This is a genomic window from Vibrio comitans (assembly GCA_024346835.1).
In the GTDB taxonomy this organism is placed as follows: Bacteria; Pseudomonadota; Gammaproteobacteria; order Enterobacterales; family Vibrionaceae; genus Vibrio; species Vibrio comitans.
This window is the reverse complement of record AP024867.1, coordinates 1,325,977-1,383,647: the sequence shown is the minus strand read 5'-3', so window position 1 is coordinate 1,383,647 and position 57,671 is coordinate 1,325,977. Positions and strand designations below refer to the sequence as shown.

General features: G+C 43.9%; 51 protein-coding genes and 1 riboswitch (2 of these 52 only partly in view). Of the genes, 30 read left to right on the top strand and 21 right to left on the bottom strand.

Translation table 11 applies throughout. The annotated features are described in order from the left end of the window. The 8 genes from pntA to OCU46_RS19595 form a co-directional block, all read left to right on the top strand. Positions 1–840: the 3' portion of a Re/Si-specific NAD(P)(+) transhydrogenase subunit alpha gene (gene pntA / locus OCU46_RS19630; protein ID WP_141269223.1), read on the top strand. 699 nt of this gene lie to the left of the window's left edge; 840 of the gene's 1,539 nt are visible here — the last part of the coding sequence; the start codon falls outside the window, past its left edge; it ends in the stop codon at positions 838–840. A 10-nt stretch (positions 841–850) separates the two neighbouring features. After that, positions 851–2,230: a Re/Si-specific NAD(P)(+) transhydrogenase subunit beta gene (gene pntB / locus OCU46_RS19625; RefSeq protein WP_141269225.1), complete on the top strand. Its 1,380-nt coding sequence runs from the start codon at positions 851–853 to the stop codon at positions 2,228–2,230. A 149-nt stretch (positions 2,231–2,379) separates the two neighbouring features. Next, positions 2,380–3,834, top strand: coding sequence for a sensor histidine kinase VxrA (vxrA, locus tag OCU46_RS19620; RefSeq protein ID WP_167495333.1), 1,455 nt, complete (start codon positions 2,380–2,382; stop codon positions 3,832–3,834). After that, the gene (gene vxrB, locus OCU46_RS19615) at positions 3,809–4,471 is read left to right on the top strand and encodes a response regulator transcription factor VxrB (RefSeq protein WP_141269229.1); all 663 of its coding nucleotides are present in this window, start codon (positions 3,809–3,811) and stop codon (positions 4,469–4,471) included. The genes vxrA and vxrB overlap by 26 nt, the downstream gene beginning before the upstream one ends. Continuing rightward, on the top strand, positions 4,471–5,352 hold the full coding sequence (locus OCU46_RS19610) for a DUF2861 family protein (RefSeq protein ID WP_141269231.1): 882 nt from the start codon (positions 4,471–4,473) through the stop codon (positions 5,350–5,352). Before vxrB ends, OCU46_RS19610 begins: the two co-directional genes overlap by 1 nt. A 22-nt stretch (positions 5,353–5,374) precedes the next feature. After that, entirely contained in the window at positions 5,375–5,530 is a 156-nt protein-coding gene (locus OCU46_RS19605; protein WP_017029941.1) for a YoaH family protein, read from the top strand. Positions 5,531–6,082: 552 nt separating this feature from the next. Then, positions 6,083–6,493 (top strand): bleomycin resistance protein, encoded by a 411-nt coding sequence (locus OCU46_RS19600; RefSeq protein ID WP_141269233.1) that lies wholly within the window; start codon positions 6,083–6,085, stop codon positions 6,491–6,493. A 510-nt stretch (positions 6,494–7,003) separates the two neighbouring features. Then, positions 7,004–8,281, top strand: a complete 1,278-nt coding sequence (locus OCU46_RS19595) for a DEAD/DEAH box helicase (RefSeq protein ID WP_141269235.1) — start codon at positions 7,004–7,006, stop codon at positions 8,279–8,281. Positions 8,282–8,507: 226 nt separating this feature from the next. Here OCU46_RS19595 and OCU46_RS19590 read toward each other — a convergent pair whose 3' ends face one another. After that, entirely contained in the window at positions 8,508–9,203 is a 696-nt protein-coding gene (locus tag OCU46_RS19590; protein WP_141269237.1) for a pirin family protein, read from the bottom strand. Positions 9,204–9,658: 455 nt separating this feature from the next. Further along, a riboswitch (purine riboswitch) is annotated at positions 9,659–9,758 on the top strand. A gap of 101 nt (positions 9,759–9,859) precedes the next feature. Between OCU46_RS19590 and OCU46_RS19585 the strand changes: the two genes are divergently transcribed. Beyond that, positions 9,860–11,233: an NCS2 family permease gene (locus OCU46_RS19585; RefSeq protein ID WP_141269239.1), complete on the top strand. Its 1,374-nt coding sequence runs from the start codon at positions 9,860–9,862 to the stop codon at positions 11,231–11,233. Positions 11,234–11,330: 97 nt separating this feature from the next. Here the strand turns inward: OCU46_RS19585 and yciH are convergent, their stop codons facing one another. Further along, complete coding sequence (yciH, locus tag OCU46_RS19580; RefSeq protein WP_017029934.1) at positions 11,331–11,642, bottom strand: stress response translation initiation inhibitor YciH; 312 nt, start codon at positions 11,640–11,642, stop codon at positions 11,331–11,333. A gap of 166 nt (positions 11,643–11,808) precedes the next feature. Here yciH and OCU46_RS19575 point away from each other — a divergent pair, with 166 nt between their 5' ends. Then, complete coding sequence (locus OCU46_RS19575) at positions 11,809–12,774, top strand: tyrosine-type recombinase/integrase (RefSeq protein ID WP_141269241.1); 966 nt, start codon at positions 11,809–11,811, stop codon at positions 12,772–12,774. A gap of 8 nt (positions 12,775–12,782) precedes the next feature. Here OCU46_RS19575 and OCU46_RS19570 read toward each other — a convergent pair whose 3' ends face one another. Next, a complete protein-coding gene (locus OCU46_RS19570) occupies positions 12,783–13,775 on the bottom strand; it encodes a D-alanine--D-alanine ligase (RefSeq protein WP_141269243.1) in 993 nt (330 codons plus the stop codon). A 30-nt stretch (positions 13,776–13,805) separates the two neighbouring features. Next, a complete protein-coding gene (locus tag OCU46_RS19565) occupies positions 13,806–14,351 on the bottom strand; it encodes an SPOR domain-containing protein (RefSeq protein WP_141269245.1) in 546 nt (181 codons plus the stop codon). 202 nt (positions 14,352–14,553) lie between these two features. Here OCU46_RS19565 and OCU46_RS19560 point away from each other — a divergent pair, with 202 nt between their 5' ends. Continuing rightward, a complete protein-coding gene (locus tag OCU46_RS19560; protein ID WP_141269247.1) occupies positions 14,554–16,920 on the top strand; it encodes a bifunctional acetate--CoA ligase family protein/GNAT family N-acetyltransferase in 2,367 nt (788 codons plus the stop codon). 39 nt (positions 16,921–16,959) lie between these two features. Here OCU46_RS19560 and OCU46_RS19555 read toward each other — a convergent pair whose 3' ends face one another. Both OCU46_RS19555 and galE read right to left on the bottom strand, forming a co-directional pair. After that, positions 16,960–17,847, bottom strand: coding sequence for a LysR family transcriptional regulator (locus OCU46_RS19555; RefSeq protein WP_141269249.1), 888 nt, complete (start codon positions 17,845–17,847; stop codon positions 16,960–16,962). Positions 17,848–18,280: 433 nt separating this feature from the next. Next, positions 18,281–19,294, bottom strand: a complete 1,014-nt coding sequence (galE, locus tag OCU46_RS19550; RefSeq protein ID WP_141269251.1) for a UDP-glucose 4-epimerase GalE — start codon at positions 19,292–19,294, stop codon at positions 18,281–18,283. Positions 19,295–19,523: 229 nt separating this feature from the next. On the opposite strand from galE, the gene OCU46_RS19545 reads away from it, so the two are divergent. The 3 genes from OCU46_RS19545 to OCU46_RS19535 are packed head-to-tail and all read left to right on the top strand — an operon-like array spanning position 19,524 to position 21,900. Beyond that, positions 19,524–20,255, top strand: coding sequence for a 5-oxoprolinase subunit PxpA (locus OCU46_RS19545; RefSeq protein WP_141269253.1), 732 nt, complete (start codon positions 19,524–19,526; stop codon positions 20,253–20,255). Continuing rightward, the gene (gene pxpB, locus OCU46_RS19540; protein WP_141269254.1) at positions 20,252–20,956 is read left to right on the top strand and encodes a 5-oxoprolinase subunit PxpB; all 705 of its coding nucleotides are present in this window, start codon (positions 20,252–20,254) and stop codon (positions 20,954–20,956) included. The genes OCU46_RS19545 and pxpB overlap by 4 nt, the downstream gene beginning before the upstream one ends. After that, positions 20,953–21,900, top strand: a complete 948-nt coding sequence (locus OCU46_RS19535) for a 5-oxoprolinase subunit C family protein (RefSeq protein WP_141269256.1) — start codon at positions 20,953–20,955, stop codon at positions 21,898–21,900. Before pxpB ends, OCU46_RS19535 begins: the two co-directional genes overlap by 4 nt. 359 nt (positions 21,901–22,259) lie before the next feature. Here the strand turns inward: OCU46_RS19535 and OCU46_RS19530 are convergent, their stop codons facing one another. Further along, complete coding sequence (locus OCU46_RS19530) at positions 22,260–24,716, bottom strand: ABC transporter permease (RefSeq protein WP_141269258.1); 2,457 nt, start codon at positions 24,714–24,716, stop codon at positions 22,260–22,262. A gap of 8 nt (positions 24,717–24,724) precedes the next feature. After that, entirely contained in the window at positions 24,725–25,438 is a 714-nt protein-coding gene (locus OCU46_RS19525; RefSeq protein WP_141269260.1) for an ABC transporter ATP-binding protein, read from the bottom strand. Here OCU46_RS19525 and OCU46_RS19520 point away from each other — a divergent pair. From OCU46_RS19520 to OCU46_RS19505, 4 genes are all read left to right on the top strand, one after another. After that, positions 25,437–26,033, top strand: coding sequence for an arylesterase (locus OCU46_RS19520; protein ID WP_141269262.1), 597 nt, complete (start codon positions 25,437–25,439; stop codon positions 26,031–26,033). The genes OCU46_RS19525 and OCU46_RS19520 overlap by 2 nt on opposite strands. Positions 26,034–26,077: 44 nt before the next feature. Beyond that, a complete protein-coding gene (gene fabV / locus OCU46_RS19515; protein ID WP_141269264.1) occupies positions 26,078–27,271 on the top strand; it encodes an enoyl-ACP reductase FabV in 1,194 nt (397 codons plus the stop codon). A 169-nt stretch (positions 27,272–27,440) separates the two neighbouring features. Beyond that, positions 27,441–29,345 (top strand): sensor domain-containing diguanylate cyclase, encoded by a 1,905-nt coding sequence (locus tag OCU46_RS19510; protein ID WP_141269266.1) that lies wholly within the window; start codon positions 27,441–27,443, stop codon positions 29,343–29,345. Positions 29,346–29,427: 82 nt separating this feature from the next. Further along, a complete protein-coding gene (locus tag OCU46_RS19505) occupies positions 29,428–31,086 on the top strand; it encodes an ABC-ATPase domain-containing protein (RefSeq protein WP_141269268.1) in 1,659 nt (552 codons plus the stop codon). A 210-nt stretch (positions 31,087–31,296) separates the two neighbouring features. Here the strand turns inward: OCU46_RS19505 and viaA are convergent, their stop codons facing one another. Further along, a complete protein-coding gene (gene viaA / locus OCU46_RS19500; protein WP_141269270.1) occupies positions 31,297–32,742 on the bottom strand; it encodes an ATPase RavA stimulator ViaA in 1,446 nt (481 codons plus the stop codon). 9 nt (positions 32,743–32,751) lie between these two features. Then, entirely contained in the window at positions 32,752–34,422 is a 1,671-nt protein-coding gene (locus tag OCU46_RS19495) for an ATPase RavA domain-containing protein (protein ID WP_371858829.1), read from the bottom strand. A 259-nt stretch (positions 34,423–34,681) separates the two neighbouring features. Between OCU46_RS19495 and OCU46_RS19490 the strand changes: the two genes are divergently transcribed. After that, complete coding sequence (locus tag OCU46_RS19490; protein WP_141269274.1) at positions 34,682–35,200, top strand: NUDIX hydrolase; 519 nt, start codon at positions 34,682–34,684, stop codon at positions 35,198–35,200. Positions 35,201–35,212: 12 nt separating this feature from the next. Beyond that, the gene (gene ltaE / locus OCU46_RS19485) at positions 35,213–36,220 is read left to right on the top strand and encodes a low-specificity L-threonine aldolase (RefSeq protein WP_141269276.1); all 1,008 of its coding nucleotides are present in this window, start codon (positions 35,213–35,215) and stop codon (positions 36,218–36,220) included. Between the two features lie 250 nt (positions 36,221–36,470). Here the strand turns inward: ltaE and OCU46_RS19480 are convergent, their stop codons facing one another. Genes OCU46_RS19480 through OCU46_RS19470 form a run of 3 tightly spaced genes read right to left on the bottom strand, consistent with a single transcriptional unit; the run spans position 36,471 to position 39,281 of the window. Continuing rightward, complete coding sequence (locus OCU46_RS19480; RefSeq protein ID WP_141269278.1) at positions 36,471–37,742, bottom strand: DEAD/DEAH box helicase; 1,272 nt, start codon at positions 37,740–37,742, stop codon at positions 36,471–36,473. 39 nt (positions 37,743–37,781) lie between these two features. Further along, positions 37,782–38,366, bottom strand: coding sequence for an acyl carrier protein phosphodiesterase (locus tag OCU46_RS19475; protein ID WP_141269280.1), 585 nt, complete (start codon positions 38,364–38,366; stop codon positions 37,782–37,784). A gap of 3 nt (positions 38,367–38,369) precedes the next feature. Next, the gene (locus tag OCU46_RS19470; RefSeq protein ID WP_141269282.1) at positions 38,370–39,281 is read right to left on the bottom strand and encodes a helix-turn-helix transcriptional regulator; all 912 of its coding nucleotides are present in this window, start codon (positions 39,279–39,281) and stop codon (positions 38,370–38,372) included. A 53-nt stretch (positions 39,282–39,334) separates the two neighbouring features. Here OCU46_RS19470 and OCU46_RS19465 point away from each other — a divergent pair, with 53 nt between their 5' ends. Further along, positions 39,335–40,717 carry an MATE family efflux transporter gene (locus tag OCU46_RS19465; RefSeq protein ID WP_141269284.1) on the top strand — a complete coding sequence of 461 codons (1,383 nt, stop codon included), beginning with the start codon at positions 39,335–39,337 and terminating at the stop codon, positions 40,715–40,717. Positions 40,718–40,779: 62 nt separating this feature from the next. On the opposite strand, the gene OCU46_RS19460 is transcribed toward OCU46_RS19465, so the two are convergent. Continuing rightward, positions 40,780–41,337 (bottom strand): YceB family lipoprotein, encoded by a 558-nt coding sequence (locus tag OCU46_RS19460; protein ID WP_141269286.1) that lies wholly within the window; start codon positions 41,335–41,337, stop codon positions 40,780–40,782. Between the two features lie 245 nt (positions 41,338–41,582). Between OCU46_RS19460 and OCU46_RS19455 the strand changes: the two genes are divergently transcribed. Further along, positions 41,583–42,404 (top strand): acyl-CoA thioesterase, encoded by an 822-nt coding sequence (locus OCU46_RS19455; RefSeq protein WP_141269288.1) that lies wholly within the window; start codon positions 41,583–41,585, stop codon positions 42,402–42,404. 126 nt (positions 42,405–42,530) lie between these two features. After that, positions 42,531–43,253, top strand: a complete 723-nt coding sequence (locus tag OCU46_RS19450; protein ID WP_141269290.1) for a phosphatase PAP2 family protein — start codon at positions 42,531–42,533, stop codon at positions 43,251–43,253. A gap of 6 nt (positions 43,254–43,259) precedes the next feature. Here the strand turns inward: OCU46_RS19450 and OCU46_RS19445 are convergent, their stop codons facing one another. Continuing rightward, entirely contained in the window at positions 43,260–44,177 is a 918-nt protein-coding gene (locus OCU46_RS19445) for a histone deacetylase family protein (protein WP_141269292.1), read from the bottom strand. A 426-nt stretch (positions 44,178–44,603) separates the two neighbouring features. Here OCU46_RS19445 and OCU46_RS19440 point away from each other — a divergent pair, with 426 nt between their 5' ends. Further along, positions 44,604–46,016, top strand: a complete 1,413-nt coding sequence (locus tag OCU46_RS19440) for a DEAD/DEAH box helicase (protein ID WP_141269294.1) — start codon at positions 44,604–44,606, stop codon at positions 46,014–46,016. A 17-nt stretch (positions 46,017–46,033) separates the two neighbouring features. On the opposite strand, the gene OCU46_RS19435 is transcribed toward OCU46_RS19440, so the two are convergent. Then, entirely contained in the window at positions 46,034–46,447 is a 414-nt protein-coding gene (locus tag OCU46_RS19435; RefSeq protein WP_141269296.1) for a nitrous oxide-stimulated promoter family protein, read from the bottom strand. Positions 46,448–46,745: 298 nt separating this feature from the next. On the opposite strand from OCU46_RS19435, the gene OCU46_RS19430 reads away from it, so the two are divergent. The 3 genes from OCU46_RS19430 (at position 46,746) to OCU46_RS19420 (ending at position 50,769) form a co-directional block, all read left to right on the top strand. Beyond that, on the top strand, positions 46,746–48,554 hold the full coding sequence (locus OCU46_RS19430) for an extracellular solute-binding protein (protein WP_141269298.1): 1,809 nt from the start codon (positions 46,746–46,748) through the stop codon (positions 48,552–48,554). 106 nt (positions 48,555–48,660) lie between these two features. Then, complete coding sequence (locus tag OCU46_RS19425) at positions 48,661–49,752, top strand: microcin C ABC transporter permease YejB (RefSeq protein ID WP_141269300.1); 1,092 nt, start codon at positions 48,661–48,663, stop codon at positions 49,750–49,752. Further along, a complete protein-coding gene (locus OCU46_RS19420) occupies positions 49,753–50,769 on the top strand; it encodes an ABC transporter permease (RefSeq protein ID WP_141269302.1) in 1,017 nt (338 codons plus the stop codon). A 64-nt stretch (positions 50,770–50,833) separates the two neighbouring features. Here the strand turns inward: OCU46_RS19420 and OCU46_RS19415 are convergent, their stop codons facing one another. Next, positions 50,834–51,076 (bottom strand): hypothetical protein, encoded by a 243-nt coding sequence (locus OCU46_RS19415; RefSeq protein ID WP_141269304.1) that lies wholly within the window; start codon positions 51,074–51,076, stop codon positions 50,834–50,836. Positions 51,077–51,319: 243 nt separating this feature from the next. Between OCU46_RS19415 and OCU46_RS19410 the strand changes: the two genes are divergently transcribed. Then, positions 51,320–52,912: an ABC transporter ATP-binding protein gene (locus OCU46_RS19410; RefSeq protein ID WP_141269306.1), complete on the top strand. Its 1,593-nt coding sequence runs from the start codon at positions 51,320–51,322 to the stop codon at positions 52,910–52,912. 33 nt (positions 52,913–52,945) lie between these two features. Then, the gene (locus OCU46_RS19405) at positions 52,946–54,406 is read left to right on the top strand and encodes a protein adenylyltransferase SelO (RefSeq protein WP_141269308.1); all 1,461 of its coding nucleotides are present in this window, start codon (positions 52,946–52,948) and stop codon (positions 54,404–54,406) included. Between the two features lie 75 nt (positions 54,407–54,481). On the opposite strand, the gene OCU46_RS19400 is transcribed toward OCU46_RS19405, so the two are convergent. From OCU46_RS19400 to OCU46_RS19385, 4 genes are all read right to left on the bottom strand, one after another. Next, positions 54,482–54,862, bottom strand: a complete 381-nt coding sequence (locus OCU46_RS19400) for a hypothetical protein (protein WP_141269310.1) — start codon at positions 54,860–54,862, stop codon at positions 54,482–54,484. Between the two features lie 103 nt (positions 54,863–54,965). Further along, positions 54,966–55,379 (bottom strand): glycine zipper family protein, encoded by a 414-nt coding sequence (locus OCU46_RS19395; protein ID WP_141269312.1) that lies wholly within the window; start codon positions 55,377–55,379, stop codon positions 54,966–54,968. Between the two features lie 116 nt (positions 55,380–55,495). Beyond that, the gene (locus OCU46_RS19390) at positions 55,496–56,719 is read right to left on the bottom strand and encodes an HlyD family secretion protein (RefSeq protein ID WP_141269314.1); all 1,224 of its coding nucleotides are present in this window, start codon (positions 56,717–56,719) and stop codon (positions 55,496–55,498) included. After that, on the bottom strand, positions 56,713–57,060 hold the full coding sequence (locus OCU46_RS19385) for an MFS transporter (protein ID WP_141269316.1): 348 nt from the start codon (positions 57,058–57,060) through the stop codon (positions 56,713–56,715). The genes OCU46_RS19390 and OCU46_RS19385 overlap by 7 nt, the downstream gene beginning before the upstream one ends. A gap of 115 nt (positions 57,061–57,175) precedes the next feature. Here OCU46_RS19385 and OCU46_RS19380 point away from each other — a divergent pair, with 115 nt between their 5' ends. Next, on the top strand, positions 57,176–57,671 hold the beginning of the coding sequence (locus OCU46_RS19380) for a helix-turn-helix domain-containing protein (RefSeq protein ID WP_141269318.1). Its footprint extends 542 nt past the window's final position; only the first 496 of its 1,038 coding nucleotides appear in the window; it begins with the start codon at positions 57,176–57,178; its stop codon lies beyond the right edge, outside the window.

Genomic DNA, 57,671 nt, shown 5'->3' with positions numbered 1-57,671 from the left:
TTCAACAAGAAAGCTGAAGAGCTTTACGCTGAGCAAGCTAAAGACGTTGATATCATCATCACTACAGCTCTTATCCCGGGCCGCCCAGCACCTAAGCTAATTACCAAAGAAATGGTAGATAGCATGAAGTCGGGTAGTGTGATTGTTGACCTTGCAGCTGCGAATGGCGGTAACTGTGCTTACACCGAAGCAGACAAGGTAGTCACTACTGCAAACGGCGTTAAAGTAATAGGTTATACCGATATGGTAGGTCGCCTACCAACACAGTCTTCTCAACTTTACGGTACTAACATAGTTAACCTGCTTAAACTGCTTTGCAAAGAAAAAGATGGCAACATCGATATCGACTTTGAAGATGTAGTGCTTCGTGGTGTCACAGTTGTTAAAGAAGGTGAAGTCACTTGGCCAGCGCCACCGATTCAGGTTTCTGCACAACCCCAAGCAGCGCCTAAAGCCGCACCAGTAAAACCTGAGCCTAAAAAAGATGAACCTGTATCTCCAGTTAAGAAGCTTGCGGGCCTTGCAATTGGTTTAGGTGCATTTGCATGGGTAGCTTCGGTAGCCCCTGCTGCATTCCTTGCTCACTTCACTGTATTCGTACTGGCTTGTATCGTAGGTTACTACGTAGTTTGGAACGTAACGCACGCTTTGCACACCCCATTAATGTCTGTAACAAATGCCATCTCAGGCATCATTATTGTGGGCGCATTGCTACAAATAGGACAAGGTAATGGTGTCGTCACCTTCCTTGCATTTATTGCCGTGTTAATTGCTAGCATCAATATCTTCGGTGGCTTTACGGTCACTAAGCGTATGCTAGAAATGTTCCGTAAAGACTAAGGAGTAACAAATGTCTGCAGGATTAGTTCAAGCCGCATATATTATTGCTGCTGTGTTCTTTATTATGAGCTTGGCGGGTCTTTCTAAACAAGAAACGGCACGTTCGGGCAACTATTACGGTATTGCAGGTATGGCTATCGCCTTGCTTGCGACTATCTTTGGCCCACATTCAAGCGGTATCGCTTGGATTCTCGTCGCTATGGTTGTTGGTGGCGGTATTGGTATTCATTATGCCAAGAAAGTTGAAATGACCGAAATGCCTGAGTTGGTTGCGATCCTACACAGTTTTGTAGGTATGGCTGCGGTATTAGTTGGTTACAACAGCCTACTGGACGCGCCAGAAACGGCAACTCATGCCGAACATATGATTCACCTTGTTGAGGTGTACCTTGGCGTATTCATTGGTGCTGTAACCTTTACCGGTTCTATCGTTGCCTTTGGTAAGTTGCGTGGCATTATTTCGTCATCTCCACTGAACCTTCCACACAAGCATAAGCTAAACCTTGCTGCTATTGTGGTTTCAGCACTATTGATGAAATGGTACCTAGGTGGTGATGGTGCTCTATTCCCATTGTTCCTAATGACTCTGATTGCATTTGCGTTTGGTTACCACTTGGTAGCGTCAATCGGCGGTGCGGATATGCCAGTGGTTGTTTCAATGCTTAACTCATACTCTGGTTGGGCAGCAGCAGCGGCAGGTTTCATGCTAGCAAACGATCTTTTGATTGTTACTGGTGCGCTAGTAGGTTCGTCAGGTGCGATTCTGTCGTACATCATGTGTAAAGCAATGAACCGTTCGTTCATCAGCGTTATTGCAGGTGGCTTTGGTCAAGAAGTATCAGTATCTTCAGGTGATGAGGAGCAAGGAGAGCATCGCGAATCAACCGCTGAAGAAGTGGCTGAAATGCTTAAGAACTCTAAGTCTGTCATCATTACCCCTGGATACGGCATGGCAGTAGCTCAAGCTCAGTATCCAGTACACGAAATTACAGATAAACTTCGTGCTCAAGGTGTTGAAGTGCGCTTTGGTATCCACCCTGTAGCGGGTCGTCTACCTGGTCATATGAACGTACTACTAGCAGAAGCTAAGGTACCTTATGACATCGTATTAGAAATGGACGAAATTAATGATGATTTCACTGAAACTGATACGGTTCTTGTTATCGGCGCGAACGATACGGTAAACCCAGCAGCACTTGAAGATCCAACAAGCCCAATTGCTGGTATGCCAGTACTTGAGGTATGGAATGCACAAAACGTAGTTGTGTTTAAGCGTTCAATGAATACCGGCTACGCTGGCGTTCAAAACCCGTTGTTCTTCAAAGAAAATTCATCAATGCTGTTTGGTGATGCGAAAGACTCTTGCTTGAAGATCATTGAGCATCTTTAAGGCTATTAGTTAGCGCAAAAGGGAGCTTCGGCTCCCTTTTTTCATTTGTGTACTTTCATACAGTAAAGTGTCATTTCATTGTCAATAATGGCGTACGGTTTGGAATGCCAGACTGTTTACGCGTATAGTTAGCACATTCCGGTTAAAACATGTTGTACTCTTTGAGAACTTTACTCCTATTCATAAGCTTAGTGACTGTTAGCCCAATGCTAGCAGCGAAAACACTTCCCCAAAGACTAGATTCTTTGGTGAGCTTATTTGTGTTTGAAGATGCAAAAGATGTGTATGACATGCAAGTGATTCAGGCTGACTTTCCGACAGCACTAATCAACCCAAATTCCATGTTGCCACAGACCAGTAAATATCCCTTAAAAGATATACAGCTTCTGTATCAACTAGAGCAAAACTGTAAAGGTAAACTACCACTTAGCCCAACAGTTACTGAGCCCCTAGTGTTTACACGGGCAATGTGTAGAGGCACTGAATTACCTTTGAAGTGGTTTGCTCGTTCAAATCATATTCATCCGGGCGGGGGCACTTATGCGGCTCGCTACGTGAAAGCTCATCCAGAACGTTTTGATGAGTTGCAACAGTACATGCACATCAACGAGAGACAATTGGCAGAGCCGGACAGTTTGCTCGGTCGATTGCAACTGATGCATAGCGACTCGATTGTCGCACTGCTTTCAGGTGCGCCCATGTTGTTACAAGGTAACGAATATTGGCTACGTAAGGGTGATAGTTATTTTGTATTTGATCTGGAAACATTGGAGCACAATGCCAAAGAAGCTGAATTAAGTTTCACTCTTGTTTCTCAAGTAAACGAGTGTTTCTTTGAGCGCGGCAACATTTGTTGGCAGCAACAAGACAACAGCCACCTTATCAAGAACTTACTGTATGCCTTAGTGCTACTAAACCTTGCCTTGATTATTGGCTGGTCGGTTTACCGATGGAACAGTAAGCGGGAAGAGATGCGCAGTAGAATGCTCATCCTTCAGATCCTGACCCATGAACTGCGTACGCCGATAGCGAGTTTGTCTATGACTGTTGAAGGGTTTAGGCGCGAATTCGAGCATTTACCAGAAACGGTTTACGATGAATTTAGACGGTTATGTGAAGATTCAAGACGACTTCGACAACTTGCTGAGGCGAGTAAGGATTATCTGCAATCAGATAATCGACCGTTAGCAACAGAACACCTGCCATCGATGCAAGAATGGCTTGAGTATAAAGTTGAAAACTATTCCGGCGATGTCTCGCTGAATATAGAAAAAGACATTGAAGTACAGGTCAACATTTATTGGCTTGGCACCTGTATAGATAATTTGGTTAACAATGCAATTAAGTATGGTGTGGGCAAGGTTGAACTTTGCGTACATCGAAATGACAACACGCTCATCATTGAAGTGCAAGACGAAGGCAATTTAAGTGCTAAAGATTGGAAACAATTGAGAAAGCCCTTTGTCAGCGAAGCTGGTCTTGGGCTTGGATTGACTATTGTTGAATCAATGGTGGGACGAATGGGGGGATGCATGAAACTTGTTGGTCCCCCAACTAAATTTGTAATGGAGATCCCTTGTGGAACAAACACTACTACTCGTTGAAGATGATAAAAACCTTGCTGATGGTTTGTTAGTTAGCCTTGAACAAGCAGGCTATAACTGCCTACATTCTGAAACTATTGCAGATACAGCAGCACTGTGGGAAAAAGCGGATCTAGTCATTCTGGACAGACAATTGCCAGATGGTGATTCAATTTCTAAGCTCGCAGAGTGGAAGGAAATTAAATCTGTGCCGGTTATTCTTTTAACAGCCTTGGTGACTGTGAAGGATAAGGTTTCAGGCCTAGATGCTGGTGCAGATGATTACCTAACCAAGCCTTTTGCTGAAGCTGAGCTATTTGCTCGCATCCGTGCCAACTTAAGAAGTCCAGGAAGTGAAGCAGGAACAGACGATTCTAAGGTTATCACCGACAATCTTGTTATAGATAAAGCGACTCGCGAAGTACATTATAAAGGCGACAGCATTTCTTTGACGCGAACAGAGTTTGATTTGTTGATGTTCTTGGCCAGTAACCTAGGTCGAGTGTTCACACGTGATGAACTTCTTGACCATGTGTGGGGCTACAATCATTTCCCAACAACTCGAACGGTTGATACACATGTTCTACAGCTTCGTCAAAAATTGCCTGGTATTGATATCGAGACATTGCGTGGCGTTGGTTACAAGATGAAAAGCTAATGAAACCGCTGTTATCTGCGTTGTTACTTTTGCCTGCGGTAGTTCCTGTAACTACCAATGCGCAATGGTTTGAAGAAAACAACGCTGTCACACGTATGCACAAAAAGCTGCTTGAAGATGATTTGAGCGGTATGTTCGATCTTATGGTGCAGGTATGGCAACAAGAATCAACGGATAACCTAGAGCCACATCTTGAGGCTTTGCTGAAACAGGCAACTGAAAAAGATTGTGGTAAGAGTCTTATCTCAGAGGGATTGCCTACCTGGTTAGACTCAATCACCATAGAAAAGGTGTCAGTGCAGCGCCCTGGTCGATTATCGAATAAACTTAGACTTCAAATCATCTCAGAAGAGTCATTAGCGCAGGTTAGATTAACTTTGTGGCCGAATACCAGCATCTCTAAAGAAGTTATCGACCAAGATGCCTTTGAAACACTCACCGACGAAAAGAGAACCTTGCAGCAGACTGAAGCGACTTACAGTTTAAATAAACCACTTAAATCTGGTTTGTATCAGTTGTCTATTGAAGATAAAGCACAAAATAAATGGTCTCATTGGATAGTTATCACTGAAGCGGATCCTGTACATGTCGTGCGCTGGGATTCGAAAGACAGTTGGGCGGTAGACAAGAAGCGTTTGCTGAATCGTTATTGTCCGTTGCCAGTGCAAGAGGTAACGGTTTATGACTATAAAGATGGACAGTATTCATCTGTATGGAATAAGTCGTATGAGTCTAATTATCCTGTTAAACTGCCTCGCAACGCCGTAGAGCCTGAGCGTTATGTTGTGAGCGTGTCTATGACTCAATCACAATGGCAAGGGCCGATACTGTTTAAAGATAAACGAACCATCAGTAAGACTATCGACTACACAGAAGAGTAGGGTAGAGCAATTCGGAGTAATTATGTTAGATGATTTACCACCACTCAGTCATGAAGAACAGCAGAAAGCTGTTGAACGTATTCAAGAGTTAATGGCAAGTGGAATGAGTACAGCGCAAGCAATTAAGCAAGTGGCTGAAGACATCCGCGCTGAGTTTAAAAAGGATCAAGAGCAGTAATGCTCTTGGTTTTTTTAATACCCACTAATGCACTATAACTAACTAGGTGCAGTTAAATGTATACCGATCATTAACCACCAAACGCGACGTAACAATAATTCAGTATGGGCTAGGTTATATGTGATTTTCGTATTTTCTATTTATATCAATAACTTACTAACATTGTTATTGTGCTGTCATCAGGTTGGTGTAATTAACTTACACTGGCTAAAAATGGACCAGAATATTATTCTGTTCGAATATTAAACGTTACATGAGTTTGTACTTACTTTCGTTTTGGTTACTATTAATACAGGTTATGAGTTAACCAATTGAGCATTTTACTCAGTATTTGCTTATGTAGATTTGCTATGAGATGGGGAGCGTTAAGAGTGTTTCTTTAAATGTATGGTTCATGCTTGGGCTAACTGGCAATTCTTTCCATAACGCTTAAGTTACAGTGTAATTAAGTGTGTGTACCACGTTGTTTCTCGTGAAAACTGGTGTTCTCAAAACAAAGCAATAATGGTCTAATCTCTGTGGTATATACGAATTATATTACTGGAGTAATTAATGAGCTTAAGAGTCGTACCTGAGCTTTACTGTCGTGACATAGAGGAAAACAAACACTTTTTCGTTGAGGTGCTCAATTTCTCCGTAAAGTATGAGCGATTAAGCGAACAGTTTTTGTATCTAACTAAAGATGGTGTTGACTTGATGCTAGAAGGTATTGATAGCAATAGTCGCAAATGGCTAGTTGCAGCCACAGAATTTCCATTTGGCCGAGGGGTTAATTTTCAGTGGGATGTAACAGACATTAAAACTTTATATACGCACGTAACGAGTGTTGCGAAAGATTCCATCTATCTAGAGCTAGAAACTAAGTCATATCTCTGCGGTTCTCAAATGGCTACACAAAACCAATTTATAGTCCAAACACCGGACGGTTATCTGTTTCGGTTCTGCGAAGACGTACTAGATTAAATTTTGTAGACAGAGCTTCACGAAACTCGCTAGATTTGACGTAGCAGACATCTAAGAGCACGGGCGATGAATCAAAACCAAGAAAACTAGCTTATAAGCAAGATCGGTAAGAAATGAAAACACCAGTACAATCATATGTTAACAACCAATAATTAAATGCGCATAATCAATGTTATGTTAAATACGGTTTTATGATTAAGTAAATGCCCCTATAACTCGTCCCTCCCTTATCCTTCCTTAGTTCTCTTTCACACAAAGAAACTTTTTGCGTCATGCACAGCTGCGTCTGCTTTTTTATACACTACTATCCTCAGTATGTTGCCCGCAAAAACTGCAATACAAAGTTATCTCCTAATGTCTTTTAATAGAAAAACGCATTCACTACTAAAATATGTCCCCACAACGCTTCATATTCATCTATAATCGTCGACCGTATTTTTGGTCTGCTATGATTGCCTGTGTCCCTCAGTGAAAGTCTTCAAGCCAACCAACATCTAATAGGAACAAAGAATGTCATTTTCATCACAAGGTTTTTCTTCTGATATCGTTCGCGCACTGACTGAGTGCAATTATGAAAAGCTGACCCCTATTCAACAGCAAGCTATTCCGCAGATCCGTCGCGGTAACGACATTCTTGCACATGCTCAGACCGGGACAGGTAAAACAGCAGCGTTCTCTTTACCTATCATTCAGCAGATCATCGACAATCCAAAACCTCATAGCCGAGGCAGTGTTCGAGCCCTTGTTTTAGCGCCTACTCGCGAATTGGCCGATCAGATTGCAAATAACATTAAGAGTTTCTCTAAATACACGAGCATTTCAATTGCTGCTGTTTACGGTGGCGCAAAAATGTCATCTCAAGAACGTAAACTACAAGCAGGTGTTGATATCCTTGTTGCAACACCTGGACGTCTGAATGAGCATCTTGAGTTAGGTAATGTGAACTTAACTCACTTAGAGGCTTTGATCTTTGATGAAGCCGATCGAATGCTCGATATGGGTTTCATTAGTGCAATTCGTACTATTATGGCAGGTGTTTCAACACACCCTCAAACTATGATGTTTTCTGCTACCTCATCTGCGCAAATGAACGCACTAGCACAAGAGTATTTACGTAAGCCTAAACGCATCATTGTTAACGCTGAGAACTCCACTGCATCTACTGTCGCTCATGTTGTCTATCCAGTTGAAGAAGAGCGCAAGCGTGAACTACTTTCAGAGTTAATCGGTAAGAAAAACTGGAAGCAAGTTCTTGTTTTTGTTAACTATAAAGAAACGGCTAATGATGTTGTTAATGAGCTAAAGCTTGATGGAATTAACGCTGTGCTTTGTCACGGTGATAAAAAACAGAGTGCACGTAGACGCGCGTTAGACGAGTTTAAATCAGGTAAGGCTCGCGTATTAGTTGCAACTGATGTCGCAGCTCGGGGCCTAGACATTCAAGGCTTACCACATGTTGTAAACTACGACATGCCTTTCCTTGCTGAGGACTATGTACACCGAATCGGCAGAACCGGCCGAGCGGGTCAACAAGGTCATGCAGTTTCATTTGTTAGCCGTAAAGAAGAACTCACCTTGGTTCAGGTTGAAAAGCTGATTCAACACCGCATCAGACGTGTTCCACTGGAAGGCTACGAAGTAGATAGCCGTGACGCTCTGCTAGCCAAAATGCACAGTAAGCCAGCATTTAAAAACCGCCAAAGTCGCACAAATAACGCTAATGACCAAAGTAGCGCTGAGAGCCGTCTGCGTGTGATGCAAGCACTTAAGAAACGCGCTAAAAAGTAACACTGTTAGTCTAAAATCCTTTGATCTGGTTGATGGTTAAAGAGGTTTTCAAATCTCTTGGTTCTCGTTTGACAAGAGCTCGGAGTTTGAACCCTCTCTTTCGCTTCAACGTAAAGACATGATTAACCTTAAAATTAATCATGTCTAACTTAAAGTGAGACAACACTGCACCCATAATACTGTGCATAAATACAGTACTCCGTAATTTCTTTAGTTCTAGGTCAGCTTAAGGAAGGTCAAATACAAGTGCTACTATTTGCTTGTCAGAATGATTAGCAAGCAAAACGCTAGGCTCATTTGAAACTTTAGCGCCATCCCCCTGCGACAAAGTGACATCATTAACCTTCAATGACCCTTCAACTTGATGCACATACAGTTTTCGCCCCGGCTCTATATCGAATTTTAACTCACTGTTAGCTTCCAACACTAACTGATGCAGACTTGCATCTTGCTTAATAGTAAAAGAATTCTCTCTGCCGTCAGGTGACGCGATAGTAGTAATACCAAACTTTTTACCAAAGTGTTTTTGTTGATAACCGGGTTTACCACCAAAGGTGTTTGGCTCGATCCATATCTGCAAGAGCTTTAGATTTTCAGTCTTTGAAGGATTAAACTCACTATGAAAAATCCCTTTTCCCGCAGACATTAGTTGAAACTCACCTGCTGGTAATTGCTCGACATTACCTTCACTGTCTTTATGTGCAATAGTACCTTCTAGGACAACACTGATAATTTCCATATCCTTATGCCCATGAGTATCAAAACCCGAACCAGGATGTACAAGGTCGTCATTGATAACGCGAAGTGCGGAAAATCCTATCTGCTCAGGATCGTAGTAGTTAGCAAATGAAAATGTATGCTTGGTCTGTAGCCAACCAAGATCTACACTGCCTCTTTCATTTGAACGGCGTAAATTAATCATAATGTCTCCTTTTTCAAGATTACTATCAAAGCGAGCCTAAGTTTTCTCGACTTACTCAAATCAGGCTTAATAACGCGTTTGCGACATTTTTAGTAAGTATAAATAGGCTGTTTCTAAAAAATATCGGAAAGAATTGACAAGGTGCTTCAAAATCTTTGAATGAAAAGAGGCTGTGAGCAGCAAGATTTTTATTGATGCTTTTAGGACGCTTGATGTTATAGAACTAAAATGCAGCTTTGCTCAATCGAAGAATCTTTGTTTGAGGAGCCCTTAAGATATTATCAGATTAAACCTCTACGTCTTAGCTTAGTTATTACGAAATCCTTTAATCCTTCGCTTTGGTTATCGCCCGATAAAAATCATTAAAACTGAGGTTTTAGAACACTCAGATCAATAACATCATAGACAGTCCAAAATATAGGTTGAATTACTTACGCAAACGTTTACTATACGCGCCAAATTTATTATATCGAAGCTGTATATGTTTGGTGATTTGGACCAATCGTTTCTACCCTAGAACCTAACTCTGGGACTACAGTTTTCCGGTGCTCAATTATTCATTGTGCACCCACCACTCACATGGGCTTCGATGTCTTGAACCTTCCTTATTCAGATGGTTCAACTACCTAATTGTTTTAGTTAATTAAGGTTATATTGTGAGTCAAGAAACCCTCATTCAGCCAAGCCCAAGTAGTACTTCGGTTATCGACCGACAGTTCAAGATCAGCGAGCGCAAATCTAGTATTGGTACAGAGTTGTACGCAGGTTTCATTACCTTCTTGGCGATGAGCTACATCCTTGCTGTTAACCCTGCGATATTAGGAGATATTCCTGGTATGGATCGCGGTGCAGTGTTTACAGCAACCGCCATAGCAGCAGCAATTGCAACACTAATCATGGGCGTGTTTGGTAATTACCCTGTAATGCTTGCTCCTGGTATGAGCATGAACGGCTTTTTTAAAGGAGTGTTGTTTAGCGGCTCAGTTGCACTTCTTTGGCATGAGGCTTTGTTTGGAATCTTCCTCTCAGGAATCATCTATCTTATCTTCTCGTTAACTAAGATAAGAAAGACCATGATTGAGTCTATTCCAGAAGATCTCAAACTGGCAATTACGGTCTCTCTTGGCCTTTTCATTGCGTTTCTTGGTCTTAAAAACGCAGGAATTATTGTATCAAACCCTATAATCCTAGTGAGCATGGGCGACATCAAAGAGCCTCAAGTATTGATTGCCTTCATCAGTATCTTTGTTGCTCTAGCTTGTATGATTAGAGACATTAAACTTGCGACATTTATCTCGTTTGTCACGTCGATTGTACTTACCATTGCAGCTGATGCATTTATGGGCACTTCTAATGCGCCAATTCCTGATTCATTAGTTTCTATGCCGCCGAGCTTAGCGCCAAGTTTTGGTGCAATCTTTAATTTTTCTGCCTTTACGCCAGAAAAGCTATTTGACCTGCTATTTATTGTAATCATCTTCTTTATCGTCGACTTCTTTGACGGGTTAAGCACCATCGTTGGTGTTGGGCGTGATGCAGGTATCATTGATAAAGACGGTAAAGTACCTAACGCTAAATCTGCCCTGGTAGCTGATGCTGGCGGTACGGTAATTGGCACGGTATTAGGTACAACGTCAATTACTGCTTTCTCAGAGTCAGGTATTGCGTCTTCTCAAGGTGCAAGAACTGGACTTGCTGCAGTGGTTGTATCGGGTTTATTCCTTATATCTCTGTTCTTGTTCCCCCTATTCTCTATTTTCTCAACAGCTATAGTTGCGCCAGCAATGGTGGTAGTGGGAATCTATATGGTTGGTAGGCTGGGAAGTATTCAGTGGGAAAAGAAAGAATCTCGTATCGCAGCTTTCTTTACCATCATGTTTACCATTCTTAGCTTCTCGCCAGCGAATGGCATGGCGATGGGCTTTGTCAGCTACTCGTTCTCCATGCTAGTTGCAGGTAAAGGTAAAGAAGTACATCCAATCATCTACGGATTATCGGTGATTTTCCTTGCTTACTTAGTAATGATGTGATTTTAAGTGACATTGTCACTCAAGTAACTACCTGATAAGTAATAAAAAGGCCGACACTATTTATTAGTGTCGGCCTTTTTGATTTCAATTCACTAATTTAGCCGCCAGCCAGTTTAACGGTATGGCCTTTTTTCTCTAGGTGCGCTTTGATCTTGTCTCGACTGTCACCCTGGATTTCGATAACACCGTCTTTTACTGAACCGCCACAGCCACACACTTTTTTAAGTTCTGCCGCCATTAGCTTAAGGCCTACATCGTCCATATCTAAACCAGTGACTAGGCAAACGCCCTTGCCTTTTCGGCCTTTAGTTTGACGTTGAATGCGCACTACACCATCGCCCTTTGGGCGCTCTACTTTTTCTTCTTCAGGCTTGATGCGCCCGACTTCGGTTGAATATACAAGAGACATAACATGCCTTATCTGTGAAGTTATGAAGCAATTTTACCATTGATTAGGCAGAAGGTTAAACACCGATATCTATTGCCTTGAAAGAATAACGCTTAATTAGTGTTTCCAATCAGTGTGTTAATAGCTATTATAACTATCAAACACAAATTAGTTATAGTGCATCATAATGAGAAAGAAGTGTATTCCAATTACCGATCCACAGGTCAAAAGGCAAAGCTGTGCCTTGTTTAATAAGCGAGTAACGCTCGATGACTTCGACAACCTTACTCAACAACAATATAGTCGTAACTCTTTGCTTTCTATGTTTAACGACTGGAACCACTTTGTTGAATTCTGTGGTCAACGTAAGGTTTCGACACTTCCCGCTTCTACGACTGCCGTTCGCCTTTTTCTAGAGAAACAAAGTGAAAGCAGAAAATACGCCACGCTAAAAAGAATGGTTATAACACTCGGTCTTGTACACCGCTTTCACGAGTTCCCTGATCCCTGCAATCATCGACAAGTGAAGATGTTACTGGCTCAACTTCGTTTAGATAAAAAAGGAGACGCCAAGCAAGCAGAGGCGTTTAACTCGCAGCATCTAAAAGAGATTCACCAGCAACTGGATGCTGAAAGTAGTCTCAAGCAACTAAGAGATGCAGCCATTTTGTCGGTGATGTTTGAATGTGCTATGAAGCGAAGTGAACTAAGAGCCCTTCTGTTTCATCAAGTTCAGTTTGAATTACTTGATGACAGCCCAATCAATATCAACATCAACGACAACACCTATCAGCTTTCGTCAGCAAGCAGTGAAATCGTCAAGCGTTGGTTGCTAATGATCCCCAACCACCTTGGTCCACTATTCAGGCGTATCGACCGTCATGGCAATATAGGCGATGACGCGCTCGATGCATCGTCGATTTATCGTGTATTTAGATCCACAGAAACTCAGCTAGGATTATCTCTTAAGCTATCAGGGCAGTCAGCACGCGTGGGTGCTGCAAAAGAGCTGGCTAAACAAGGATATGGGGTAAAAGATATTACCGACTTTGGACGATGGATAAGCCCTGCAATGCCTGCTCAATACTTGGGTAAACAGGTATTGGCAGACAGTGAAAGGCTTAAATTCAAGGTGATAAAACCTTGGGATTGATTCGCGCTCTAAAGAGCGGTTTTCACCGCTTGTGCTAGGTAGTCTGAAAAACTATGACCGTTGTTGCTCAGCATTTTAGGGAACATTGAGATTGGTGTCATGCCTGGAAAGGTATTTACTTCATTGAGGTATATCTCGCCCTCTTCGGTCAAGAAGAAGTCGATTCGAGACAGGTCTTTAAGACCCATCTGTACAAACACTTTTCGCGAGTATTGCGCTATCAGTTCAAGCTGCTCTTGGGTTAAATCCTTTGCCACAATCTCAGTCGTAGAGTGACTATCTGAGCTGTACTTCTCTTCGTAAGAATAGAAGGTATCAGAAGGGGCAATGACCTCTCCTGGTGGCGTGATGAATAGTTCACCCTGATATTCATACGCAGCAACCTCGAGTTCTCTTGGTTTTACTGCTTTTTCTACCAAAACCTGCTCGGAATAGTTAAATGCATCGCTAACCGCTCGCTCAACGCCTTGAACATCCGTGACCTTGTAACAGCCAACCGATGAACCTTGACGAGCCGCCTTAACAAACAAACCACCCCAGTCGTTAAAGGCTTCTGCTGTTTTCTGAACACTGTCTTGATTGTTCTCTGTTAAGAACAAATAAGGCGTGTTTTTAACACCGATCGCGTCATACCAAAGCTTAGAAGTGATTTTATTAAAGCTGTTGCTGCTCGCTTCAGGACCACATCCAAAGTATGGGATTCCTGATAGCTCAAACATTGACTGTATATCGCCAGTTTCTCCAGGGTAGCCATGAATACAAGGGACGATATAATCAATCTTACAGCGATCGTCCCCTTCCACTAGCTCAGCTGAGTGTATGTCTAGATAGCAATCCTGGCCTTGTTGGTTGCGCCAGTTCTCACTAGTGATTTCAACGCGGATAACGTTAAAACCGGTTGTAGTTTCCAGTTGCTGTTGTACATAGTCAGCTGAAATCAAAGACACCTCATGCTCTGAGGAACCGCCGCCACAAAGCAAAAGAATATTAATGTTCGACATCTAGATAAACCCAATCAATCTTAGTAATAGTTATTTTAACAGCTGGAAGCTGTCTGTTGCTGCTAATTCTTTATCAGTAAAGTTTTTAACGAATGGCTGAAGTTTTTGCAGTCCCTCAGGAAGTGCAGCTACCGCTGCTTTAGCTTCATCATAATCGCCAAAGTCACCCATCAAAACAGAGTAAACAGGCTTATCATTGATCTCTTTTGCCTGTAGCCATAAAGCTGATTCTGTATTTAGTGCTTTAGCAAAAGCTTTTGCTTTCTCTTCATCGGAGATCGTCGCTAGCTGAATAGAGAAACCTTCTGTTGGTGCTGATGCAGATGTCTCTTGTTGAACTTCTGAATCCGAAGCTGCGTCTTCAGTGTCCATTACTTCTTGCTCTTCGATATCAGAAGCTTGTTCTTCAACAACAGTAACATCTTCTTCAACGATCTCAGCTTTGCTCTCATCAACCTCTGTTTGATTGCTCTGATAATTCTCTTGATAGCTTTCTGATTGAACATCAGATTCGTAGTCGCTTGAGCTACATGCAGCCAATAATAACGCCAATGATACAATTGCGGTTTTTTTCATTTTTAATTCTCTTACGCACTTAGTTCTGAAAATCATGCCCATCATCGGTTGCATAATCAAGGGTAAGGGGGTACCTAAATGCAATTTGACGTGATCAACGGCTCAGTTTTCAGCCTTTAACCGACGAAGCGCTTAAAAATGTCACACTAGTTGCTGAAACAGCTTTAAAATTAAACAGATACGATACAGAGGAATGACAAGTATGAGCCCGATGGATTCGCTGTTTAACCCAAATGCAATTGCCGTTATCGGTGCGTCAAATCGACCTATGTCTCCAGGTAAGGTCATTGTTGATAACCTACTCCATTCTGGCTTCAACGGGACCGTGTTGCCCGTGAATCCAAACCACACCTCTGTTTCCGGGGTGCTGTGTTATCCCAACCTTGAATCTCTGCCCTTGATTCCAGAACTGGCCATTGTGTGTATCGATCATCAAGAACTTTCTACTTTATTTAGCGAGCTTGATAGTAAAGGAATTAGAGCCGCTATTTTAATCGCAAATGCTCTATTTGATGAAGCGCACGCAATTGATATCAAGCGCCTTTCCAAGCAACACAACATAAGAATGATAGGACCAAACAGTTTAGGCATCTGTATGCCTTGGACTAACCTAAACGCCTCTCTTTCACCGGTAAGTGTGCAGCCAGGTAAAATCGCCTTTATTTCTCAGTCCGGTGCAATTGCAACTACGGTTCTCGATTGGGCTAATGATAAGGAAATTGGCTTTTCTGCGTTTGTCTCTATCGGCAGTATGGCGGATGTAAATGTTTCTGAAGTCATAGACTATTTGTCCATGCACAGTAAAACAGAAGCGATTCTCTTATATGTCGAGCATATTCAAGATGCGAGACGCTTTATGTCAGCAGCTCGTGCTGCTGCTCGTAATAAAAGAGTATTAGTTCTCAAAGGGGCACGCTCTCAAGTGGGTAAAGAACTCTCTATGTTGCACCATGGCGGGAGCAAGTCTCTTAACATAGTGTATGACTCTGCCTTCGATCGCTGTGGTCTTTTACGCGTGCATTCCACTCATGAATTATTTGCCGCAGCAGAAACTCTAACTCACTCTATTCCACTTAAAGGCAAGCGCCTGGCGATGATAAGCAACGGCTCTGGGCCTGCTGTTATTGCCAGTGATGTTCTGAACCACTTAGGCGGGAAACTGGCTGAGTTTTCAGAGGAAACAATAACTGCGCTCGGTAAGATTTCAAACGAGTGCACCATTAACCCTATAGATCTCTCAGGGGACATGCAAAGCAGTAAATTGCTGAGGGCATTTAGTCAGTTATTAGATAGCAAAGACATGGACGCAATCCTTATCATGTTTAGCCCTTCTGCCATTGCTGATCCACTGAACACTGCAACTAAGATACTCGAGATCTATCAGAAGCATCCCAATAAAAGGCGGGTTAACCTCCTGACTAATTGGCTTGGTGAAACGTCGGCTAAAGAAGCAAGAAGTCTATTTTCAAAGCATGGTGTGCCTACCTACCGCACTCCAGAAAGTAGTGTAATGGCGTTTATGCACCTTGTTCGTTACCGAGCGAGCCAAGTTCAGTTGATGGAGACTCCGCTTTCTATCGAACACGAGGCAGAAGCCGTACTTAAAGCTAAGCAAATATTAACGTTAAGCCCCACTGATACACTTTCAACCGATAAGACTGCACAGCTGTTGAATTGCTATCAAATTGAAACAGATCAGGCACTAGCTACCGATGTCACCTTGCATCTTCAATGCGACGCCACCTTTGGGCCAGTGATACTGTTAGGTCGCAAGGGGGAAGTCTGTGATAAACAATTTGTCGCAGGGTTTCCCCCATTAAACCAAAAACTGGCAGAAACTCTCATTAAAAAAGCATTGAGGCGCTCAGCTCTAGCGCCTGTCAGCACAGGACAATTTGCCTCCCTAACACAGACACTGGTGAGATTTTCTCAGCTTATTGTGGATTTGACAGAGATCCAATCCATACACCTTAGCGGCACGTTTGATGAATCCGGGCATCTCAAACTTGAACCGCAATCCATTGAGCTTGGCGAAAACCACAATCGCGTCTTAGCCATAAGGCCATACCCTATTGAGCTTGAATCTATAGTGACCCTCAAAGACGCTAGTGAAGCTTTGCTACGTCCAATACGACCTGAGGATGAACCACTACATGCCCAGTTTATTAATAATGTCAGTAAAGAGGATCTGTATAAGCGATTCTTTAGTGATGTCGGTGAGTTTGACCATCAGGCACTCGCCAACTTAACGCAGATTGATTACGACAGAGAGATGGCACTGGTCTTAGAAAAAGAATCACAAATTATCGGTGTCGTACGAGCTATTACCGATATTAGAAGTAACAGCGCAGAGTTCGCTGTCCTTATCCGCTCAGACATGAAAGGACAAGGATTGGGTCGTATACTGATGCAGGCTATCATTGATTACTGCAAGGATAAGGGGATCGCTCGGATAGAAGGTATGACCATGCCATCGAATAAAGGCATGGTGACACTTGCACAAAAACTAGGCTTCTCCGCTCATGTAGACTTTGAAGAAGGCGTTGTAGAGATGGCGCTACCCCTTTAAATGTTTCTCACCAGATAGCGCCTTAAGCGATGCCTACCATCACTTAAGGCTCCATTGTTTGGGCAGGTTACGAATCATCCAGCTTTTTGCCTTGCCCATTTGATTTCGCTTCCACGCCATGATGATAGGTAGCTCATGTTCTTTACTGCCATTGATCTGCTTAAGAAGGCCAGCCTCTATTTTGGCTTTTGCAATATGTGACGGTATTGTTCCAATACCTAGACCACTTTCTAATGCCTCTATCTTGGAGGCGAAATTGGTCACCGTAAGGCGCGGCTGTTTCTCAAATACATTGATACTGCGAGTAGGTTTAGTTCTTGCGGAGTCTGCGATAGCAATGACGCGATAGTTCGATTGCGCCTCTTGATCGAACTCACCCGCGCGTTTATGCACAAAATGACCAGGAGCGGCAACCCAAGTTAAGCCAATGGTGCCTATTGTTTCAATTTTTGCTTCAGGCAGGGAAATATCCGTCATTGGAGCGACAAGAATATCTGCGCGATCATAAGCCAAAGCTTCCCACCCCCCTGCGAGTATCTCTTCTTGAAGTTTCAAGCGTGTTTTGCTTTGTTTTGCCAGCTTTTCAACAAGCGGGAAGAAATGTCCCACCGGAATAACACCATCAAACGCTATCGTTAGGTCTAGCTCCCAACCATTTGCCAGACTGGTGGCATCATTAATCATATCTGCAGTAGCCGCGAGTATGACTCTGCCCTGCTCTAACAGTATCTTACCGGCTGGAGTTAGTTCGGCCCTGTGCCCAGAGCGATCAAAGATAAACAGATCTAACTCTTGTTCAAGTTTTTGTATCTGGTAACTAAGAGATGATGGTGCTCGATTTAATTCTTCTGCCGCTGCTGAAAAACTGCCACGACGATCGATTGCATCTAAGATATGCATGGCTTCAAGAGTGATTGGCGAGATCATTGACGTCCTTATCAAAGCTTATTTTATGCTATTTAATCACCATGACGCATAAAGTCACTGAATTTCATTAAATATATTGAAGCAAGACAAAGAACGCGAAGAAATGGTTAGAGAAGAAACCACTATAAGCATTTGACTTTACGTAAAATGAAAGTGTAACAAAAACGAGAAAGCCAACTCACAAGGAGTTGGCTTTGGAATTTTGCAATCGATAAAAGAAAAACAAAAAGTTGGATTATTGCAAAATAAACCGAGCTTATTTGTTTGCTTTTATTTCTTTAGTAACCATTACTACTGAAGTTGCGATAAATGTCACGATTAGCGCTAATTCCATAATGTTTCACCACCTGATATCAAAGAGTTATTAAGATTCGTTAAATTCTAAAAACAATTGTAACACTCTGTGGCGAAAAAAATATCTATTTATTCGGAATTATTCGGGGTAACCCTTCGGATTTTCCGATTGCCAACGCCAAGTATCTTCGGTCATTTCTTGTAAAGTGCGTGTTGCTTTCCAACCAAGAACAGCTTCAGCCTTAGCAGGATCCGCCCAACACTCGGCAATATCACCGGGTCTACGAGGTGCAATCTTGTACGCAATGGTTGTACCGCTTGCTTGTTCAAAGGCCTTCACCATATCTAGTACACTCGAACCATTACCTGTGCCTAGGTTAAAGATGTGCAGTCCTGATTCATTGCCTACTTTTTGCAGCGCTGCAATATGTCCATCTGACAGATCCATAACATGAATATAATCACGCACACCTGTGCCATCTGGTGTTGGGTAGTCATCACCAAATACAGAAAGATATTCACGACGGCCAACAGCAACCTGAGATACGAATGGCATTAGGTTATTTGGGATGCCTTGAGGATCTTCACCTAAATGTCCTGTTGGGTGAGAGCCTACAGGGTTGAAATAGCGTAACAGCGTAATACTCCAATCTGGATTCGCTGCTTGAAAGTCGGTTAGACACTCTTCAACCATTAGCTTACTACGACCGTATGGGTTGGTAGCGCTTGTAGGGAAATCTTCGGTAATCGGCACAGATGCAGGATCGCCATAAACCGTCGCAGAAGAAGAGAACACTAGTGTCTTAACACCCGCCTCTCGCACCGCATCCACCAGCACAAGGGTGCCGTTGACGTTATTGTCGTAATACTCAAGCGGTTTAGCCACTGATTCACCAACGGCCTTCAAGCCTGCAAAATGAATAACCGCATCAATATTGTGTTGCTGCATTGTTTTAACGAGCAATGCTTTATCTCTGATATCACCTTCAACAAACTCAACATTTTGGCCAGAAACAAGGCTGATGCGCTGATTTACGCTCGCCTTACTGTTATATAAGTTGTCAAAAATTACAGGTGTCATCCCTGCTTCTAAAAGCTGTATACAGGTATGGCTGCCAATATAGCCCATACCGCCAGTAACAAGTACATTCATGAGTTTTACCAACTGATTGATTTATACATAAGAGTACTTCATTTTTGTTAAGTTTTGAATTTTCATTACGTTAGAAGTACTTAAAAAAACAGCATTCAAACCCTAGATTGGTCAAACGCTCTTGTTTATTGTTATTCTTTACGAGAAACATAGGGAATAGAATAAACCGCAACAACATCAGAGAGTTGCTGTCAGTACCTTAATATCGAGCTGCGCCTAAGAGGAAGAGATGAAACTGAATTGTGATATGGGTGAAAGCCTAGGTTCATGGACAATGGGTAATGATGCCGAGATCATGCCCTACATCGATATGGCGAATATCGCCTGTGGGTTTCATGCCTCAGATCCTGACATTATGTCAAATACGGTTGCACTCGCTAAGCAACATGATGTCTCTGTCGGTGCTCATCCTGGATATGCCGATTTACAGGGTTTTGGCAGACGCTCTATTCCCCATACCAATGCACAGATCACTCACCTTATTCTCTACCAAGTAGGGGCGTTGCAGGGCATATGTAGGTTACATGAGGTCAATGTCGACTATATAAAGCCACATGGAGCACTGTATAACGACATGATGAAGGATATTGAGCTATTCACGGCTGTAATTGAGGCAGCTAAGCAGCTTCAATTGCCTTTAATGGTATTGGCCACGAACAATTCAGATTATTTGCACATTGCACAACAAGCGAACGTTACTCTCATTCACGAAGGCTTTGTCGATAGACGTTATACCAATGATAAGCAGCTTGCTGCACGCTCTTTGAAAGGTGCTGTTATTGAGGACATTGATGAATTAAACAACCAAGCATTGTCATTGATTAGCGGCAACCGATTTAACAGCATTGATAATGTACCGATTCAAATCGATGTCGATACGTTGTGTATTCATGGTGACGGCAGTGATGCCCTCGCCTTTGCCCAGCATCTTCGAAATGTAATTGGTGAGCAAGCCAAGTGAGAACAATCAATAGTTATAAATTACGTATCGAGCCTGTGGGAGAATGTGCTCTACTGCTTCGACTTGCCGATAAAATAAATGAGTCACTGCCCTCTTACATCGCACATTTATCGAAGATCATCCGCGATAATCTAACCATCAAACCCATTAACTGTGTGCCGTCCTATACTAGCTTGCTTCTTGAATTTTCTGCGTTGGAGTTTGATTACCAAGCCCTATGTAGTGAGCTTAACTCTTTAATACTGATTTCAAATAAAAACCAGAGCCATCCCGCAACTGAAACCATTGAGATACCCGTTTATTATGGCGAGGAAGTTGCGCTAGATGCTGCTCGTTATCGCAATGAAAAGGGATTGTCACTGCAACAGTTACAAGAACTGCATACCTCGGTCGAGTATCAAGTGCACGCTCTAGGTTTTGCCCCAGGGTTTGCCTTTATGGCTGAAATTCCAGACTCACTACAATTGCCACGACTTGATGCGCCACGGCCAGTGGTTGAAAAAGGCAGTGTCGCGATTGCAGGCCCACAAACCGCTGTATATCCAGAACAAAGCCCAGGAGGCTGGAATATCATTGGCAAAACCCCAATAGAACTGTATCAACCTCAAAATGAGCCTATGACGCTGTTGTCTCCAGGAGACAAGGTTCGCTTCATCGCTATCTCTAAACGTCAATTTATTGAGCTTGGAGGCGTGCTGTGAATAAAGTGCTCACGTTACTCAAAACCAATACACTCACAAGCATTCAAGATAATGGACGCTTTGGATACGCTCATTTGGGTATTACCCAAGGCGGCGCGGCCGATGAATATTCGTTTCATTGGGCAAACAAGCTACTCGAAAACCCCTTTTCAAGCCCTACCATCGAAACCAGCCTTGGAGGCTTTGAAGCCGAATTTCAGCAAGGTTCTTGGTTTGCCGTAACTGGGGCACTGGATAACGTCTATTTAGATGACATTAAAGTGTCTAACTGGAGCCGTGTATGGGCAAAGCGCGGCCAACGTCTTAGCGTTAGAATGCCGCGAAGTGGCTTAAGGAATTACATTGCCCTTCCATCAGGTGTGAAAGCCCCTTTACATCATGGAAGCACATCGACGGTAGCAAAAGACAGGTTGGGAGGGTTACACCGAGATGGACAAGGGCTAAAAGCAGGCGACGATCTCTATTGCGTAACCCCTTCGCCAACACAATTTAGGCAAGTCAGCGTTTCTCCTCAATTTGTCCCTGACTTTGCACCATCATCGATCATACAACTTCGACTTTTGCCCGGCTCTCAATATTCGTTATTTGATCAAAATGCTACACAAACCCTCTATAAAACAATCTATAGCGTGTCCAGCCAAAGTAACAAAATGGGCTATCAGCTAACCGGTACACCGATTACAACTCCCCTTCAACATCTGATATCAGAACCCATTGCCCATGGCGCTGTTCAGGTTCCGCCAAGCGGTCACCCTATTGTCATGCTGTGCGAACGACAAACGATTGGTGGATACCATAAGCTTGGGACTGTCGCTAGGCTTGACCTTGCAAAGCTTTCGCAAGCAAAACCTGGAACAAAAATTCAATTCATCGCAACAGATGCGAACTCTTGCCTTCGCGAATACAAAAATTGGTTAAAATTTTTCCAAATAAAAGCACCATAAAAAAGCGCAAAATAATCAAAAAAATACTTGACCTATTTCCACGAAAAAACCGATCTTACGGCATTGTGAATAACGAAGTTTGCCAAACCTTGAATTGCTATAGGTTAAGGCGAAATGGAAGGAATGATTGCGAAGAGTTATCCAACTAGTTATCCACAATTCGTGTGGATAACCATTTTGGTGCAAATGCTTGATACGCATAGAATGCTAGTGATTTGCAATAACATTAGTGGATAAATATTACCTAATTTTGTTAACTTTCTTACAAAACAAATTTTCATAGCCTAATGAGGCAAAGGGGTTAAGGCTTATTGTTGTTTGAAGCAAAAGGCGCAGAATGTAAACCTGCGCCATACTGCCTACAGAGCGCCATTTTTCACCGGTAGCAATAACTGCTTAATCAAGCTATTTACAACCAAGGCTAAAATCACAAATGTTAGGACTGGAAGTGCAAACCACAGCTGTGGATGCATTCGCACGGATAAGTCAAAGCCCCAGTATAGCAACCCACTCACGCTGGCTTCAGCTCCTAAGCTGGCAACTAGTCCAGCGATGAGTGCCATTAGTCCATACTCGCACCATAGTGTGGTTGAAATGCGTTTTTTGCTGGCACCCAGCGTACGATACAAACGTATTTCCAGCTGTCTTTGTGAAATACTCAGGCGCAGAAGCGTGAATATCAAGAGCAGCCCTGCAACTACACCTAGTGCCGCCAACACAGTAATAGACCAAATTATTTGAGACAAAAGCGATTGGATCTTGTCTCCCATCTTTCTGATGTCAAGCAAGCTCACCGTTGGATGCTGAGATGATAGAGTTTGTATCATGGGGTCATGTTCCGGCTCAATTCGGTATGACACCATAAATGCGCCCGGCATTTGCTGTGCGTATTGAGGCGCGAAAATAAAATAGAAGTTTGGCTTCATTTCACGCCATTCCACCTTGCGGATACTATTCACTACCGCCTTTACCTCTTGACCATTAATCACAAACCCAAGTTCGTCACCAATGGTGAGATTAAGAGCAGATGCCACTTCTGATTCGACAGAGACACCATTATCACTGCCCCAAGTACCCTCAAGTAACTCATTGTAATCCGGTAGCTCGTTAGCCCAAGTCAGGTTGAGCTCTCTACGTACAGCATCAGTGTCTTGATTATCTTCTGACACCTGCTTAGCGTCTACATCATTAATTTTGGCTAACCGGCCACGGATAATAGGAAAGGCTTGAGAGCGTTCAATATTTTCAGCATCTAATTGGCGCAGATACTCATCTATTTCATAAGGGGCTATGTTGATGGCAAATGCATTCGGAGCATTCTCAGGAAGCGTACTTCGCCAATCTTGTAAAAGGTCAGTGCGAACCAACCACACAATAGCAAGTAGCATCAGGGATAATGCTAGAGCACCAAATTGTAGCCCACTGGCCAATGATGAACGGTTAAGGCGGCTTACTGCAAGCGCCATAGCAGGGCTCAATTTGAGCTTTCCTATGAGCTTTGAAATCATCATTGCGACACCGGCCAACACAATAAAGAGTACAGCCATCCCAGCAAGCACTATCCAAACCAGAGTATTGGAAGCATACGCCACTAACATAGGGATAACTGGCACCAACACTAACCACCAGCTTTTACCGTTGCGTTGCTTAACAGGTTGCAAGACATTCGTTGCCGAGGTATTCAACAAGTTGATCATTGGGATACCTAGAGCCGGTACACCAATCAAGAAACAGCTAGAAATGGCAACCAGCATTGGTGTGACGCCGTAACTTGGCAGTGGATCAGGTAGCAAATCAGCTAACGGCACGCGCAACAAAACTTCTAAAACATAACCAATAGCCACGCCAAACACGACCCCTGTAACGAACAGAAGCAACACCTGAATCATGAGCCAGCGCCCAATCCACTTCTTGCTCGCCCCTATGCTCTTTAGCATTGCAATGGTTTGACGACGTCCTGCTACATAATGCTGACAGGTCAGCACTAAAGTGGTTGCAGCCATGATGACGACTATCGCCACAGTCAAAGAAAGATATTGAGTAGTTCGCGTAAACATATCATTGGTGCGGCTACGGCTGTTTTGGTCTCTCCAGCGATCGCTAGGAGATAATTCCACTTTATCTTTTAGAGCTTTCAGTTGGGCTTCAGGTCCCGTGAAGAACTGCTGATAACGTACCCTAGAGCCCAGTTGTAGTGCTCCTGTTCGCTCTATATCGCTGGAGTGTATAAGGGCAGTTGGCATTTGTTGGAAAGGATTAAAACTGAGACCAGGTTGCTGCTCTATCATTCCGTTTAGTGTAAAGTCAGCATCGCCAATAGTGACGGTGTCACCTTGCTTGACATCGAGTGCTAACATAGCCCGTTCTTCTAACCACAACTCACCCTTGCCAAGATGAGAAGCGCTTCCCTCACTCGATGCTAACACTAGATCACCACGCAGTGGATACGCATCATCAACGGCCTTTACTGAAACCAATAACATCTCTTCATCGCCAAATGCCATAGTGGCAAAACTGACCATAGAAGCGACATCAATGTCCGGTGATAATGACTCAGTATTTAACGCTTCAGGAACTGGGTTTGCAGAGCGATAGACTAAATCAGCGGTCAAAGCGTCTTGGCCTTGCTTGACGATGACTTGCTCCATTCTCTCAGCCAAGGCTGACAAAGCGAAAACACATGCAATGATAAGAGTGAGTGCAACAGAGATAGGCCACAACTGTCCATGGCGAATTTCTTTAAAGCTCCAAGCGAGCAAGCGTCTGTTTAGCTTTGCATTTGCTTGGGGCAGTGAAGCGACTTGTGATTGTTCCATAGTCCCTCCTACACCAACTGCTTAGTGTCGGTAACTTCATCGTGCTTAGTGCCACCTTCTAGATGCCCTGACTGCATACTAAAGACTCTGTCACAACGAGAGGCCAACGTATTGTCGTGGGTGACCATAATCAAAGTAGTTCCATGTTGCTTATTCAACGCAAACAATTGCTCAACAATATTTTGTGCGGTGTGTTGATCAAGGTTACCAGTAGGTTCATCAGCAAACAGTATTTGAGGACGTAACATAAAGGCTCTAGCTAAAGCTACGCGTTGCTGCTCTCCACCTGAAAGTTGGGACGGAAGATGGTCTAAACGGTTTTCGAGTCCAACAGAACTCAGTAGCTCTTTAGCACGTAGCTCGTCTTCGGCTTCACCCCTTAGCAGACAAGGCAGAGTCACATTTTCTAATGCGCTGAGGCTTGGGATCAAAAGAAAGCTCTGGAAAACAAACCCAATGTATTGACTGCGCAAATCGGCACGTTGCTCATCATCAAGCTCAGATAGTGCGTGTCCTAACAACTCGACTTCGCCCTCACTAGGCACATCTAAACCAGCTAAGAGCGTCATGAGTGTGGATTTACCTGCGCCTGAGGCACCAACAATAGCCACACTTTCTCCTGAATGAATATCCAAATTTACATTCTGCAGGATTGTTAAATGCTCTTGTTTGGTAGAGACTGTTTTAGTTACCGATTGAGCCTTAATTACGGATGTAGTCATGATACGTGTGCTTTCCTTTGTTTTTCTATTTTTATCCATAAATGCCAACGCTGCGAATCTATTGGTGCTTGGCGATAGCCTTAGTGCTGGTTACCAAATGCCCATTGAAAAGGCGTGGCCCACTCTGTTGCCTGAAGAGCTTGCTGAGCGCGGTCATCAAATGATAATCATTAACGGTAGCATATCTGGCGATACCACTGGTAATGGTTTAACAAGGCTACCTGCCCTACTAGAAGAACATCGCCCCGATTATGTTCTCATCGAACTGGGTGCTAATGATGGTTTACGAGGCTTTGCCCCTAAACTGATCAAAGATAACCTAACGAAACTTATTGATCTCAGTGAAGAAAGTGGCGCTAAAGTTATTGTAATGCAGATCCAAGTCCCACCTAATTATGGTAAGCGTTATACGCAAGCATTTGAACAAGTCTATCCTAGCGTAACCGAGGAAAAAGACGTTGATTTAATTCCATTTTTTCTAGCTGAGATCATTACCGACCCTGATTTGATGATGCAAGATGGTCTGCACCCTAAGGCCAATGCTCAGCCATGGATTGCAGAATTTGTTGCTCAGCAACTATCACCACTACTGTAATCTCAGACTTTATTGTAACACCTGACATAGAGAGAAATGATCAGATGAAAATAGAACCTATCATCAAAGGCGTCGTTGCTCGCTCGGCACACCCAGCAGGGTGCGAACAGGCTATTAAGAATCAGATAGCACTTGTTTCTCACTCAAAAGCCATAGTCCAAGGCCCTAAAAGGGTGTTAATTCTAGGCGGTTCATCCGGATTTGGACTGGCGTCGCGTATTGCACTGACCTTTGGCGGAGCAAAAGCGGATACCATAGCTGTATCGTATGAACGCGGTCCTTCAGAAAAAGGCGTGGGTAGCGCGGGTTGGTACAACAATATCTACTTTAAGCAACAAGCCGACGCTGTAGGTTCTAAGGCCATTAACATTATCGGTGATGCGTTCTCCGATGACGTTAGGCAACAAGTCATCAATACAATACAACAAGAGTTTGATGGCAAGGTCGATTTGATTGTGTATAGCCTGGCAACCGGCGTTCGCCCAAAGCCTAATTCTGATGAAATGTGGCACTCTGCGATTAAGCCCATCGGTGAAACCTTAAAAGGCGCTAGCGTCAGCTTTGAAGATGACTCATGGCATGAGTCGGAGCTTCCGTCCGCTACAGAACAAGAGATAATAGACACCCAAAAGGTTATGGGGGGCGAAGATTGGGAGAGTTGGGTTGATTTCCTTATTAATCATAATGCTGTCGCCCCACACTGCCAAACGATCGCTTTTTCTTATATTGGACCTAAATGTACCCATGCTATCTATCATCAAGGGACATTAGGCAGAGCTAAAGTCGACCTCCACCAAACTAGCCATGCATTAAACCTTAAGCTTGCAGCCTTTGATGGCGGTGCATATGCGTGCGTTTGTAAGGCATTAGTCACTAAGGCGAGTGTATTTATCCCTACATTCGCTCCCTACGTTCTCGCACTCTACCAGTCGATGAAGGAGCAAGGACTTCACGAAACCTGCATTGAGCAAATGCAGCGCTTATTTAACTCTAAGCTTTACCCATCGCCTATCGTTGATGGTGAGCGCTTGATTCGCATGGATGACTGGGAGCTAAAGCCTTCCGTTCAGCAACAAGTTGAGCAGATACTTCCAATACTTAATGAAGCTAACTTTAAACAATTGGGGGATTACCAAGGGTTTAAAGCAGAGTTTATGCAACTCAATGGTTTTGATATTGAAGGCGTGGATTACGACCAAGAATATACCCTTGAGGAGCTAAAATCCCTTACTCCGTAATCACACTTTAAATACACATCAAGTACTTACGGCTATCTCTGCGATAGCCGTTTTATCCGTACAGCGAATTGAGCAAATCAGACTATCCTTATATAAGGAAAGCGGGCTCTATCAGATCGATGTTTTACGTACTCGCTTATCATGAAAGAGCTAAGTAACGGATTACATCATGGCCAGAGTCAACACACAGAAACTAGAGGTGCCCGACAAGATCTATGCCTCTTGGCAAGATATGCTGGAGATCCTTGCTCAATACGCTCAAGTACCTGTTGCCATGATCAACAGACTCAACCTAAGTCACTTAGACATCTTCTGCAGTAACCATCATGTCGATAACCCTTTTAAAGTGGGCGACTCTTTTGCTCTTGGCGGGCATCACTTTTGTGAAACCACACTCAAAACCGATTCTATCTTAGTGGTTAACGACAGATATAAAGACCCTACATGGCAAAACATTACAGAGCCTTTGGACGACAATATGGTGTCGTATCTCGGCATTCCCTTACATTGGCCTAATGGTACGCCCTTTGGCACCCTATCGATCCTAGACAGTAAACCCAATAATTTTAAGATTTCTGTGCGCGAGTTGCTATCAGTGTTCAAGGACTCTGTCGAAGCCCAACTCACTGTTATTTTTCAAAATCAAAAACTTCAGCTCATCAACAGGGATCTACAATCGAGAATCCAAAACCGAACTGTAGAACTGGCTAATCTCAGTTACCAACTGGATAAAGAGGCCACCAAGCGTAAGCAGCTCGAGCGTGAGGTTCACTATCAACAACACCATGACGCTGGTAGTGGCCTGTTGAACGCAAAGACATGGGAGTTAGAGACAAACCGAATAGTGAACCATTCCGATCTCTACAATCAAGAAGTTGCCGTGTTCTACTTAGGTATTAGTAACGGACACCGCATTCAGATCGATATGGGAGCGGAAGCTCTCGACCAAATCATAAAGCAGCTGAAAGATAAACTCGGACAACTAAGCCCTCACAAGCAACTGTGTGCGCGGCCTCGCTCAAATGATATTGCCTACACGCTACTGTCTAACAGCAGTAGCAAAAACTACGACACCATCATTCAAAGAATCATGGACATCACCTCGCAGGATTTCGATGTCCCATCAGGAAAAGTTCGCTTGCAAGTGTATGTTGGAGTTTCGTTGAGCCATCCTCACCATAGCCAACAAAACCTGGCGTTAACTGTTCAATCATTCCAAGCCATGCAAAACGCACGTGAATCGGGCAAGCGAATCCTATTTTACGATGACAATCAAATCGACAGCAGCACCCGTTTAAATCGTTTAGAAAGCTATTTTATGGAGTCCATCCGTGATGATGCGATTAAGCTGTTCTATCAACCACAGATAGCGTTAGATAACCGCCAATGGAATAGCGCAAGCACATCCGTACGGTGGGACCACCCTATCTTGGGTAATGTATCTGAGCTGTCTATTAACCAACTCTGCGATCAGCCCGAAATCGCTGATGCCATGTGTCATTTCATCATCAAGAAATCAATAGACATTGCGCAGCAGTGGCGCGCCATAAAATCGTCCTTTCGTATTGCTGTGAAGCTGAATGCGTGTCAATTGGCATCGCACGACTTACCTGACCTTCTTGGCAAGTGGCTCAAATCGGCACACTTATCGGGCGATTGCCTTGAAATTGAAGTGTCTGAGAAACAACTGTTCGCCAATGAGGGCACCTTGCAATCAACTCTAGAGCAGCTTTCTGCCCTGGGTGTTCGCCTCACTCTGTGTGACTTTGGACACGGTCACGCCTCCTTTAGCTATCTAAAACATAGTCCTTTTAAACGCATCAAAATTGATAAGTCCTTTACCGACAATTTGCAGCACAGCTCCGAGGATCGAGCCTTTTTACATTCACTAATGCAGATCACAACAAAGCTCGGCCTTGATACTGTACTGACTGGCGTTGAAACAAAAGAGCAAGAACAATGGTTAATGCAGTTTGACACCCCTTATGCTGAGGGAAAAATGTACTACGGACCAATGACTCGTAAAGACTTTGAACAATCTTTATGCAGACAGATTGAGATTAATCTTCATTAGATGCATAGCCGATGTAATTTTATGAACATCTAAAGCCTAGGATTGTTATAATCGCTAAATGCTTGAAATCTAGGGTTCCAAAATGGATCTGCTCACCGCTAAACTGAAAAAACTCGAAAAACAAAATTACCGCGCCTACCAACAGATCAAAGGTAGCTACGACTTCACGGACTTCACTCTACACATCGACCAAATTCAAGGCGACCCTTACGCCTCTGCGTCGCGCTTTAGAGCAGTAAGACCTTGGTCAGTTACTGGCTTAGATTTCATTAAAGAAAAGTCGCCGGCGTATCAATTAGCGGCACGTGATTTCATCGCGCGAAATCTTGCGGAATACGCAAAACAAGATAACGCGATATCGGTCGCGACAACTGGACAGGTTGTACTGGATAATACCGCCGTACTGTTTACCGATGAAGGCATTGAGCTGCGTTTTCGTATAAACCTTCCTGCGGATGGCCGTTCCATATTGGCCAAGAAAGCACTCAATATCATTACCTTCTACCTTCCAAAGTACCTGCGTAAAGCCACGCTGTGGAGAGAATTGCCACAGGAGCGTTTCACCCAGCACTGTGAGGTGATTGAAGATCAGTTTGCCCTTCGTGAGCAACTACAAGAACATGATCTCGTCAGTTTTATCGCCAATGATAGCGTTTTACCTCGCCTATCGGGTGAAAGTGATATGCCAATGAAAGATGCATTGGCATTGCAGTCTCCTGCGGAGCTTGCTATCACCCTTTCTACTCCAAACCGAGGTGATATTACTGGGTTAGGCATCAAGAAAGGCATTACGCTAATCGTCGGCGGTGGTTTTCACGGTAAATCTACCCTGCTTAATGCTATAGAAAAATCTATTTATGACCATATCCCTGGAGATGGGCGTGAATATTGTGTCACTGACCCTCTGAGCATGAAGATCCGCGCTGAAGATGGCCGATGCGTACACAACTTAAATATCGCGAATTTCATCAATCACCTGCCAATGGGCAAATCAACGACTGATTTCTCTACACAAGATGCGTCAGGCTCCACCTCACAAGCCGCTTGGCTTCAGGAATCCATCGAATCTGGAGCTAAGAGCCTGCTAATCGATGAGGATACCTCAGCCACAAACTTCATGATTCGTGATGAGCGCATGCAAGCCTTGGTTGTAAAAGAGGCTGAGCCTATCACCCCACTCGTTGACCGCATTGCTGAGCTTCGTGACAGTGAAGGCATTAGTTCAATCATCGTTATGGGCGGTTCAGGCGACTACCTAGACGAGGCTGACTGCGTGATTCAAATGCACGAGTATCAACCTGTCGACGTATCAGAGAAAGCAAAGCAGGTGATACAACAACACCCAACTGAGCGAACGCATGAACGCGAACAGCCGTTACAAGAAAGTAAACCTCGCTCGTTTAATCGCGCATGTTTGCAGACATTGCTCGCAGAAGGCAAGTTTCGTGTTGGTGCCAAAGGTGTAACCTCTCTGCGCTTTGGTAAAGAGTTTATCGACATCACTGCACTAGAGCAGCTACAAACGTCAAATGAAGTTAACGCCATGGGGTGGGCATGGTTTCAGGTGGCACAAGTTCCTGGATGGAGCCAAGACCTGCAACTTGAATTCGAAAACCTCCTCGACAAAGATGATTGGCATTCACTAATGCCAAACAATGGCGACATTGCGAAGCCGAGAATTCTAGATTTACTGGCGACACTAAACCGTCTGCGTAAGGCTCAGTTCAAACCCGCCAAGTAACTCAATAACATTAGCGCCATCTACTAGACTGTAGGTGGCGCATATTCACGCTCATACCCTACCTTTCCCAACCCAAAACCACATAACATTACTAAAAACTAACTTTGATTATTCTTGTTGAATATCGATACGGCTAATTAGTAGATTAAAGGCTAATAAAAAGCCCCGCATCAGCGAGGCTAAGTTACTTAATTCTAAACGATATACAGCCTAGAACTTCTTAACGAATCGTCCTACCAAACCTGGGTGATAACTCCAGTTGTGGCTGAATATATCTAACAATTCTGGGTTACCATATTTAGATAAGCTGACCGCATGGAAGCGATTGTGTCTGGCCTTGAGTTCCTCTACCTTATTGACCATATCGTCAGATTGTCTAGGTGCGATGAAATCTGATAAAACCACCATATCGGCATTCAAGAACTTATCGGTGTGCATAAGGTCAATACACTTCTGCAGTACCGGCTCAAAGTCAGTGCCACCATGGAAGGTATAAGACAAAAAGTCACTCGCCTCTCTGAGTCCATCTTTTTTGGTTAACTCATAGGTGATTTGCTCAGTAGAAAACATAATCACAAAGCAGTCACGCTGCTCTGCAAGTGCTATCTGCATCAGAGCAAAAGCGATGGCTTTCGCACACTGCTCGGGGAATCCGCTCATCGAACCAGAGGCATCCACACAGACAATAAACGGTCCTTTTTCCAACTCTAGTTCACTAGAGTTAGGCAAGTGCGCATTTATTTTTCGAAGTTTTCGTGACTTTCCTTCCGTGCGATAGTTCATCAAGCGCTTATCGACTAAGTGCTTATAAAAAATGGTTTCGAGTTCAGGGTATGCCAAAAACATGGTTTCGTTAGGCAGCATCTTGCTGAGATCGTCACTTTCATGGATACCCACGATGTCATCGGTCGCTTCATTGGATTGTTCTTCCACAAACTGCAATTCAGCCACTGGCGCTTTCCTTAATGAAGGATCATCCACCTGGCTAGCCATACGACCAAGCTCGCTCGCAATCTCTTTCAAGCCACTGTGCTTACGCAAAAAACTGGCGTATTTAGCCATAGTGCTGACATCGGTTCGGCTCAATCGCGCAGCAGCCATGTCCCATAAACGACCAAGTTGTGCTTCGTCTCCAGCCTCGCCTATCTGTCGCATGTTCTTCATGTTTTCCATACGATTGTACAGATCTTCTAAGAACCTCTGCTTGTCCTGCTCCAGTTCATCCAATTGCATCTGTTTAATGGTGTTGTATATCGATTGATACCACTGATCACAGAAGTAATGTGCAAACATTGGATTAGGTGTGTGCTTTTGACGCTCAAGCAGCTTTTTTGCTGGTCCACAAAACGCGCTCTTTCCTTTGAGCTCGCTAACCACCGATTTTATATCTTTATGAAACTGCTCTTCATCCCAATGAATTACCTTTTGATAAAGGGCAAGTTCAGCTTGGACTTGTTCAGACTCAGATACTTTACTAATGCGCTTTTTGACTGTTCCCTTCCACTTTCTCAAGTGGTTTTTAACCGAGGCCTGCATCCCAGGTTTTTCAGAAGATAAAAGAACCTGACTACGGCCAATGAGATCATTGACCGCTGTTTCTACCATTCCAGAGTCTGCAACGGACATTGCGAGATTTAATGCATCAGCACCTAACATCTCGCGCTCCTATTCCGCAAAGAAATCAGCTAAAAAACCGATTCTTTGTGCTGTTTTCTGTGAGGTCACTTGAGCTGAGCTAAGTGCTTCTGCTAGTTGCTGTAAGCTCGACTCCATTGCTGTTGGCAGCTCAGGCTCAATGAAGTTATGCGGCAGTGCGCCGTGAAAGTCAGAGCGTACCTTTGTTAACAACAGTTCAGCATTCTTAAGGTTTTTCACTGCGTCGTTTGCTTGTGCGTGCCACAATTGGTGCTGATCAGGGGATAGGCCATCATTGGTAACTAGGCTCAACAAAACAGAACGATTAGCAATGTCTTTAATCACCAAATTGTTATCTGCATCTAGGGCAAACTTTAGTGACATTAGATTTGGGTTTTGATTGACGTAGCCATACACATCACCGCCGCCATGGCTAATGGCATTGACAAGGTCAGTCTGTGGCACAAATACATAGCGGGTATCGCCTTTATCGTGCTCTGATACAGACTGATTGCTTTGCAACAACACCAGTTTGACTAGGTTACGTGCATTACCAACGCTATGAGAACGCCAATCATCAAAGTTAGCCTTAAAGCCTTCTTTGCCTTTGCGTAGTAAACCAGAACCAGGCTCTGATTCTACCTTCATGACATTGCTGATTTCTATCTCTGACTGAATATCCTCAAGCACCTGATTACTGTCTTCGATAGTTTGTAGTATTTCACTTTGATTAAAGGCGTGCTTCAGAGCAAACTCTCGCATCACGTCTCGCACAATCAAGCGAGACTCAGGGCTATTCCATAAACAATCTTGAATCAGAATAAGGTCTAGAGCATTAATCTTTTGACGACCATTAAAGAAAGCGCTCGCCTTTAGCAATTTCACCGCTTTCTTCCAACGACGGTCAGACACATACAGTTCATCAGCACTGAGGACTTCTTCGGCATCTTTATGACGAGCTTCAAGCATTGTCTTGAGCTGATAGAGCTTATCAAACACTTCGTCGGACAGTGGCATGCTATCAAGCTCTTTCAGCCATTGAGCGTACTCTTCATTAGAAATAGTAAGCTCTTCTGGTACCTCAGCTTCTTGAGGTGTTCCCACTGTTAACATGCTATGAAAGTTTTGCTTGTCTTGGATACGGTTGACGAAAATACGAACCAACATGCGGTCATACAAAGCTTCTAGCCCGCTGTCTTGATCGGGTAATTCATTTGAAGCAGAAATAAGCAGGCGCATCGGCACCTTTTCGATCTCACTGCCATTTTTAAAGGTTTTCTCGTTGACTACCGTAAGAAGCGTATTCAATATAGCAGGACCTGCTTTCCAGATTTCATCCAGGAATACGACATTCGCAGTAGGCAAATAGCCCTTGGTTAAACGAACATAACGACCATGGTCTTTCAATTCTTGAATACTAAGCGGACCAAACACTTCTTCAGGTGTAGAAAAGCGCGTCATCAGGTACTCAAAGTAACTGCTACTTTCAAATGCAGAAATAAGGCGTTTAGCGATGAGACTTTTTGCAATACCTGGAGGGCCTAAAAGGAAAACACTTTCTCCAGATAATGCAGATAATAGGCAGAGTTTAATGGTGTGTTCGCGTTCATAAACGCCTTCTGAAAGCACCTTTACTAGTTTATTGATACGTTCAGAACGCAATGCACGTTGCGCGTGAGAAACACGAGTCGTTTCCATTATTAAAATGCTCCATAATACAGCGGCTGTTAATTATTCTTATAGTCAGGTTAATTATATGTTACAAACACAAGTTAACTCTAGCTGTTATAACAACTTAACGAGATCTTACTCACACTGCAAACTAAGATTGCAAATATGGTATTTAACCATTTCAATCAATACGTTAATTTGAGTTTTAAGATGTGATTAAAGGTCAACACAAAAAGTGTGATCTTGTACAGAAACGACCTAAAAATAAAGGCAAAAAGAGTAACAAAGAATGCAAAAAACCCTCCATAGCTGGAAAAATCTTTCATTAGTTGAAGAAACCCTCACTTTGCCAAATGGAGTCGTTGCAAACCATACGTCTATTATTCACCCAGGTGCAGTTGTAGTCTTGGCTAAAACTTCAACTGGTAAGCTATTGCTGCTCAATCAGTATCGCCCTTCGCTAAAAGAATGGTTACTCGAAATCCCGGCCGGAACGTTAGAAAAAAACGAAGACCCTTTTGCCGCAGCAAAACGAGAATTGGAAGAAGAAACCGGCTATAGCGCTAAAAAATGGCAAAGCCTTGGCAAACTGACACCTATGGCAGGGTTTTGTAATGAAATCCAATATCTCTACTACGCAGAAGATTTAGAGCTTACTCAAAGGCTGCAAGCGGATACAGATGAAGTCATTGAGGTGCTTGAAGTCTCAATCGATGAATTGCTTCTGTGGATACAACAAGACAAGATCAGCGACGCTAAAACGATAGCGGCGGTATCAAAAGCGCTACTTAGCGGAACACTAGGTTAATAAGGAATAAACATGGATTTTCGATCCGATACAGTTACACGCCCGACTCAAGCTATGCGAGAAGCAATAGCAAATGCTCCAGTTGGAGATGATGTCTACGGAGATGATCCTACGGTAAATGAACTAGAAGCATGGGCCGCTGATACCCATGGCTTTGAAGCAGCCCTATTCACCTCTTCAGGAACACAAGCAAACCTTTTAGGGCTTATGGCGCACTGTGAGCGTGGTGATGAGTATCTATGTGGTCAGCAAGCTCATAACTACAAATATGAAGCCGGTGGCGCAGCAGTACTGGGGTCAATCCAACCGCAACCTGTGATGAATGAACCCGACGGCACGCTTTGCTTCAAAAAACTAGAAGCCGTGATAAAGCCAGAAGATTTTCACTTCGCGCGCACCAAACTGCTTAGCCTAGAAAACACCATCAATGGCAAGGTTTTGCCTCTATCCTATCTCGCCGAAGCTCGTGAGTTCGTCAACAAGCACGGCCTTAAACTTCATTTAGATGGCGCACGTGTCTATAACGCGGCTGTAGCTTTAGATGTTGATATTAACGAGATTTCAAAGCACTTTGATAGCATGACCATTTGCTTGTCAAAAGGCTTGTCTGCACCAATCGGCTCATTACTTTTAGGTGACACCGTCACGATAAACAAGGCTCGCCGCATTCGTAAGATGCTTGGTGGAGGCATGCGCCAAGTCGGTTTACTTGCAGCAGCAGGCAAGTTCGCCCTAACAGAGCAAGTAGCGCAACTAAAGATTGACCACGACAACGCACAAAAATTGGTTCAAGGTTTAGCTAAGCTGCCTGGTTTTTCAGTAAAACCGGAGCTAGTACAAACCAACATTGTATTTGCTAAGTTGGATCAGAGTGTTGATATTGACAAGATTGCGAAAGAACTAGCAAAGGAAGACATTATAATCACGCCAAGCAACCCTATTCGCTTTGTGACGCATAAGGATGTGAGTGCAGATGATATTGATGTGTTGCTACAGAAGTTAGCTGAAAAGCTAGGTTAGTACGCTCTAAGATACTGGCCTTCGCCAGTATGACGGTATAGTCACCCATGTTCGACAATATTGGTCATACTGGAAGCCACAACGTGGCTATCCAGTATCTTAGAAACAACCTAAGCTGAATCTAATCAACGTCATCCACCGCTTATTTGCTCGATGATAGAAACAAGAACTCACTGAGGTTCGTCATACTGGAAGCCGCAAAGTGGCTATCCAGTATCTTAGAAACAACCAAAGCCGACTCTAACAAACGTTACCTACCACGCTTCTTGCCTCGGTTTTTATGCACGCCCATTTTCGCTTTCATTTTGCGCTTCTCGGCACTACGACTGCGGCGATGACCGCCAGTTTCTTCAAGGATCTCAGATTCAGGGCTTGGCTCAAAACCCTCTAACCACTCTTGAGGAAGCTTGGCATCGAGCAGCCTTTCAATTGCTTCAAGTAAGTATTGTTCATTGTGACTCATCAAGGATACGGCATGGCCTTTATTGCCAGCACGCCCACTACGGCCAATTCTGTGTATGTAATCTTCAGCTTTATACGGCATATCAAAGTTAATCACGTGCTCAAGCTCTTTCACATCAATACCACGTGCCGCAACATCTGTTGCCACCAGCGCCCTTACCTTGCCTATTTTAAAATCATCTAATGCTCGCTGTCTTGCGCCTTGGCTTTTATCTCCATGTAGTGATGCAGCCTGAATTCCGTCTAGTTTAAGCTCATTTGCAACAGACTCAGCGCCTTCCTTGGTGCGGGTAAATACCAGCACCTGCTGCCAATTCCTAGAACCAATTAGGTACGAAAGTAACTCTCGCTTACGCTTCTTGTCTACCGGGTAGACGATTTGCTCTACAGCTTCAGCGGTTGAGTTTGCAGGGCTAACTTCGACTTCAACAGGATTATCTAGGATCTTATAGGCAAGATTTTTTACGCCTTTTTTGAACGTAGCCGAGAAAAATAGCGTTTGGCGATCATCGCTGAGTTTTTGCAAAATACGCTTAATATCTGGCATAAAGCCCATATCTAACATGCGATCAGCTTCATCCAGCACTAGATACTTCGTATGTTGTAGCGTCAGTGTTTTATTAAACAAATGATCAAGTAAACGCCCCGGCGTTGCGATTAAGATGTCGCAGCCTTTGTTTAAATTACTCGCTTGAACATTAAAACTAGTACCACCGTACACCACCACTGTTTTGACTTCTGTTGGCTCGGCATACTGAGTAATGGCATCAAAAACCTGTTGCGCCAATTCACGAGTCGGTACTAGAACCAATGCCTTTACCTTACAAGGCGATTGGGTGTTATGAACGCTCACCTGACCCATCAGTTTTTGAATAATAGGAAGACCAAAAGCGGCGGTTTTACCTGTGCCTGTCTGCGCTGCTGCGAGTACATCTCGCCCCTCAAAAACATGAGGGATTCCCTCAAGTTGAACAGGTGTTGGGGTGACAAAATTCAGCTTATCTAGTTGCTCAACCAAAATAGCATCAAGGCCAAGTGCAGCAAATTGTGATGAAGACATAGGTGGTTCCGTACTGTTTGGACGTTTTAGGGCGTGAGTCTACTCGAAATTAGTCTCAGTTACAGCCTCAATTACATCTGGATAAAATTCGATAAACACCTGATCAAGCTCTTTATAATGCTTCTGTAAGGTTTCAAAGCAATCGGCTAGCGGCCCCATTCGCGGACTTCTATTAGACATACGCATCAATGCATAACCAATATTATCCAGATCTCTGTATGAGTCGATCCAACGGTTATCCCACATTGAGCTAATCACTCGCTGGTACGGTTCAGGCAAAGGCGCCTCAATTAACTGCGGATGAGTGGCTTGTTTGGCCCGTTCGCAAAAGGTCTCCAAGGAGATTGAGTGAAAATCCCGCCAATGATTAGCTAGGCAATGATCCCAAAACACATCCAGCGCAATAGGTGAAAAGCGCCTCGTCGTGCCAAATAGCGGCTTTATCTCTGTAATTAACGGGTGGCGATCGGTAAAGCTATCAACAAACCGGTGTACGCGAATGCCTCTGGTTATCTCTTGTGGATATTTACCCTCAGGGTTTCCTCGAACAAAATCACCAAGAAGGTTTCCAAGCAGGCTACTATTGCTCGCATCAGCAAGATGTAAATGACCTAAGAAGTTCATGATTTAACCCTTAGAGGTCTTTGAGTCTGCTTCTCTAAACCCTTTTCGATATTCGCGTGGTGAGCATCCAAAATATTTTCTGAACCTGTGCGTAAAGTTATAGGGATCATTGTAGCCCAGTCGTTGGGCAATTAAGGCTATTGCCCAATCTTCGTAACGCAATAAGTCTGTTGCTTTGTCCATACGCAATTGAATGAGCTTACTTCTCGGCGACATTCCATAAAGCGATTTACACACTCGATTAAGCTGTTCTTGACTAATGAAACACTTCTTCGCAATGCTTTTGACTGTCCAGTCATGGTGCAACTGCGCTTCTATTTCGTTAAATGTCGTTTGCACTCGGATAGCAGAGCTGTACGGTTGTGCCTCGAACTTTGCCAAGATACGACTGACCTCACTGATCAACAAACGTCGATACGCAGGTCTGCCATTGATCTCTAAATGAAGTAAGTTCATTAACGACCACACCTGTTCGCTAGATTCAAACGGTAAAACCGCTTGCCCACCCGATATTAGATCATCCCACTTTGGAAGCTGATCTAATAATATCCACACCATCTTCCAATGACTGAAATCAGGATGTAGCTCAAAACGATAAGGCAAACCTGCAGGTAACACGGTTAAACTGTAAGGCTTTAACTCTTTGACAAACTCAGGCGTGATAAGCACACCACTGCCCTCTAGAGTCACTAGCAAAGTATGAATACCAATACCTTCACGCTCAATTTCATAGCCTGCCTCGAGTTCCGCAAGTCCTGCCATAAAATAGCCACTTTCGCCTAACTCTGGGATATCCGTGTTAGTGAGGAATCGTTCTTTACACTCATCGCTCAAATAGACTCTGTCTGACCACTCATTTTTAGGTGTAAACTGTTGCATGACAGATTTGCACAGGTTTTGGCTTTCTTTGAACATGCCTTTATCCATTCAGTGTGGCTATAGTTACCCTGATTTTCGGGGAGGTTATTATGTCAAGTCAAAAGCAAAATGTTGCAACTGTGAATTCCATGCCAAATGGATTTTTTTCTAAGGTTGCACGCCTCGCCGTACCTGTAGCTTTGCAAAGTGCTCTAGTGGCTATGTTGCAGCTTGCAGACGTGTTGATGGTGAGTGATTTAGGTAAAGAAGCACCTGCTGCTGTTGGTATCGCCACTAAATGGCACTTTGTCATCATCATGGTGTCTGCGGGGATCGCGACGGCCAACGGTATCCTTGTTGCTCAATATTGGGGACGTAGAGATGCAATCTCAGCCAAAACGGTGAACATGCTTGCTCTAAAATATGGCACTTGGCTGATGGTACCCCTAACATTCATCATTACTGTTTTCTCTGGCTACATCATGTTACTGCAAACCAGTGATCCTGATGTAATAGGCCTAGGTTCAACCTATTTGTGGTACAGCATACCAGTACTTGTGCTGACGCACTGGATTATTGTCGCCGAATCGAGCCTTCGTAGCTCAGGCAATGCGATGCTCCCACTTTACTTGGGCGCAGCAACCGTCTTTTTAAATATCGGCTTAAATTTTTGGTTGATAAAAGGAGGCATGGGCCTTGAACCTATGGGCGTTGCCGGAGCGGCTTTAGCGACCTCCATTGCACGGGTATTCCAAGTAGTCGCTATCATTTATGCACTGTTTAAGATAAACCACTGGTTAATAAAGTCAGAAGTCCTACCAAACCCACAAAGGCTCGCAAATTCATTTCGAAAATTAGCGATTCCATCAACGGCTAATACAATTATTTGGGGGATGGGCACCCTATCTTATCAGGTGATATTTGGGCATATGGGCACCACAGAACTAGCCGTATTTAGCATGCTAGGGCCCTTCGAAGGCTTGTGCTACTCCGCCTTCTTTGGAGTGGCGATTGCTTGCGCTGTTCTTATTGGCCAGTCATTAGGCAATGACGAATTCGTTGAAGCAAGAAACATGGCAAATTGGTTCATTAAGACGATTTTTGGCTGTTCCATCGTACTTGCCGTGATGGTCTTTCTGTTTAGAGAATCTATTTTAGTTGGTTTAAACCTAAACCAACCAGAGCTTTATACCCTAGCCTCTCCCGCGATTATGGTGTTCACAGTGCTACTCGGCATTCGTATGCTGAACATGGTGATTATTGTCGGGATCTTAAAAGCAGGTGGAGAAAACTCATTCTGTCTACGAATGGATTTTATCGCAATGTGGATGGTGGGGATCCCATGCCTTGCGTGGGGGGCCTTTATCGCAGGATGGAGCTTTGAATACGTGTACGCATTAATGCTTACAGAAGAAATAGTTAAGCTAGCACTGTGTTTCCATCGATACTTGAAGCGAACATGGATCAAGAACCTGACGCTATCACCAGCATAATGTAGATGCAAAAATGCCCACCGTAAAAGGCGGGCATTTTAAATGGGAGCTGCTACATAGCCCTAATCAAACAACTCGATCACCAACTTATTGTCCTGTATCGCTAAGCTAGGCTCAGCAGATTTAATTAACGCCTCTTGAACGACATTACTATCCAACTTGTAAACCGGTTGCTGAGATAATCCATAGCCAATCATAGATACCGCAGGCTTTAGCAATTGTTTGATTTCTGGAGCTAAGCGCTGATCACCTTTCTCGTTGAACTGCTCTAGGCGTATCGACTTTAGAAAAACCTCACCGCTCTGCGCATCATACTCAGGGATTGCGCTAAATTCTAAGTCTAGATCTAAGCTTTGATTTTGATTTCCCCACATTTGAATTTTTGCCAGTGTACTTGCAAAAACAGACACGCGATCCACATCTGCTCGCCCTATTCTTACTTCTAGATCATCGACAGATACCTGGGCATAAAGCAGGTTCTCAACGCCTACAGACTGCTCAAAACTCACGTTATCCTGTAAATAGTCGGTCATTTCTTTTTCGGTAATACTATAACTAGCGCAGCCACTCACAAGCAGCCCCAAACCAACAATGCATCCTTGCAACCATCTTTTTAACATGAACTCGAGCTCTCTTTGTCGAATTAACCCTAACTAGAGCTAAGAGCGAAACCGCTTTTGAGTCAAGTTTTCTTTCACTCCACATCCTTGTAAGAGTCAATTTCCCACCTTTTAAATGTTACAGCAAAACACCTTCGCGTTAACATCTGTGCAACCTGAGTCACACTCCACAAGATAGTGTATTGATCAACCTGATTAGACCAGTATATTGTTCGTTACAACCATGTAACATATAGGTGTTATATATGCACATAGATGAGCTTTTAAAAACAGCCGAGCGGTGCGCTTCAAACAACACGAGCATGGTCGTGCCAGAACATTGGTCTCAAGGAGATACTGTGTTTGGCGGGCTAACAGCAGCACTTTTGTTTCACGTAACCTCTCCACTTGCCACTCTGGGTAGACCGCTTTATTCAGTCAAAACAAACTTTATCAGTTCACTGTTGATCGATACGCCGTTTACGTTTGAAATAGAGCTGTTACACGAAGACAGCAGGCACTCTAAAGTAACAGGTCGGATTGTGCAAAATGACGAAGTGGTAGTGGTTCAACACTCTTGTTTCGGTGTGGCTATAGCGTCAAGTGCCTCATTAGTGAATCCCCCTCAGCAAACACCACAGCTACCCTCTTTTGAATTATTACCAAAGCTTCATGCCACCGCGGCAGATAGACCAACAGACAACAACGCTTCTTATACACAACAAGTTGATTTCGCCATAGCCAAAACGCCTCAGCCCAACACAACTCAAGATGTCTCTCATAATCATGGATGGATGAAGTTGAAAGCCTCTCCAGTACGAACAACCGGCGCTCATCTTATTTGCCTTATCGACGCGTGGCCAAAAGACGTAAGCACAGAGGTAAACACGCGAAACGCTGGAACCATCATGATGTGGAATTTAGAGTTCCCCGCAGCCAACCATGAAGATTTAGGTACACAGTGGTTTGCCTACCAATCTGATATCAGAAAGATGGCCGGTGGTTATGCCCACGTGGAAGCGAACATCTGGAATGAAGATAATCATCTGGTCGCCATTAGTCGCCAAAGCGTTGATTTAGCGAGTTAAATCTAACGTTTCCACATATAATCGTTCAACTATCAGGCAAGTAAACGCAATATAAGTTTCAATTTTATGACGTCTAGCCGAAGCGCGCTACAATACCGGCCCATTAATTAGGAGCGAAGCTAGACAATGCAAATGCAATACTGGAAAAATAATGGGGCTGGACTTCTCACTATAGGCGGATTCTTATTAGCGGTAGGTTTATTATCAAGCGTTATACCGAATATCGACTTGCTCAGCCCTGCATCAAGCTCTACCGGGGCTATCCTTACCTATCTCACCTACTCTGCTGGTTCCCAAGGTTTCCTTATTACTCTGGCGTTCTTTGTCGCCATCACCGCATTTCGCACAACCAATAAGAAGCAACTCTTTTTGCTGATGACTCAGTTAGGTGTCCTATTAGTTCTCTCATTTGCAGCAAAAACAGCAATGAAAGAGATAACGAAAAGCCCTCGTCCGTATACAGAAACATTAACTCAACTGCATCTCGTTGATTCTCCGAGTAGCTTTTACGAGCTCGATCTTCCTACTCAAAACAGTGTCATAGAAAGCGCATCTCAAAAGGTGTCTCACTGGAGAACCATTCACTGGCAGGGAGAAACCGACTACTCTTTTCCATCTGGTCACACTGTATTTGTTGCTCTGTGTGTATTCTTCTTTGGCGGTTTATTCCTGAAACGAAAGCAATACCTAATGCTAGGCATTGTTTTCACTTGGGGTCTCGCTGTGGGATTCAGCAGGTTGTGGCTGGGTATGCATCGCCCAGAAGACCTGATTGGCTCTAGCATTGTCGTCGCCATTATCGCGGCATTGATACCTGCTCCCAATCAAGCCGACCATCATTCTAACTAGGCTTATTCATATTAGATCAAATGCGGCCTTAAAAAGCTGCATGTGAATAGGCACAAGATCTCGATGATCACTGCGGTAGCCGCCACCCACTACCGCAGCGATAGGGATATTGCGCTGTATCGCGAACTCAAGCATGAATCTATCTCTTTGGTAGATCGCCTCTGTACTTACCGCCAGAAATCCTAGCTCATCGCCTTCGTGAATATCCACACCTGCATCATATAAAATAAGATCGGGGCGATAGAGATTCACCGCCATTTCTACCACTGAAGTAAACGAAGCTAAAAACTCTTCGCCGGTTGTTCCTTTCGCCAAGGGCACATCAATATCAGAGTTGGGCTTTCGCGCAGGGAAATTCTTGTCACAATGAAATGATACAGTCGTAATATCTGAGTTTTCAGCACATAACGTAGCAGTACCATCCCCATGATGCACATCGCTATCTATGATCATGACTGAGTCCACATCACTATGTTTTAGCGCTTCATTAGCGGCAACTACCAAATCGTTAAACAAGCAAAAACCACTACCATAGTTTGCATGTGCATGATGGTATCCACCGCTAAGATGTATCGCAATTCCCTGTTCAATGGCTTTTTGGACCGTCATCACAGTGCCTGATGTCGAGGTAAGCGTTCTTTTAATTAACTGCTCGCTCCAAGGAAAACCTATTCGACGCATTTTAGGTGCAGGCAAGTCGCCAGTAGAGAGCTGATTTATATAATCTGAGTCGTGGCACTGTGCTATACCCTCCAAAGGCATCGCCTGTGGTTGGAAAAAGCGCACGCGCTTTAGGTCTAATTCCCTTAGGTGAATCTCAATATTCACTGCGTCATACAGCAGCTTATATTTCATGATCGGGTAGCGGTGCCCTTCAGGAAGCGGCAGATCTGAATAGATAGGGTGATAAATTAATGGAAGCATCTAACGTTTTGTTTTACCAAGGTCTGTATATTCTTATTGATGTATCTCACAAAAGAAAGCAAAATGGCGCCCCTTCTTAGGGCCTGTTGACCTTTTGAGTTGATTTTTGTTGGGTATTTATACAAGGCAGCCACTTTTAGGTGTGGTGGTTCCACATGAAAAGGGACTAACGCCGTAGAAATGCCCAACAAACCGCTACCCGAAGGGCTCGGCCAGAAGCCATTTACTCATCGTTGAGCGTCTTTTGCTTAGATGACTAGGCGGCAAGACACTCGCCTTGATTAAATGGCTTCTGGTCGAGCAAAATTTAATCGCAAAAGATCAACAGGCCCTAGAAGGTGAGCGTTTTTCACATTATTCAACTACGCTCCTACTAGCTTATTTGCAGGCAAATCCGCCTTCACTACTTTCACATCGAGAACATCTATGAGTTTTGACTCCCTTGGTCTATCAGCCCCTATCCTTCGTGCTATTGACGAATTAGGCTATACAAAGGCTTCTCCTATCCAAGAAAAAGCCATCCCTGCCATTATTGAAGGCAAGGACGTTATGGCCGCAGCTCAAACAGGTACAGGTAAAACAGCAGGCTTTACTCTGCCACTGCTAGAGAGACTGAGTTCAGGGCCAAGACCAAAAGGAAACCATGTTCGCGCGCTTGTCTTAACACCAACACGTGAACTTGCAGCGCAGGTTCATGACAGCGTTGTAAAATACGGCGCACACCTAGAAACAACTTCTACTGTTGTTTTTGGTGGCGTTAAGATCAACCCACAGATGCTTAACCTACGCAAAGGGTGCGATGTATTAGTTGCGACCCCAGGCCGCCTGTTAGATTTACACAGCCAAAATGCAGTGAAGTTCTCTGAATTAGAAGTGTTGGTACTCGATGAAGCCGATCGCATGCTAGACATGGGCTTTTTCCGCGATATTAAACGTATCCTTAATCTGTTACCTAAACAGCGCCAGAACCTTTTGTTCTCAGCGACCTTCTCTCCAGAAATCAGAGAGCTTGCTCGCGGCCTTGTAAACAATCCAGTAGAAGTGTCGGTAAATCCACCAAACTCGACCACTCAACTGGTTGAGCAGAGCGTTTACGTATCCGATAAGCGCCAAAAATCAGCCATCCTTGCCAAACTTATTAAGCAAGGTGATTGGCAGCAAGTGCTCGTATTCAGCAAAACTAAACATGGCGCGAACCGCTTAGCTCGCTTCCTAGAAGCAGAGAAAATATCTGCTCTGCCTATTCACGGAAACAAAAGCCAAGGCGCACGTACTAAAGCTCTAGAAGAGTTCAAAACAGGTAAAATTCGCGTCTTGGTGGCAACAGATATCGCCGCGCGTGGCCTTGATATCCCGCAGCTTCCTCAAGTGGTTAACTTTGATCTGCCCCATGTATCTGAAGACTATGTACACCGCATTGGTCGTACCGGCCGCGCGGGGGAAACAGGCAAGGCTTACTCTTTGGTATGCGCTGATGAAACCAAAGAATTATTTGCAATCGAGAGACTGATTGGCAAAGTACTAGAGCGTCATGAAATGGAAGGCTTTAAGCCTGTTAACGCCATTCCTGAATCAAAGCTTGATACACGCCCTATCAAGCCAAAGAAACCTAAAAAGCCGCGGGTTGAACACAAAGATGGTCAACGTTCAGCTGAAAATGCTCAAGGACATAAACCAGCCAACAAGAACAAACGCCATTCAACAAGGCGTGGTTCAGGCCAAGGCAGTGAATCCAAAGGAAACCAACAAAACAAACCTGCAACCTCTCGCGATGGCGCTAAACCAAGACCAAGACGTCGCCCGCAGCGCAGCAGTAATGCTAATAACAGCAATACTTAGCATTAACAGCGGAAAGCTTACTGCTTTTCGCTTTTTGCTTGCTTTCTGAGGTGTCGATTGGAGACGTTCTGTTTCGGCACTTCTGGCACCCCTTTCTTTTCATGACGCAAATGGCGTATCGCCAATAAAGGGTGCTTAAATAACATTCTTGGCCCAGAAAATCGCATTACTGCACGCATAGTTTCTTTTGGCTTTGGTCGATAGCAATGCACAGGGCATCGATTACACGTCGGCTTATTTTGACCAAATACGCAGCGATCTAACTTAGTCTTCGCGTATTCACTTAGTTCGGCGCACTCCTCACATAAACCATGTAAAACCCCATGGTGCTTCGCACAATAGATCTTAATCATTGCGTGCACAGTCTTATATTCTTTAAGCAGTTCACCACTTAATATTTCGTCTAGTTGTCGCTGACTTTGCAAAACCATTTCTCATGACCAATAAGATACATCCAGTATATAACTTATAAAGCCCATTCTTCCATTCCATCTGTCTCGATTTAGCACCAAGTCTCTTTATTCTTCTTAATATGTACAAAACAGCGCCAGTCAATCCACCCAATGGAACTAACTTCTGAGCAGGTACTCAAAATAAAACCAAGATTTATCACTATTATTGAAATACTTAGCTTTGTTTTAGCTAAGATAATAGAATGATTAGCAAGAGCACTTTGCCCCACACAACTACATCAATGGGCAATATTTCGATAGGGAAACGGAGAGTTACATGCTTAAAAGGACGCTGCTCACAGGCGCTATTCTTTGTTCACCATGGCTTCACGCAGAGGTGATCGAATCTACCTATTTATCCGGTTTTGGTGAAGCCAAACATCCTTCGGGTTTTGAACATCTAGACTACGTAAACCCTTCAGCACCTAAAGGTGGCCATGTCACCTATGGCGCTATTGGTACCTATGATAGCTTTAACCGCTATGGTTCTCGCGGTAAGCCTGGCGCTATGACAGGGGAAATCTACGATACTTTGATGTTTTCTCCTACCGATGAAATCAATACTTCTTACCCTCTGATTGCAGAGAAGGTGCGCTATGAAGATGATTTTTCTTGGATGGAAGTCGACATTAACCCTAACGCTAAGTTTCAAGATGGCGTGCCGATCACCGCTAAAGACGTCGAGTTCACTTTTCAAAAGTTTCTAGACCAAGGTGTTCCACAATATAAAACCTACTTTAAGAAGATCAAATCCGTTAAGGCGCTTAACGACAAAACCGCAAGAATTGAGATGGCAGAGCCTGACAGAGATGTACTGTTTGCTTTAGCCCAAGGAATGGCTGTCCTCCCAGAACATTTCTGGAAAGACAAAGACCTGAGCCAGCCTTTGGCCCAACCTCCGGTAGGTAGTGGACCTTATAAGATTGATTCATTCAAATCAGGGCAAAGCATTACCTATACACGCGTCAAAGATTACTGGGCTGAATCCTTACCAGTAAATATCGGCAGAAATAACTTCGATACTATCCAGTACGATTATTACCGCGATGACACCGTGATGCTTGAAGCATTTAAAGCAGGGGAATATGACCTAAGGCAAGAGGGTACGGCTAAGTTTTGGGCTACTTCATACACAGGCACCAATTTTGATAAAGGCTACATAATCAAAGAAGAGATCGCCCACCAAATCCCTCAGAGCATGCAAGGCTTTATCTACAATACGGAAAGCGACATATTCAAAGACCCCAAAGTACGTGAAGCCCTCACCTACGCATTGGATTTCGAGTGGATGAATAAGAACATGTTCTACCAGCAGTACGCTCGCACCAGTAGCTACTTCCAGAATACTGAGTATCAAGCTCAAGGTAAGCCAAGTGCTGCGGAGCTTGAGGTACTAGAACCTATTAAAGATCAAGTACCAGAGCGCGTGTTTGGTGAGTCATACGCTCCACCGAAAAGTGATGCTTCGGGAAGAATCCGCACACAAATGCGTACAGCGATTAAATTACTCAAAGAAGCAGGTTGGGAAACCAAAAATGGCGTACTGACCAACAGTAAAACAGGTAAGCCGTTTGAATTTGAGTTAATGGTATACAGCCCTACAACAGAACGTATTGCCGATCCTTTGAAAAAGAATCTGAGCAATATAGGCATCAACATGAAGATTCGTACGGTTGATACAACTCAATACCTTAAGCGCTGGCATGAGCGCGATTACGACATGATCTTTTCATCATATTCTGCCAACGCTTATCCAAGCACAAACCTTAAAATTGTGTGGAACAGCAACTTCATTGATAGTACCTACAACCAAGCGGGTGTGCGAAACAAGGCTATCGACTACCTCACAGAAGAAATCGATACCCACCAGCAAGATCCCGAAAAATTAAAAGCCTTGGGACCTGCCCTAGATCGCGTGCTGACATGGAACTTCTACGCCATTCCAGCATGGCATACTGGAGCATTTCGGGTCGCTACTTGGGATAAATTTGCCCGTCCAGAGATTCGTCCAGAGTACGACCTAGGATTAGATACTTGGTGGGTTGATACCGAAAAGGCACAAAAATTGCCACCAAAACGTCGTTAATCATTTGTTTCATACCAACTTAGGCTCAGTTTTGTTACATTGTAACTGCGATTTGCAAGTCTAGGTTGGTATACATTTAGTATTACCCTTCTAAACATAGAGAGTTATGTCAGCTTATATAATAAGACGCCTGTTGCTGGTCATCCCCACCCTATGGGCTATTATCACCATCAACTTTTTTGTCATCCAGATAGCACCTGGCGGCCCAGTGGAGCAAGCTATTGCTCAAATGGAAGGGCTAGACTCTGGCGTAATGGAGCGTTTTACCGGTGGTGGACAAGAAGTCGAACTGAGCGCGGCGAATGCCGATGCACAAACTACCGGTTATCGTGGCTCAAGAGGGATGGATCCCGAGGTAATTGAAGCGATAAAAAAACAATTTGGCTTCGATAAACCCATACACGTTCGTTACTTTGAAATGCTGAAGAACTACATCACCTTTGATTTTGGCCAAAGCCTATTTAAAGGAGGCGATGTCATCGACCTCATTGTCGAACGCTTACCCGTATCAATATCTCTAGGGCTCTGGAGTACTTTGATCATCTACCTGATCTCCATTCCTCTAGGCATAGTAAAAGCGATTCATCACGGCTCTCGTTTCGATATTTGGACCAGCGCATTGGTAATTGTGGGCTATGCGATACCAGGCTTCTTATTTGCGATATTACTTATCATCGTTTTTGCTAGTGGTAACTACCTAGACTGGTTCCCTCTGCGAGGTTTAGTCTCATCCGACTTTGATCAGCTTAAATGGTATCAAAAAGTCATCGATTACTTCTGGCATCTCACCCTACCGACGCTAGCTATGGTGATTGGTGGTTTTGCGACCCTAACCATGCTAACCAAAAACTCCTTCCTCGACGAAATCAATAAGCAGTATGTTGTCACGGCAAGGGCTAAAGGGTTGGATGAAAACAGCATTCTCTACAAGCACGTGTTTCGCAACGCGATGCTGATTATTATTGCGGGCTTCCCAAGCGCGTTTATCAGTATCTTCTTCACCGGCTCGATGCTGATTGAAGTCATGTTTTCTCTCGAAGGCATCGGGCTTCTCGGCTTTGAGTCCACCATTCAAAGAGACTATCCAGTGGTATTTAGCTCTTTATATATCATGACCTTACTTGGGCTATTGCTCAGCATTATTTCTGATCTCACCTATTCATGGGTTGATCCCCGCATTGATTTTGAGGCCAGATAAATGAACCCATTACTCAAACTTCGAATTGAACGATTCAAATCCAATAGACGAGGCTTCTGGTCTCTGTGGATTTTCACTCTGTTGTTTACGGTCAGTTTGTTTGCTGAACTGGTTGCCAATGACAAACCGCTATTTATCAGCTTTGACGAAGGTTGGTACTTCCCTATTGCCAAGCAATACTCCGAGATAGAGTTCGGTGGTGAGTTTGCAGCCGAAGCGGACTATACCGATCCCTATGTACAAGACCTAATTAATGAAAAAGGCTACATGCTTTGGCCAATCATTCGCTTTAGCTACGACACCATTAACTACAACCTACCAGGCCCTGCACCTTCCGCGCCAGATTCAGTGAACTGGTTAGGCACTGACGATAGAGGTCGAGATGTGCTTGCGCGTATTATTTACGGATTTCGTATCTCAGTTTTATTTGGCTTTGTACTCACTATTGTCAGTAGCATCATAGGGGTCGTTGTGGGGGCAACTCAGGGCTATTACGGCGGAAAACTTGATCTTATAGGCCAACGTTTTATTGAGGTTTGGTCAGGCATGCCTACCCTATTCTTGCTTATTATTTTATCCAGTTTTGTGGAGCCGAGCTTTTGGTGGCTACTTGGCATTATGGTGCTATTTAGCTGGATGAGCTTGGTAGGTGTGGTACGTGCCGAGTTTTTAAGATGCCGTAACTTTGACTATGTAAAGGCTGCTCACGCACTAGGCGTCAGTGATAAGCGCATCATCAGTAGACACATGCTACCAAACGCTATGGTAGCAACACTTACCATGATCCCTTTTATTCTTTCTGGGTCAGTGACCACCCTAACCTCGTTAGATTTCTTGGGGTTTGGCTTGCCTAGTGGCTCTCCCTCGTTGGGCGAGTTACTTGCTCAAGGTAAGGCTAATCTTCAAGCACCATGGCTCGGATTTTCTGCATTTATCGTTTTGTCGATAATGCTTAGTCTGTTGGTGTTTATTGGAGAGGCGGTGCGAGACGCGTTTGACCCTCACGCACAAGCGTAAGGTATAAAAAAAGAGGCGTTAAACGCCTCTTAAGTAAAATTGAATAACAACACTGGATTGCTTATTAGCTTGTTTGCTCTGAAAGCTTAAGACGTTCGATAGATTGTTTCAGCTCGTTAGCAAGATCCGTTGTAGCCGATAGGCTAGATTCGTTTTGGCCAGCAATAGTATCAACCATTGTAGTTGCTTGCTGAAGTGCTTCGTTAACGGTCGCATCTAGAGAGCGTAGACATTTTTGCGCCAATTGAAGGTGCAGTTCCGCTTCTTTTGCGAGGCTGTAAGCTGATCTATAGATTTCTTTTGGCATATTAGCCTCCTGAGTCAATTTAGGGGGGTACAAGACAGAGTTTTCGAAACCGTATTGTATTTAAATACTACAAATAAGATATATTAATTTATTTGAATGGGCTACATTTTATTTGAGAAAATGAGAGCCATGACGCAACTTTTGATTAGTATCTGTACATCTATTTGCAGACACTATTTACTCAACCAAACCCCATTCATCTGATTTATTGGTTGAGCTAATAACACCACAACAAGGAATGACATGACGCAAGCGCTACTACACATTGATAATCTATCGGTTGCCTTTGGTGGTAAAAATAACCCAAGGACGGTAACGCACAACGTGAGTTTATCGGTGAACAAAGGTGAAACCCTCGCCTTAGTGGGTGAAAGTGGCTCAGGTAAGTCAGTTACTGCCAACGCAATTTTGCGCCTGCTTCCTAAAGCCAGTACTGTCTATCAAACTGGAACCATACACTTCGACAAAGAAGAGCTACTCACTCTGTCTGAACGCCGTATGCGTGGCGTACGTGGTGGTCGTATCGGCATGATATTCCAAGAACCTATGGTGTCTCTCAATCCTCTTCATAAAATTGGTCGTCAATTAGTTGAAACTGTCGAGATACATCGCGGCCTTCGTGCAAATAAAGCGAAAGCTCTCGCCCTAACCTGGCTAAACAAGGTCGGTATTCGAAATCCAGAGCAAAAGATTAACGCCTACCCCCATGAACTTAGCGGAGGTGAAAGGCAGCGAGTGATGATTGCACTTGCGCTGATTAATGAGCCAGAGCTACTTATTGCCGATGAGCCCACTACGGCTCTAGACGTATCCGTTCAAGCACAAATACTGGATTTGCTGGTGGATCTTCAGCAAGAGCTTGGTATGGCAATGCTCTTCATCACTCACGATTTAAGTATTGTTAGGCGTATCGCTAATCGCGTATGCGTAATGAAAGAAGGTAAGCTCGTCGAAACCGGTGAATGCCAATCGCTTTTTAAAGACCCAAAACATCCTTATACAAAGATGCTGATTGATGCTGACCCTTCTGGATCGCCGGTAGAAGTCGCCGATACCAATGCAAGCTTAGTTGAGGCGCATGATTTAAAGGTTTGGTTCCCCATTACAGGCGGAATATTTAAACGTGTTATCGACCATACTAAAGCGGTAACAGGTGTTAACTTCACCCTCAAAAAGGGTCACACTCTCGGCTTGGTGGGTGAAAGTGGTTCAGGTAAATCCACAACAGGCATGGCTATCCTTCGATTGGTAGACAGTAATGGCGGGATTGTCTTTGATAGCAAACAGCTTTCGTCATTAGATCGAAAACAGATGTTGCCCCTTAGAAGCCGTATGCAGGTAGTCTTTCAAGACCCCTTCTCTGCTCTAAACCCGAGAATGTCAGTTGCCCAGATCATTGGTGAGGGTTTACGTGTGCATCAGGACCTAACAGATAGCGAAATCGACGCTGAAATCTGCCGGGTAATGCAAGAAGTGGATCTCGACCCAGAAACCCGTCATCGATATCCCAACGAGTTTTCTGGTGGGCAAAGACAGCGTATAGCGATTGCTAGAGCGTTAATCCTTAAGCCTGAGTTTATCCTGCTTGATGAACCAACATCCTCTTTAGATCGCACTGTACAGGCACAGGTATTAGAACTTCTCAAACAGTTACAGCGTAAGTACGGCTTGACCTACCTGTTTATTAGCCACGATCTTAACGTTGTCCGTTCACTGTGCCATGACACTATGGTACTAAAGGCTGGCGAAGTAGTGGAATACGGAGCAACAGAGCAAGTATTTAATGCACCTAAACACGATTACACACAGCAATTAGTTACATTGTCACAAATGTAGCCGTCATTTCACAACCTAAGGTTAACTCTATCTATGAAACGCTTAGATCAGCTAGATTACTGCCACACTTATGCCGATCTTGGCGCTTCACTGTCAAGCAGAGTCAATCCGACACCACTGGATGATCCTTACCTTATCCATGCTAATCATCGCTTAGCAAAAACCCTAGGCATTGATATAGAGTCTGTAGGCGATGAAATACTCACACAGCTTCTTTCAGGCCAAGGCATTCTCGATTCTTGGTCACCGATTGCGATGAAGTACACAGGTCATCAGTTTGGTCAATACAACCCAGATCTTGGTGATGGTAGAGGACTCTTACTCACCGAGTTTGTGGATGACAAAGGCGAAAAGTGGGATTTTCATCTTAAAGGCAGTGGTCAGACTCCCTACTCACGAGGAGCTGATGGACGAGCGGTTATTCGTTCAAGCGTCAGAGAGTACCTAATCAGCGCTGCTATGGACGGATTGGGGATACCTACCACCTGCGCCTTAGCACTCTCAGGTGCAAAAACGCCAATACAAAGAGAAGAAATAGAATCTGCGGCAACTCTACTGCGTATAGCTCCTAGCCATGTTCGTTTTGGTCACTTTGAATACCTCTTTTACAGCGGACAACCCGCCGAATTAAAAGCGTTAGCGGATTACATTATTCACTGGCACATGCCTGATTTAGAAGATTCTCACGACAAGTATGCGGCATTTTTTCAAGAAGTTACCAAGCGTACAGCAAGTATGATCGCTCATTGGCAAGCCTATGGGTTTTGTCACGGCGTAATGAATACCGATAACATGTCGATATTGGGCCTCACCTTTGACTATGGTCCCTTTGCCTTCCTCGATACTTATTTATCAAAGCATATTTGTAATCATAGCGACTACAGTGGACGCTATGCGTTCCACCAGCAGCCTGGTATTGGGCAATGGAATCTATCCGCGCTAGGTTATGCGCTGTCATCTTTGATTGATAGCAAACAAATAGAGACATCTTTACAGGGCTATGCCCCGCAGATTCAAGCTCAATATCGACGATTAATGCGGGCACGCTTTGGATTGCAAAGTAAGCACGAAAACGACCCTGAGCTTATCAACTCTTGCTTAGAATTGATGGAAAAGTTAGGGCTCGATTTTCATTACACGCTGCGAGTTTTATCTGAAACTAGCCCGAATGATTGGGCTGAAACAACGCTTGATAGCACACTGAACAAGCCTGAATTCATCACTTGGCTTGCCGGTTATAAGAAACGTGTTCTACTGGATTACAGTAATGATCAGGAACGTCAGACGTTAATGCAAAGGGTAAACCCCAAATACATTTTACGTACGCACCTAGCACAAGAAGCGATCGAACAGGTTGAAAATGGAGAGTTTGATATTTTGGAGACGTGGCTTAAGGTGTTAGCGAACCCATTTGTTGAACACGCATGCCCATCTCATTGGTCACTGCCACCACGCAATGACCAAAAAGGCATTTGCCTTAGCTGCTCTTCATAACTTGGCTTTCTATTGAGTCACAATAATAATCAGCCACAATAGTGTCTATGAAAAGCGCATTCAGCTCATCTTGCGTTAGCTACATTGCTCAAGATATTGATTCATGATCATCTTTTGGTGGGTTTGCATGTCACCAGAATGAAACGCGTTTGCTTGCTCCCAGCCTAATTGACGAGCGGTTTCTGAAGCTGCGGATACTAACGCTTCCCCCTCAGTGATGCCTGGATTCAATGCCAACGTCGTTACAGCAGCTTGTTCAATATGTTTAAACATCCTGTCATGGTATTGAGAAATATTGGCCTCTTTCGCCAAGAACGCTGCATAGCCGCCACATCGCGCTTGCTGAATAAATGTTTCTGTCGTTGGAGGTGGGTTAACCGTTAGTGCCATTGCTTGCGTAGCGGTAAACAAAGCCAAAACAGAAGCAGTAAAGCTAAACATAACTGATTTTTTCATAACAAGAGATACCTTGGTGTCGGTGCTCATTCATCTTCAATAGACAAACGATACTGGAGTATTGCCATTAATTATTTATAGCCATTTTGGGTAAGCTAAGCGCTTAGTTTAGAGCGACATAGCCTCTGCCTGACATGCAGTTACGCACCACCTCAGAGTAAGCCTCTTGGTTACTCGCTTCTACCGCATTACGCTTACCTCTGTTTCCTAGTATCCCAAGGGTCATACCAATAGCTGCACCGGTTTTCGCCGCATCTGATCCAGAATTACCTGATACACTGCCCGCTACTGCACCAGCAGTTGCGCCTCTAGCACCTCGTTTAGCGGTTTCTTGCACGACGTTATCAGCCTCTTCTTGAGGGGCTTGTAGTCCCAATCCTTCACAGTACACCATGTCTTCGCTGAACTGATCTGAATCGTATTGTCCTTGATCATAAACCAATCCATGGGCACTAACAGGAAGAGTAAACGCTGTGCTAAGTACACCAACTAACAGGGTTGCTCGAAGTTTTTTCATATCAAATGCTACTCAATTTGCCACACAAAAGATGATACATATTGTGTGGCAAACTCAGTGTTGTATATATAAAGCAAGCTTTGGTTTATATATTCACAGGGCTTATAAATGAAGCCTTACATTGAATACAAGAAGTAAATCTGCGATTTCATACGAATGATGATACCGCGAATTGCGTCCAAAAAGTTCATAAATGAGGCAGGTTTATCTCCGCTAATCCACGCCAAGCCTACCGAGCCTACCGGAATGTCATAATTTTCACTCTCATGAATCTTTAAGCGCACAAAGTGGTGCTTGTTGTTCACGTTTTTGCCGGTTGTCGTACGAACACTTGGGTCAAACGATAGCAAACTCCCTTGCGACTCACCCGTCGCTTCAACAATGCCCTCAACTTCTGCCGCAAATACCTTGCCAGGGAATACAGGTGAAGAAAACTCGGCAAACTGCCCTGCCTCAACATTACGTATCGCTTGATGATTTACGCGCATCAGCACGTACTTCTCATTGGTATACATGTGCAGACGCGGCATTGTGCTTATCAGTTGTCCTTCACGAAGTATGAAGTTAGTTAGGTAGCCATCTAACGGTGCGTACACCTTGGTTTGCTCTAAATCCCATTGCGCCATATTCAAAGCTTCCATTGCTTGATGAATATCGTTTTTCTTGTTTGAAAGTGTGAGCGCTGATTTTTCTATCTCAAGTTTCGATTTTCCTGCATCGACTTCGTATTTGGAGATTTCAGCTTTACTGGTTTCAATCTGTTGAAGAGCTAACGTCACTAGCGTTTGCTGCTCCTCCAATTGAGCTTCTGTAACCGAGTGTTTTACTACCGCTTCCTGCACAACGTATCGCTTTAAAGTGCTTTGTTTTAGTTTCAGGTCAGCATAGGCTGCTTTTAGCTTACTTTGTTCTATTACGATGACTTTTTGTGATGCTTTTAGATTCGACTGGGCGATAGCGATATCTTCTTTAGCCAACTCATAAGCCACCTTAGTGCTATCAAGTGTCACCTTCGCTTGATTAAGCGCAATTTGATAAGGCTCAGGGTCGATCTCATAGATCAAATCGCCTTTAGAAACCTGCTGGTTAGGGCTCACATGAATCTTAGTCACCTTCCCCTTAATTTGGGTACTACCTGGCCTTAACTGAACGTGAGGGGATTGCACAACCGAGCCACCAGAGAGATCCATTGGCGTATAGTTGATTAAACCTATCCAAACGAACACCAACCATGCGCTCCCCCCAAGATATGAGAAAGCTTTCGTCCCCTTGTTCCATGGCATGCCTATTAGTCGAAGAAGATAGATAAACAATGCCCATACTGCTAAGCCCTCTAGCATGCTTCGCTCTCCTCTGCTTGTTTAGATTTGCTTGAAACAGGCGTTCCAACAGGGGCATTCCAGATATCACGGAGTCGAGCCAATGACGTTTCCAGATCAACGAACGCAATGAACACCGCTATCACCCAAACCCAATGCCAAAGAAAACCAATCCATGTGAGTACAGTGATTAGAGCGACTTGATTATGATCTCGCTTATGGGCTTTATCGATAGGCAATTCGTGGAAACGCCAAAAACCATATAGGCCAGCCGCGACAGTACCGATAAGAACAACAAAAGCCACAACATGTAACACGGTGTCAGCCGTGGTCTCCACGAACGGAACAGCAAATAAACTCATGAAAATACTCGAGAAAATTAATTTTGCGTAGTTTGAGTATTTCTCCTGTTTACTCCAATAATTTCAACATATAAAATCAATATACCTAACTCTGTGATTAAAACGGTTGTAAATAATGTCTGTCTATTTCACGCGAAGTGCTTTTTTCGTCAGGTTACACAACAGTCTAAAATCAGTTCTTGATGTAGATCCTGCACAGTGCCCGATTCCGGCTACTGTATTTTCCGATGCAAACACCCTGATTCCTTATCAAGAAATCACGCGTTGGTATAACGATGTTGAACGTTTATCGGGGAATGCAGACTACATGTTGGAGTTTAAACATCTTATTGGAATAGACAGCATTGGGTGGTTTGGCGAATGGTTGCTTTCTGCGCCAGATAACATACTGGCGTTTCGCAGGTTCAACTACGGCATGCCTTATATGCAATCAGGCGGTAGCTTTTACGCCATGTACACGGGAAATAGAAACATAGTGAAGTGGATGCACAAAAGTTATTCACTCACTAAGCGTGCTCGTTTTCATGAATCGGTTTACAACGTACTGCTGATGCTCGATTTTCTTAAAAAGGCCACACAAAATCAGTTTGAACTGCAGCTTATTCGCATAT

What these genes read in the sequence shown, in the direction of transcription:
- OCU46_RS19545 (WP_141269253.1), top strand. Translation starts at nt 19,524, where the DNA reads ATGAAACTGAATTGTGATATGGGTGAAAGCCTAGGTTCATGGACAATG.
- OCU46_RS19440 (WP_141269294.1), top strand. Translation starts at nt 44,604, where the DNA reads ATGAGTTTTGACTCCCTTGGTCTATCAGCCCCTATCCTTCGTGCTATT.
- OCU46_RS19565 (WP_141269245.1), bottom strand. Translation starts at nt 14,351, where the DNA reads ATGAAAAAAACCGCAATTGTATCATTGGCGTTATTATTGGCTGCATGT.
- pntB (WP_141269225.1), top strand. Translation starts at nt 851, where the DNA reads ATGTCTGCAGGATTAGTTCAAGCCGCATATATTATTGCTGCTGTGTTC.
- OCU46_RS19530 (WP_141269258.1), bottom strand. Translation starts at nt 24,716, where the DNA reads ATGGAACAATCACAAGTCGCTTCACTGCCCCAAGCAAATGCAAAGCTA.
- OCU46_RS19390 (WP_141269314.1), bottom strand. Translation starts at nt 56,719, where the DNA reads ATGCTAGAGGGCTTAGCAGTATGGGCATTGTTTATCTATCTTCTTCGA.
- OCU46_RS19555 (WP_141269249.1), bottom strand. Translation starts at nt 17,847, where the DNA reads ATGATCTCGCCAATCACTCTTGAAGCCATGCATATCTTAGATGCAATC.
- vxrA (WP_167495333.1), top strand. Translation starts at nt 2,380, where the DNA reads ATGTTGTACTCTTTGAGAACTTTACTCCTATTCATAAGCTTAGTGACT.
- OCU46_RS19525 (WP_141269260.1), bottom strand. Translation starts at nt 25,438, where the DNA reads ATGACTACATCCGTAATTAAGGCTCAATCGGTAACTAAAACAGTCTCT.
- OCU46_RS19460 (WP_141269286.1), bottom strand. Translation starts at nt 41,337, where the DNA reads ATGTTAAAAAGATGGTTGCAAGGATGCATTGTTGGTTTGGGGCTGCTT.
- OCU46_RS19415 (WP_141269304.1), bottom strand. Translation starts at nt 51,076, where the DNA reads ATGCCAAAAGAAATCTATAGATCAGCTTACAGCCTCGCAAAAGAAGCG.
- OCU46_RS19510 (WP_141269266.1), top strand. Translation starts at nt 27,441, where the DNA reads ATGGCCAGAGTCAACACACAGAAACTAGAGGTGCCCGACAAGATCTAT.
- OCU46_RS19430 (WP_141269298.1), top strand. Translation starts at nt 46,746, where the DNA reads ATGCTTAAAAGGACGCTGCTCACAGGCGCTATTCTTTGTTCACCATGG.
- OCU46_RS19570 (WP_141269243.1), bottom strand. Translation starts at nt 13,775, where the DNA reads ATGTCGAACATTAATATTCTTTTGCTTTGTGGCGGCGGTTCCTCAGAG.
- OCU46_RS19470 (WP_141269282.1), bottom strand. Translation starts at nt 39,281, where the DNA reads ATGTTCAAAGAAAGCCAAAACCTGTGCAAATCTGTCATGCAACAGTTT.
- fabV (WP_141269264.1), top strand. Translation starts at nt 26,078, where the DNA reads ATGAAAATAGAACCTATCATCAAAGGCGTCGTTGCTCGCTCGGCACAC.
- OCU46_RS19560 (WP_141269247.1), top strand. Translation starts at nt 14,554, where the DNA reads ATGAGCCCGATGGATTCGCTGTTTAACCCAAATGCAATTGCCGTTATC.
- OCU46_RS19455 (WP_141269288.1), top strand. Translation starts at nt 41,583, where the DNA reads ATGCACATAGATGAGCTTTTAAAAACAGCCGAGCGGTGCGCTTCAAAC.
- OCU46_RS19405 (WP_141269308.1), top strand. Translation starts at nt 52,946, where the DNA reads ATGAAACGCTTAGATCAGCTAGATTACTGCCACACTTATGCCGATCTT.
- galE (WP_141269251.1), bottom strand. Translation starts at nt 19,294, where the DNA reads ATGAATGTACTTGTTACTGGCGGTATGGGCTATATTGGCAGCCATACC.
- OCU46_RS19410 (WP_141269306.1), top strand. Translation starts at nt 51,320, where the DNA reads ATGACGCAAGCGCTACTACACATTGATAATCTATCGGTTGCCTTTGGT.
- OCU46_RS19400 (WP_141269310.1), bottom strand. Translation starts at nt 54,862, where the DNA reads ATGAAAAAATCAGTTATGTTTAGCTTTACTGCTTCTGTTTTGGCTTTG.
- OCU46_RS19480 (WP_141269278.1), bottom strand. Translation starts at nt 37,742, where the DNA reads ATGTCTTCATCACAATTTGCTGCACTTGGCCTTGATGCTATTTTGGTT.
- OCU46_RS19595 (WP_141269235.1), top strand. Translation starts at nt 7,004, where the DNA reads ATGTCATTTTCATCACAAGGTTTTTCTTCTGATATCGTTCGCGCACTG.
- viaA (WP_141269270.1), bottom strand. Translation starts at nt 32,742, where the DNA reads ATGTTAGGTGCTGATGCATTAAATCTCGCAATGTCCGTTGCAGACTCT.
- OCU46_RS19420 (WP_141269302.1), top strand. Translation starts at nt 49,753, where the DNA reads ATGAACCCATTACTCAAACTTCGAATTGAACGATTCAAATCCAATAGA.
- OCU46_RS19450 (WP_141269290.1), top strand. Translation starts at nt 42,531, where the DNA reads ATGCAAATGCAATACTGGAAAAATAATGGGGCTGGACTTCTCACTATA.
- OCU46_RS19475 (WP_141269280.1), bottom strand. Translation starts at nt 38,366, where the DNA reads ATGAACTTCTTAGGTCATTTACATCTTGCTGATGCGAGCAATAGTAGC.
- OCU46_RS19445 (WP_141269292.1), bottom strand. Translation starts at nt 44,177, where the DNA reads ATGCTTCCATTAATTTATCACCCTATCTATTCAGATCTGCCGCTTCCT.
- OCU46_RS19395 (WP_141269312.1), bottom strand. Translation starts at nt 55,379, where the DNA reads ATGAAAAAACTTCGAGCAACCCTGTTAGTTGGTGTACTTAGCACAGCG.
- OCU46_RS19520 (WP_141269262.1), top strand. Translation starts at nt 25,437, where the DNA reads ATGATACGTGTGCTTTCCTTTGTTTTTCTATTTTTATCCATAAATGCC.
- OCU46_RS19605 (WP_017029941.1), top strand. Translation starts at nt 5,375, where the DNA reads ATGTTAGATGATTTACCACCACTCAGTCATGAAGAACAGCAGAAAGCT.
- yciH (WP_017029934.1), bottom strand. Translation starts at nt 11,642, where the DNA reads ATGTCTCTTGTATATTCAACCGAAGTCGGGCGCATCAAGCCTGAAGAA.
- OCU46_RS19465 (WP_141269284.1), top strand. Translation starts at nt 39,335, where the DNA reads ATGTCAAGTCAAAAGCAAAATGTTGCAACTGTGAATTCCATGCCAAAT.
- OCU46_RS19435 (WP_141269296.1), bottom strand. Translation starts at nt 46,447, where the DNA reads ATGGTTTTGCAAAGTCAGCGACAACTAGACGAAATATTAAGTGGTGAA.
- OCU46_RS19385 (WP_141269316.1), bottom strand. Translation starts at nt 57,060, where the DNA reads ATGAGTTTATTTGCTGTTCCGTTCGTGGAGACCACGGCTGACACCGTG.
- OCU46_RS19505 (WP_141269268.1), top strand. Translation starts at nt 29,428, where the DNA reads ATGGATCTGCTCACCGCTAAACTGAAAAAACTCGAAAAACAAAATTAC.
- OCU46_RS19610 (WP_141269231.1), top strand. Translation starts at nt 4,471, where the DNA reads ATGAAACCGCTGTTATCTGCGTTGTTACTTTTGCCTGCGGTAGTTCCT.
- ltaE (WP_141269276.1), top strand. Translation starts at nt 35,213, where the DNA reads ATGGATTTTCGATCCGATACAGTTACACGCCCGACTCAAGCTATGCGA.
- OCU46_RS19600 (WP_141269233.1), top strand. Translation starts at nt 6,083, where the DNA reads ATGAGCTTAAGAGTCGTACCTGAGCTTTACTGTCGTGACATAGAGGAA.
- OCU46_RS19490 (WP_141269274.1), top strand. Translation starts at nt 34,682, where the DNA reads ATGCAAAAAACCCTCCATAGCTGGAAAAATCTTTCATTAGTTGAAGAA.
- OCU46_RS19575 (WP_141269241.1), top strand. Translation starts at nt 11,809, where the DNA reads ATGAGAAAGAAGTGTATTCCAATTACCGATCCACAGGTCAAAAGGCAA.
- OCU46_RS19425 (WP_141269300.1), top strand. Translation starts at nt 48,661, where the DNA reads ATGTCAGCTTATATAATAAGACGCCTGTTGCTGGTCATCCCCACCCTA.
- OCU46_RS19590 (WP_141269237.1), bottom strand. Translation starts at nt 9,203, where the DNA reads ATGATTAATTTACGCCGTTCAAATGAAAGAGGCAGTGTAGATCTTGGT.